Below are 45191 nucleotides of genomic sequence, written 5' to 3' on the forward strand. Positions count from 1 at the left end.
ACGGCCATGACCAACGCCAAGCCGGGCGACACCCTCGTGTTGCTGGGCGGCACGTACAACACAGGCATCACAACGCACACCGATGGCACTTCCGCCGCGCCGATTACCGTGATCGGCACCAATGGCGCCAAGTTGAACAGCTCGGTCACAACCACCGGCAGCGGAATTTCCTGCAGCAACGACTACTGGGTATTTCAGAACATTGCCATCAATGGTTTTCAAAAATCGGTGCGGATCGACAACGGCTCGCACGGAATTCTAAACGGCCTGGTCTGCACCAACTCCGGCAATGAATCGATCAAGCTGAAAAATTCGTCTCAGTATTGGCTGGTCGAAAACTGCTCGGCTTCCAACGCCGGCATGGAAGGCTATTACTGCGGCGACGCCGACCAGAATTGGGAAGGGGGCGTGCCCGATCAAACCGGCTTCGTCACGTTCTACCACGACACCGCTTTCCAAACCTTCAACGACGGCTTCGATTCCAAGGAAGGAACGCACGATATTCGGATTGTCGATTGCTCGGTCGATTGGAATAACACCGTGCCCGGCGGCAACGACGAGGGAGACAGCGGCGTGTACGATCGCGCCAATGGAATTCAGGTGGTGAACTTGAACGCCAAAAACAATGGGTCGGTGGGAAACGGCGTTCGCGCCAACAAATTGACCGCCGTGAACAGCGTGACGTATGGCAGCGGGGCCCAGATTTATGGGCTGGTGCTGAACAACATGCAGGGCACGCTGTTGTCGACCAATCAATCCGACACCGCCTTATACACGAATTACTCGATGACCAATGTGGCCGGTGGAATTGGCAGCTCCGGCCACACGCAACCCAGCCCCGCCACGTTTTCGCTGACCGGCTGGAGCGACCCCACCGGTAGTTTCCCGACCATCAACATGGTTTGGGACGACAGCCAATCGGCAGTGGGCAATGGCGCGACGTGGGATTACAACCAGCAAAATTTCAACGATCCGGGGGTGAACGGAAATATTCCGGTCATTTTTTTCCAAGGGGTGAATGTCGTTTTCAACGACAGCAACAACGGCCACTACAACGTAACCATTGGCGCCAATGTTAGCCCCAGCGAGATTACCGTGAGCAACAGCGCGGGCAATTATTTGTTCAGCGGCAGCGGCTCGATCACGGGCGCCGCCACACTAACCAAAAGCGGCGCCGGCGTGCTGACCATTTCCAACACCAATTCGTATACCGGCGCTACGCTGGTCAACGGTGGCACGCTGGCAGTGAACGGCAGCATTTCGTTCAGCCCCATCACCGTAAACTCCACCGGCGCGTTGCAAGGCGTCGGCAGCTTGGGTAGCACGATAATGGTCGCTTCCGGAGGAACATTGCAGCCCGGAAACTTTTTCGGCGCGACGGCCACTCCCGGAACGCTAACGGTTACGTCCGCGGTGACGTTCAACAGCGGATCGAGTTTAAACATCGTCTTGCAAGGCGCCCTCAGCACCAAATACTCCCAACTGCATGCGCAAGGATCGTTGACTCTGGGGGGGACGCTGAACGTTTCGTTGAGCGGCTTCACCCCCTTTGCAGGCAACTCCTTCGATATTCTGAATTGGGGTTCGCTGACGGGCGTTTTCAGTACGGTGAATTTGCCCACCATGAACGGCCGCATCGCCTGGAATAGCTCGCAGCTGTACACCAATGGCACGCTCTCCATTACCGCCACTTATTGGGCTGGAGATTTTGATCGCAATGGCCATGTCGACGCCGCTGACATTCCCGCCATGTTGTCGGCGTTGGTGAATTTAAGCGGCTATGAATCTGCTAAGGGGTTGACCAGCGCACAGTTGACGCTCATCGGCGATTGCAACGGCGATGGCAAAGTGACCAATGCTGACGTGCAGGCGCTGTTGAATAATCTCAAATCGGGCGGCGGATCGACTGACGCGGTGCCCGAACCCAGCACCGGATTTCTGGCGCTGCTAGGCGCGGCGGCAATTCTTCCCTGTCGCTTTTGGCGGCGGTTCAGCGCACTTGTGTTTGGTCTGTATGTGGCGATTTGCTGGGGACCGTTCCAAGCCCGCGCCGCTACTCCGGTAGTGGTTCAGAACGAAGCTGGCTTCGAAGGCCTGGAAGAACCCAAGGTTATTTACTTTCCCGACACCAACACCTTTGAAAACGATCCCACGAATTTTCAAAACCACGTGGACGAAGGGGGCGGACTTTTCCGCGATACGTTGCGTAACTACTATTCCACGCTCGGCTGGTGGGATGGCGATGGCGCCGATACCTCAAACACCGACCGCCAGCGTTCCGAACCCAAAGGCATTGTTGGCCTCGGCCACCAGCAGGTCGAACAGACATTTGAATACTCGTTCGACTTCCGGACCGATCCAACCTTCCAGGCCACCAGTAACTTTGACCATATCTTCCAGCTCAAGGCCACCAACGGTGACGATGGCTCGCCGCTGGCCACGATCTCACTTTACAAAAGCGGGTCCGGCATCCAAGGCAGAGTTGACGCGTTCTCCGACGGCAGCAGCGGCAGCACCTCCGAAACCGTTCCGGTTACTTTCTCCTATACCGCCGGCCAGTGGATCCACTTTGTCATCCGCATCACGCCTTGTGCCGCCGGGGAAAGCACGGGCCAAATTCAGCTATCCGTCAACGGCGGCGCTTTCACTGGCATTGCCAACGCCCCTGTCGACCTGACTGGCTCGACCGATTTCCGCCCCAAATTCGGCTTCTACCGTGGCATCTCCACCACCAACGGCGTTCCCGCAGGCATTTCGTGGGTGGAACACCGTACCATTACCGGCTACATCGGCACCAGCAATGTGCTCACTTGGAATGGAACAGCGACGACGAGCACTTGGGATAACAATACGACGCAAAGTTTTTTGAACGGCACGAGCGCTGCGTCGTTTAATATCGACGATCAAATCAACTTCACCGATGCAGCGGCCAATGCCGCAGTGAACATTTCCGGCAATGTGTGGCCCAACTACATTCGCGTTAATTCGTCAAAGAATTATGTGCTGTCGGGCACAGGCTCGATTGTCGGAGGCACGCTGCGGAAGGATGGCTCTGGAATGTTAACGCTGGCGACGACAAATTCTTATCCCGGTTTGACTGACATACGGGCCGGAACACTGCTTGTCACCGGTTCGGTTGGCAACAATTCGCTGGTGTCGATTACTGGCGGAACGTTGAAGGCGGGTTCCAGTGCAGCGCTGGGGACGAACTCCACGATTGGAACGCAGATCGACGGAGGCACTCTCGACATCAACGGATTCAATCTGACTACGGAGCCGATTTCGGTCGATGGCACGGGTGCAGGGGGCGTGGGGGCAATTATCAACAGCGGCGCCCAGCAAACCAGCGCCTTGACCAACGTGACGCTGACGGCCGATGCAACCTTCGGCGGCTCCGGCCGCTGGGATATTCGCGGAACCGGCGCCACGCTGAGCACCGGCGGGACCAGCGCAAATTTGACAAAAACGGGCACGAACCAGGTGTCGCTGGTCGGCACAAATGTGGATTCGGCGCTGGCCAACATCAACATCAATCAGGGTGAGCTCTGCTTTCAAACCAGCACCACTTCGATGGGCGACCCAACCAAATCGGTCACTGTGGCCTCGGGTGCGGCACTTGGATTTTTTAACACCACTGCCGTGATGAACAAGCTGTGTACACTCAACGGCGGCACCATCTGGGGCGAAAGCGGCACCGGCACGCAAAACACTTTTTCCGGCGCAATCACGCTGGGCAGCGCGGGAGGCGTGTTCGATGCCGGCAGTGCGCTAACCGGCGGCACGCCCAATGCCAACGCAGTTTTGACCATTAGCGGCGCGATTGGCGGGATCGGCGCGCTGACCAAAAACGGCCCCGGCACGCTCACGATTTCGAACATCAACAACACTTGGTCAGGTGGAACGACGATCAACGCCGGCACACTGGTGTTAACTGGAAAAATTCCTGGCGCAGCGACAATCAATTCCGGTGCTACGCTACAAGGCTCAGGAAGCGTTGGTGGCTTACTGAGCGTCGCCAACGGTGGAGATCTCGCGCCGGGCAATAGCGTCGGCACGTTGTCGGTCGGCTCACTCAGCCTAGGAAATGGCGCAACTACGTCGATGGAACTGAGTGGCGCGACCGCCGTTCAATTCGATCAAATTCATGCCGCCGGCCTAGTAGCCTTGGGAGGCACGCTTTCAATCTCGCTCGTCAATGGCTATGTGCCGCTGTGGGGCAGTGCATTCGATATGCTGAATTGGGGCTCCGAGTCGGGCACGTTTAGTACTCTGAATTTACCCAGTATGAATGGCCGCATTGCGTGGGATACCTCGCAGTTGTACACCAGTGGCACGCTGTCGGTAGCCGCCACGTACTTGGCCGGAGATTTTAATCGCGACGGCCACGTGGATTCCGCCGACATTCCAGCGATGCTCTCCGCCTTGGTAAATTTAAGCGGCTACGAATCGGCGACAGGCCTGACTGCTCCGCAATTGACGCTTGTGGGCGATATGAACAGCGACGGGAAAGTGAACAATGCCGATTTGCAAGCATTGCTCAACACACTGAAGTCCGGCGGTGGCTCGACAGCTTCTGTCCCCGAGCCCGAGGGGATGGTGTTACTCTCGCAGGGGGCAATAGCATTGCTGCTGGCGTTGCGAATCGGCAACCCAAATTCTCGAATCGAACTGCTACGAATTGCGTGAATTTAGGCCGTGTGAGCAAATGCACGGTGCACATCGCCATTTTCCAGGTTGATTTTTCATAAATTTACTGGCATCGAGCAGTTTCACAGTTATACTGACGTGACGCCGGGTTTCGGGGGGGATTTTTTATTTCGATCCAGCACAGGACGGCCAAATCGCCCGAAATGGCGAGAAGCCTTTGCCTGTTGCCCTACTGTCGTCTGACAGCATTCTTGCAAGCCGCCCGTACAATCGGCAAACCTTAGCCGGTTTTTCTTCTGGGCAGGCAGTACGCCGCCAATTTGCATAATTCGGGCAAACTCTCCCCGACATATGGGGAATTCTCGACTTAACGCCTTTGTCAGTTCGAACAGTGGGGAAGGAGCGCCGCAGTATTTGAAAAGTGGCGAAATTTTTCCCGGCAAGAAGGAGAGCTGTCGATGTGCAGCGTCGCAGGCAGAGCAATCGTTGGTGGTTTGGCACTTGCGCTGCTCATTGCAGGAATGGCGAGCGCACAAGTGCATACGCCGCCAGATACGTTACCGCCGCCGCCAACTCAACAGTTTTCAGCGGTTAGCTTAGCCAATGGATACGATTACGGCGCAGCCGCGCCACAAGATCCTCGCCGCCAAACGACGGCTTTTCGATCTTCCGACGACGATGACGCTCCGGCCGTGACCGCGCTCAATGATTCAGATTCTTCTTCGCAGGGTACCGCAGCCAGTTGGTTCAATCGCTCAACGATCAAATTGAAATCGGTTGTTCAATCGATGACAAGATCGAGCAGCCCACAAACGCCGAACACGTCGCAAAATCCTCTGCCGCCGTCACAATACGGCCTCGGTTCGCCGCCGGGAGGCTATTCGATTCCCGGCAATCTAGCTCCGCCCATGGGCGCGCCTGCAACAAGTTGCGGTTCCCCGTGTGAACAGGCGATTCCTTATGTGCCATACTCGGCCGCTCAAGCACCATTTGCGGCGGCATTTTTCCCGTGTCCTTACTATCCACCCTGCTATAGCTATTCCGGGCAATTGTGTGCCACCTCGCCGTGCTTGTGCCCGCCGCCATGCAATCAACCCGCGTGTGGCCAGCCGCCGTGCAATCAAGCGATGGGCGGGCAGATGCTCCCCGGCCAGCCAGCAAATGGACAGCAACCGCCCACCGGCCAACCCACCAATGGCCCAACTTCCGGCGCGCCGGCAGCTTCCAATAGCGCAAACTTTAGCCAAGCAACCGCTAATACGATGCAACCCTATGGTGGCAGCGGTCCGTTGTCATTCGCCGATCACAACGGAGAACGGCAGGAAAACCAGTTGTGGGTTCCCTTCTATCGCTTTGCGGCGGCGGATAATTCCGGCGGGTTCGTCGGTGGGCCTGTGGATTATTTCTTCGGCAGCGACATGTTTTTCACAATGGCCGCCCGCTTGGATGGCCCATCCAATGGCAATATGCCGATCATGCGAGCTTTCTAGTAAATTTTTACGAAATTACCGTGGGGCTAAATTACAAGCCTAACGGCAGCTTGGCGATTCGGCCCGAAATTCGCTGGGATTGGTACGACGGCGAGCAAAATTAAAGCGTTACCAATCCGCCCGTTACCAGTCCGTATAACGCCGGCACAGCGAACAACCAATTCACTTTCGGCGTGGATTTAGTCTCTCCGTGGTAAGCCGCTTCTGGTCAGGGCCCCTCTCGCCGCGAATTGTGTATCACCTGGCTACAGATTACAAAGGAGTAATCTGTCCGCGCGCTTGCGTAGGTGATTTGCACATGAAATCCAGCTGGCCAAATCGTACCGATGCAAGTCGTGCGGCGAGCGTTCAAGCCAACTACAAACAACGCTCCAACGGCTCGATGATTTTTCGCGCGCTAATTCTTGCAGCGCTGGCGGGCGGGGCATTCTTTGTTAGTTATCGCCTCACGAAATTGCATTTTCAAAACTCCGCCGGTAAACCGCCGCAGGGAATGGTGTGGATTCCAGGCGGCCAGTTCACAATGGGTACGGATTCCGTCTTGGGGTGGTCCGAAGAAAAGCCGCCGCATCCGGTGCGTGTCGACGGTTTTTGGATGGATGCCACGGATGTAATGAATGCTGATTTCGCCAAGTTTGTGGAGGAAACCGGTTACAAAACCACGGCGGAGCGCGCACCCACGGCAGACGAAATCCTGCGCCAAATGCCGCCGGGCACCCCGGCGCCCGATCCCAGAGACTTAGTGCCCGGTTCGCTGGTTTTTGTTCAAACGCCGGGACCGGTACCGCTGAATAACGTAGCAAATTGGTGGAAGTGGGTTCCCGGCGCCGATTGGCGTCATCCTGAAGGACCCAATAGTAACATCGTCGGCCGCGAAAATCATCCGGTGGTTCACGTTTCCTGGGATGACGCCGTGGCCTATGCCAAGTGGAGCGGGAAGCGTTTACCGACCGAAGCGGAATGGGAATTTGCAGCCCGCGGCGGACTGGAAAACAAAGAATATGTGTGGGGTGATGCGACCCCTGAAGTAAAGCATCCGCTGGCCAATACCTGGCAAGGGGAGTTTCCGTACCACAACACGAAAGACGACGGATACGAGCGCACCTCGCCGGTGAAATCTTTCCCGCCCAACAGTTATGGGCTGTACGACATGGCCGGAAATGTGTGGCAATGGTGCGCCGACTGGTACGATGTGGCCTTCTATCCGCGCTGCCAGCGGGAAGGCCTGATCGTTAACCCCGCAGGTCCGCAAACCGGTTTCAATCCGGCCGCATTTTCAACGATGCAGCGCGTGCAGCGCGGCGGTTCGTTCTTGTGCAGCGACGATTACTGCTTGCGTTACCGCCCCAGCGCGCGGCAGGGAAGCACGCCCGACACCAGCATGTCGCATGTTGGCTTTCGCTGCGTAATGTCGTCCAATGCCGGGCAGCAGAATTAGTCTTTCCTGCCGCGGATGAAATCAATTGGCCCCGATCAGCCTTTGCCGGTTGTGCCGAGGTTTGACAAAGTATCGTTTATGACGTAGGCATTCCATGGTTCGTTTTCCCAGGATTCGTCTTCTCTGGGTTCATTTTCTCTGGGCGACCCGCGCCTTTTGATTGGAATGCGGCGGAAACATCAGCGGCTCAGGCTTCCCATGCTGCGAAACACCTTCTCGTTGCGCGGCCGGCAGGGATTCACGCTGATTGAAGTCATGATTGTCGTCGTCATCCTCGCGGTGCTGGCGGCGATTTTGATTCCTAATTTCTTTAACATCACCGACGACGCAAAGGCCAGCAGCTTGAAGCACAACTTGTACACGCTGCGCGCACAAATTGAAATGTACAAGCTTTCGCACAATGGCGCGGTTCCCGCGCTGCAAAATGGCGCCCTGGCACAATTGATATCGGCAACCAACGCCAATGGGGACGTCGGCCTCTCAGGTCCAAACTATCCCTTCGGGCCATATCTTTCCGGCGGCGTTTTTCCGGTGAATCCCTACGACGGCAAAAACACGATCACGGCAATCGGTGCTTTTCCGCCCGCCGCATCCACGACCGATGGCGGCTGGTTTTATTGCCAAGCCGCCGGCGCAATCGCCGCCAACACAGACGGCCATTTAGCGGATTGAGTGCCTCGATTCAGGCCTTCTTTTATGCAGTTATTGAACTAGCGTGGCATCGTGGCAAGCGGCCATTGAACTTTTCCAGGCCGGCATCCAGTAGAATGTTCGTCGTGGTACGAATACAGTAGTCAGTGGATTGTCAAACCAATCGCTGCAATTGACCGGGCCGTTATTATGATTTTTCAGGCATTACATTCCTTGGCGCTGGCGCGTGTTTTGGCTCACGATGGTCAACCGCACCAACCCTCGCACAGCGGCCACTTCGGTCTTTACCAATCGCGAACTCACGATTCTCAATCACCTCGCGGGAGATGCCAGACAGTCGGCGAAGACCTCGATTGCCCATTACCTGAACATCGTCGCTAAGCTGGGAGGCTACCTCGCTCGTAAGGCCGATGGCCCACCAGGCAATCTTGTTCTCTGGCGTGGACTCTCGCGGCTAACGGATATTCACCTGGGCGTGAAAATCGGAGAACAACCTGTGGATAATTGAAAGCTTTCTCAAACGCTTACGGAGAAATGGCTTACCGCCGACTACACAGCAAAGCGTCGTATCCTAGAAATCGTTTGTTTGAACTTTCGCCTCGACGACGCAACTCTTGTCCCCACAATAAGAAAGCCCTTCGACGTGCTCTTCGAAGGGCATTTTGTCCAGTCAAGTCGGGGCGAGAGGATTTGAACCTCCGACCTCTTGGTCCCGAACCAAGCGCTCTAACCAGGCTGAGCCACGCCCCGAATCGGCGAGCAACTGATTCTAACCAACCCCACCGTGCGGTCAACGCCAGGAATGGCTCGCGGCACGCCAGTTCCCCGCAATTCAGGGCCGAAATACATCTATTCCACAAAGCCGCTGGCGCGCTGATGCAGTTTTTCACGCGTGGCCCATAATCCTGCTGATGGCGTCGGAATGAAATAGAACTGTTCCCCATCGGCGGTCGTGTTCCAACCTTGCTTGCAATGGTCTGGACGATATCGAGCGATGGTCGCCTCGATATCTGCATAGCGAAAATTCACGCCTTCAATTTCCGATTGCGTCAGATGGCCGGGTGCGTACGTAATGGTGAAACGGCCTTCGCTGGAGCCGTGAATTAAATGCGCGGTGGCATGGGCCAAATCTTGCATGTCGGCGTTTTGTCGATACAGCTCCATCACGCGCGGCGTGCCCACGTAACCATATTTGCGAATGAACGCATCCACCTCCGGCTGCTCGCCGAAGCGCTTTAAGCCGGGGGCAATGACAACCAATTCACCGCTGTCTGCCAGTGCCATGCGAGTGCGATAGACCGATTTGTTCGCCACCCAGGTGCTAAAGAATTCATCCCCCTGCATGACGCATACAATTTTTGGCACCGGTTTTTCAAACACCGTAATGTTTTGTTCGCGCGATTGGCGGGCGGCGTCCAAATACGTTTCCAAATCGTCACCCACGTATAGTCCGGTATGCACCAATTGGTCGCTGGAGTTGCGTGCCAACACCACCTGCACGTAAAAATCGGGTAATTTGCCGAGGAACTCTTCTTCCGCCCGATTGAAGCAGGCGCGCACCGGCGTAACCAGATTCCCCAAATTATTCTCGATGCCGCAGCAGGCGGCCGCCATGTGCGAGGCGCAAATTAAATCTTTCCCGCCCAAGCCGATGAAATAATTTTTGTTGTGATTGGCAAAGCCCAATACTTCGTGCGGCACGATGTGGCCAATGTTGATGATCCAATCCCAAGGGCCTTCCATCAGCATTTGATTCAGCACAATGGGCAACGGCCAATCGGCGGCGCCTTGCGTGGTTTCGTCGACAAAGCGGCCGGAAATTTGACCCACCTGCGTGCAGCCCTTTCGCCAATCGTGGGCATGAATCTTCTCATTCGGAATCGAACCGAACATTTGTAGATTTTCGGCCGGAGTGTGCGGCACATGCTGGCCCAACGTGGGAATGACGTGAACTTCTGCTTCGTCTTTCAGCAGGTTGTAAAAAATTTCCGTCAATCTGCCGGCGCCGGAATGCATTCGCGTAATATCCGGCGGCAGCAGCAGCACCCGCTTGGGCTTGGCGTTCAAACGGCGACGGGCTTCCGCCACAGCCTGCTGCATCAGCGCGTATAGCCGCTGCCAAGAAATTTCCTCGGCGCGTTCGGTAAACCAGGGCATAAGTTTGAAAAGGCCGTTAAAGTTTTGCGAAACAGGCTGCTCGCTTTGGCCGGCGATTACAGGACCAATCCCAACTCGGCCAGTCGCGCCTTCGTAGAATCATAGGCGCTGTGTTGAATGCCGACGATTCCCATTTTGGAGGCCACTTCCACCAACATGGCCCGGTCGTCAATGTATGCCACTTGTTGCGGCTCGAGCATGGCCACATCCAACGCCAGTTGATAGATGTCGTTATCTGGCTTGCGCAAGTGCACGAAGCTGGACACAATGAAAAAATCGACAAACGACTTCAGGCCGAAACGCTGAACTCGATCGAACGTCAATTCCCGTCCCTCATTGCTGACCACGGCTATTTTCAGGCCATGCTTGGCCTTCAGCCGCTTGAACATTTCAATCATTTCGGGAAACGGCTGAGTAAAATCGGACACAAATTTTTTGAAATCGGCCGGCGTAAAATTCCGCGGCTTGTAAAACACAGTCCGTTCCAAAAATACATCGAAGGAAATTTTTCCTTCTTCATAAGTATCAAATGTCAGGTGATGCCGCGCTTCAAATTCCGGCAAGTCGAGATGAAATCGGTCCGCCAGTGCATGTCGTACCTTGCTGTCCCAACCGTTGGTCAGCAGCACGCCTCCCACGTCGAGAAATAACGCTTGAATCACAGTGGACGGCACGGCAGTTTCTCCCCGGGCGAAAGAGGCCACTTCGCACAAAGCTCAACTCAACGAAGCACCCCACGCAAACTTGAAGCGGGGGGCACGCAAGCGGCAATCGTAGCAAACCGTTGCGGGAATCGCTAGGCAGCATGATCGGACCGCGCCTACTTTACACAACAGGCCTCCGACCGGCGATCAATGAGATTACGAAGACAATTAAGAAAATAAAGAACAGCACCTTGGCAATGTACATTGCCGTGCCTTCCAGTTGAAAAAATCCCAGCGCGCCGGCAATGAGCGCAATCAGCAAAAAGATGAGTGTCCAGCGAAGCATGGCATCCCCCTCGGCAAGAAAAATGCTCGCCGGCGCGCCCACAGGTCGAGAGTTCCAAACTAAGGGCACAGCACGGCGAGCAAGTTCAAATTTATAAATCAGGAAAACGACAACGCAATCTACAATGAGGCCAAATCAATATTGCCCGCCGCGCCTCTGTCAGTCGCGACCACGACCCGCGCAAGCCCACTGGACCGCGCAACGGCGGGCGCGGGCATTTTAACCCTTTCTGGCCAAGTGTGCAAACTTTTGCGGAGGCAAATAACAGCACAATTCGCAGCCAGACCGAACTATTTGACCTCTTGGACAGCACTCGGCAGGCATTTATCGTGCCGTCGCCATCAACTAACGCTGCACCAATTATTGCCCGCGCCAATGGCCAATCTCGACAGTTTTCAACAGAACGTCAACCGCTATAATTCGGGTCGGCAGGCGGACCCACAAAAGCGGAGGCGATATGAAAGAAGATCCGTCTTCGAGCACGTCCAATCCAACACGGCGAACGTTTATGAAAACGACAGGAGGTACGGCTGCGGCGGCGATTCTTGGCCAAACTGCCATAGCGCATTTAGTCGAAGCTGCAGATTTAGGCTCCGCCCCGGCGCAACAATCGGACCAACTTGCAATCGAAGGCGCGGTGCCGATCTCGCTCCGCATCAATGGTAAATCGTATTCATTGCAAATCGACCCGCGAACTACACTTTTGGATTGCATTCGCGAAACCGTCGCGCTGACGGGGACCAAAAAAGGCTGCGATCACGGCCAGTGCGGCGCTTGCACCGTTCATGTGAATGGCCGCCGTGTGAATTCTTGCCTTAGCCTGGCATTACTGCACGATGGCAACGATATAACGACGATCGAAGGCCTGGGAACTCCTGACGCCATGCATCCGATGCAGGCGGCGTTTGTCGAGTGCGATGGTTACCAATGCGGCTACTGTACTTCGGGGCAAATTATGTCGGCCGTGGCGCTGCTGAAGGAACCGTGCGGCGACGATGACACAGCGGTGAAGGAACTGATGAGCGGCAACATCTGCCGCTGCGGCGCGTATGCCAACATCGTGGCGGCTATCCAACAAGTTCGCCAGCACGCTTAGCTAGGGGCCGTCTGACCATAAGGTTACGCATTGGAGTTGATCGCATGAAGACATTCCAGTTCACACGGCCTGCCGATGCAGCAACCGCTATTGCCACGGCAGCCAAAGCAAGGACCGCACAACAAGACGCCGAGGTGCGTTTCATTGCCGGGGGCACGACGCTGGTCGATTTGATGAAACTTAACGTCGAAACGCCGGCGCAAGTGGTCGATATCAATCGTCTGCCCTTGGATAAAATCGAAACGCTGCCGGCTGGCGGGCTGAAAATCGGCGCCACGGTTCGCAATTCCGATTTGGCAAACGACGCCATGGTGAAGCGCGATTATTCGGTGTTGTCGCAAGCCATTTTGGCCGGTGCTTCAGCCCAGTTGCGAAATATGGCCACGACCGCTGGAAACTTGCTGCAACGGACTCGCTGTGTGTACTTTCGCGATCCGGCCATGCCATGCAATAAGCGAGTGCCCGGCAGCGGCTGCCCGGCCATTACCGGCCATAACCGTATGCTGGCGGTGCTAGGAACAAGCGAGCATTGCATCGCTACCAATCCATCCGATATGTGCGTGGCCATGGCGGCGCTTGAGGCGATCGTTCACATGCAGGGGCCGCAAGGCGCGCGGGCAATTCCGTTTGCCGATTTTCATTTGCTCCCCGGCGAAACGCCGCACCGCGAAACGGTGCTGGAACCCGGCGATTTAATTACGCATGTTGAATTGCCGCCCAGATCTAGCAGCAAACAGCACTATTTGAAGCTGCGCGACCGAGCATCGTATGAATTCGCACTGGCCTCCGCAGCGATTGTTCTCGAAATCGCGGATGGCAAGGTCGGCTGGGTGCGGATTGCGCTGGGGGGCGTGGGAACCAAACCGTGGCGCTCGCCGGAAGCGGAAGCCGCGCTCATAGGTCAATCGGCCACCAGTGACAACTTTCGCAAGGCCGCGGAAGCGGCCCTAAAAAATGCAAGACCGCAAAGCGAAAACAAGTTCAAAATTGAGCTGGCCAAGCGCTGCTTGATCCATGCGATTCAAACCGCGGCGAACAGCTAAGGATTTGCGTATGCCCACGATTCAAGAGAATACAACGTCCCCCATTGGCAAGCGCACCCCGCGTGTCGACGGCCCGCTAAAAGTCACCGGTCAGGCCAAATACACGGCCGACTTCCACTTCCTCGGCTTGGTCTACGCCGTGCCGGTCGAGGCGACCATCGGCAATGGCCGCATTGTCAAGCTCAACGCATCGAAAGCGGAAAAAATGCCCGGCGTGCAAGCGGTTTTTCATCGTGAGAATATTGGAAAGATTTCTCGCGCTGTCTTGGGTAAAGGCTTCGATGGCATTTCCGACGAACGCCGGCCGCCATTTGAAGACGATGTCGTACGGTACTACGGTCAATATGTGGCGCTGGCCGTGGGCAGCACGTTTGAAACCGCCAAAGCGGCTGCTGACGCGGTGCATGTTGAATATGCCCAAGAGCAGCCCAACGTCGAGCTGCATTTGCAGGAAGACGACGAGCCGGACACGGTATCCACCACCTTCAGCATGCGTAAACGGTTGCAAAGTGAACGCGGCGACCCCGACACGGCATTCAAAATGGCGTCAGTCAAGCTCGACGAAACCTACGTCACGCCGGCCGAAACGCACAATCCATTGGAGTTGCACTCGACTACAGCAATTTGGAACGGAAATATGCTGACGATTTACGAATCGTCGCAAGGCGTTTGCAATTTGCAGAGCGTACTTGCTCAAATGTTCGGCCTGCCTACGGAAAATGTTCGCGTGATTACCAAGTTTGTCGGCTCCGGTTTCGGCAGCAAACTTTTTCCCTGGACGCATTGTGCCCTAGCGGCGGCCGCCGCGCGGCAACTGGGCAAGCCGGTGAAGCTGGTTGTCAGCCGCAAGATGATGTTTCAAACCGTCGGCCACCGGCCACGAACGCAGCAGCGAGTTCGGCTGGGCGCCACCAACGATGGAAAACTTGTATCGTTGCATCACGACTACGTTTATACCCGATCGATGCTCGACATTCATCACGAAGACTGCGGCGAAACCACCGTATTTATGTACAGCGTGCCGAATTTGCGAGTTCGGTTCGGCCGCGCCAAACGCAACATCGGCGCCACGGCCGACATGCGCGGGCCCGGCGCCGTGCCGGGCATGTACGCCGTCGAAGCGGGCATGAATGAACTGGCGCATCGGCTGAAAATCGATCCTGTTAAGATGCGAATTCTGAACGAACCGAAAATCGATGAATCGATGGGCCTGCCGTTTTCGTCGCGCCATTTGCTCGAATGTTACGAGTTGGGCACGGAAAAATTTGGCTGGTCGAAGCGCACTCCGGAAGTCGGCTCGATGCAGCGAGATGGTTTGACGCTCGGCTGGGGCATGGCCGCCTGCGCTTGGATTGCTGCCCGCTTTCCGGCCAAAGCCAGTATCGAACTGCGCGATGACGGCACGGTTCGTGTCGCTTGCGGAACGCAAGACATCGGCACGGGCACCTACACCATTTTGGCCCAACTGGCGGCTGAGAAAACCGGTGTGCCGCTGGAAAAAGTCGAGGCCGTCTTGGGTGATACCTTACTGCCGACCGGTCCACTTTCTGGTGGTTCGATGGTCACCGGCTCGCTGGTGCCAGCGGTCTTTTCGGCAGCCGATCAGGCCATTTCTTCACTGTTGACCATTGCCACGAGTACCCCCGGCTCGCCATTTGAAAATCGCAAAACCAGCGAACTGGTTTTGCGCAACGGAAAAGTCTTTCCAAAAACCGATGCGTCGTCCACAGGCGTTCCCTTTGCCGATGTCCTCAAAAAGGCCAAGGTGCGGCTAGTTTCGGGCAAGGGAAAAGGTGAATCGACGTTCGGGGAAGCGAAACCGAAGTACTCGACACACTCGTTCGGCTGCCATTTTGTTGAAGTCACGTGGCAGCCGGAAATTGCTCGGCTGCGGATCAGCCGCGTGCTGACTGTCATCGACGCCGGAAAAATCATCAATCCGCTAGCTGGGCGAAACCAGGTGGAAGGCGCCGCCGTGATGGGCATTGGCATGGCGCTGTTGGAGCACACTTCGTACGATCCGCAAAACGGCGCGCCGATCAACGCCAGTTTGGCCGACTATATTGTCGCCGTGAACGCCGATGCGCCGCCGATCGAAGTCCATTTTCTCGATTATCCCGATCTGGTAATCAACGAAGTCGGCGCCCGTGGCATCGGCGAAATTGGCTTGGCCGGCATCGCCGCGGCCATTACCGACGCGGTGCATCATGCAACCGGCGTCCGCGTGCGCGAGTTACCCGTGCGAATTGAAGATTTGCTCAGCGGTTGACCGCACCCAATGCGATTCCCAGAACACTCAATAGTTTCATCCCTTCATCAAGCTGGGTAGATCACGCATTCCGGGCGTGAATTCTAGTGCTGTGGCGACTGGGATCAATCGCCGCAATTCCATCAAGCTGGCGATGTATTGGCCCACCACAAAGCCAGCGATATCCTCTCCAGAAACATCCCTGCCAAAAGTGCCCCCTGTCAGAATCGAACTGACAACCTATTGATTAAGAGTCCGGAGGCGAATGAAAATATACCGAGAAAACAAGGAGTTTCCAAGTGCGTTGGACCAAAAGTTGGACCACTGCCATTGGAATCTGCCGAATTGCAACGCATCGTCGCCGCATGGGCGTCACTGCCGAAACCCATCCGCCGTGCGATGCTCGCATTGATTGACGCGGCGGGCAACAGCTAAAGACATGGTATTGCCTGACCGATATGGACCTCCGCACGTCCATAACGGACAAAGGATTTTAAGTTCCCAGCGAAATAAAAAACAGCCGAGAAAACAAGGCTCATCGAAGGGCACTGGTCCAAAAACTGGCCCACAGCCGTTAGAATCTGCATTGGAACGTATCATTGCCGCATGGCCAACAGTGCCCGAACCGATACGTTTGGCAATGATCGCTCTGATTGACGCGGCAATTCAATCACCTTGATTTGGCAACCGACAGACCGCCCATGCTGCAACCTGAATTAAAACGCCCCCTGCCAGAACAGGGGCGGAGCGTCGAGGTGCAGACGACACTCTAATTTTTCGTCGCAGACTTCGCTGGCAGCCGATTAAACGAACGCACGGACGGTAGCGAATTCTTTACGCGCGCCGTGGACACATCCACGGACATACTCGCTATTTGCCGCATAGTGGGCATTATCACCCAGCAGTTTTTCGAGATCGAATGGCCATCCGCCGGTCGGTTCAGGAACCAGATCGCAGTCGGGCGTGTCAGCCAAGAACACCAAATCGTCAAAATCTAAATCGACGGCACATTCACGACCAGCTTGTACGCCCATTTCATACATCATCTTATCGCTTTCGTTTTTTGACTTTCTCAGTCGCTCGATCCAAGCAGTCTTCACCATCTCGATGTCCTTTGTCATTGTCATTTTCCTAGTACGATGTGATTCGATCTGCCCACGATACATATCGAAAACTTAATCAAGAAACTTGGACTTGATTTCTGGAACACGTTTCGATAATCGTGACGCCATGAACCGAAAGCAGCTACAACAACAAATTGCAGAGCAACTATCGAAGACCCCCGAACGCTCTAATCGTTGGATCGCAAAGATGTTGGGCGTCGATCACAAGACGGTCGCAAGAGTGCGCGCCAAAGTACAAGCAACTGGGGATTTTCCCCAGTTGCTTTCAGCAGATGGAAAATATCGTCCGCGCCGCCGCCCACGAAAAGTACAATGGTGGATACCTGTACCTCACTTACGCATAGAAAATAGTAAGACTCTAAGTTCTTTGCTGATGAGTTTGTGTCGCTCTTGCCACGATCAATTGCAATTGAACTGATCTCGCTCGCGCCTGACATTGTTTGATCGAGAACTAGAGCCTCGGATCAACCGGCTCGCTTTCCAGGGCCAAGACGCCGAATACGCATTCATGGACACGGCGGAGCGGTTCACGGCGGACGAACCGTTCGAGAGCCTCGATTCCCAGCGCGAATTCACGGAGTGCAAGCGATCGCTTGGCACCAAGTCCACGGGCGCGGAGACGGGCTAGATTATCAGCAAACGTATACTCTGGCCCGTAAATGATCCGAAGGTATTCCCGGCCTCGACACTTTACGGCAGGTTGAACGAGGCCACGCTTTCCACGAGCGACGAATTCTATCGGCTTGACGACCATCCCTTCTCCGCCGCGATCCGTTAGGTCCTGCCACCACTGTGTGCCAGCGTTTTCGCTTGCAGGATCAATTAGGTCCACGAGTTTATAGGGCGTAGCAAGCAACAATTGTGAATCGGCCTGAGCAAGCTTCGACAGAGCATCCATGTGCCAGACGTGATCCCGATCTGCGTGGACCTTTTCTTCAGTGGCGAGCAAGTGGAACGGTGCCAGTTTCAAATCGTCAAGCGAGTTTACCGCCCAACAGTATTGTCGGTAGGCCGCGACGTATTGTTCGAGGCTCGTATGCCGATCTTTCAACCGTATCAGCACGTCAGTAGCAATCACCCGCTGCTCTCCGCCCAATCGTGCCGCAGCTTGTTCCAATACGGTGGCGGCGGCCGGCAATGAGGCTCGACCAGCGGCACCGACTGCGGCATATTGTGAACGCAGAAGCTCTTGTGCTTTCGCTGACCAAGGCATCAATTCGCAGTCTAAGCAAGCCCAGGTCGTGTCGAATTGGTCCCAGAATCCGGTTGCGGTCATTGCGGATCGCAAGCGATCCAATAACCGGCGTTCAATCTCGCCATCATTGAAAAACCGCCGGCCAGTGCGAGTGTAAACTATTCCGGCTTCGCCCGTCGTAATTCCAAAACGCTCTTTGGCCGCTGTTTCGTCTTGGCAAACGATCACGACGGCACGTGATCCCATGTGCTTCTCTTCGCAGATGACTTTGGGCACACCTTGGCTGCGAAAATACGAAAATGCCTCAGTGGGATGTTCCAACAGCGATTCTTCTTTTGATGTTTCGCATGGTGACATTGTGGGCGGCAAATAGATCAGCCACTTAGGATTGACCGCAAACCGGCTCATCACTTCCAAAGCCGCCGTCGCATTTTCCTCGCGAATGGTCACATTGGAATGCAGCCGAGTAGTGACGATTCGTTTGCCAATGACATCCTCGGCATCCAGCACGTCGTCGTGAAGCTGCTGTGCAGACAGTTGCGGTGCTTGATCTTCGGGTAGAATGAAAGGACGGGCCGGCTGGCAGTAAGTCTGCGCCGCTTTGACCGAAACAAATTCGCGCTCGGGATAACGCAAGGCAGTAAGCTTGCCGCCGAATACACAGCCCGTGTCGATATTCACGGTGCGATTGAGCCATTCCGGTTCTGGCACGGGCGTGTGGCCATATACAACCATCGCGGGCCCACGATACTCCGCTGCCCAGTTGTAGCGGACAGGCAGGCCAAACTCATCGGTTTCGCCAGTGGTTTCACCATACAAGGCAAAATCTCGAACGCGCCGCGATGCTCGCCCTTGCAATTCAGCCTTCATGCCGGCATGGGCAACGACGAGTTTGCCGTCATCAAGAACATAGTGGCTGATGAGACCATCCAAGAATTCCGCCAGTTCGCCACAGAACTTCTCGCGCTGCTCTGCGTCGAATGGCAAAGAGTCGATCTCGGCCAGCGTTTGAGCTAAGCCGTGTGTGATCTGCACCTGTTTGCCCTGCAACTTTTTGAGCAACTTCATGTCGTGATTGCCGGGAATACAAAGTGCGGTGCCAGCCTCGACCATGTTTCGCACTAGGCGAATGGTATCGAGCACTTTTGGACCCCGATCAACCAAATCGCCCAAGAAGATTGCCTTCCGTCCGGCGGGATGTGCATAGACGAATCCACTGGTAAGCGACGGGCCACCCGGCGCAACAGTAGTTGCTTCGTAACCCAACTGGGTCAGCAGTTCCCCCAACTCGTCACAGCAACCGTGAACATCGCCGATAATGTCGAACGAGCCATGTTCGTGGCGCTTGTCTGTCCAAAGTGGGACTCGCTCGATCGTGGTTGTGTCAACTTCCTCGGCTGAACCGAATTCAAAGACGTAGCGAAATCCCTCCCGCTTTAAGTTGCGAACCGAACGCCGCAACTGCGAAAGTTGCATCCGAATGACGTGCGGGCCAAAGGTACGGTCGGGCCGATTGCGATTTCGTTCGTGACATACCTTTTCCGGCAAGTTGAACACAATGGCCACAGGCACCACATGAAATTCACGAGCCAGGGCAAGCAGCGATTTCCGTGCCTCTTGCTGGACGTTAGTAGCATCTACTACGACAAGCCGGCCTAGCGCAAGTCGCTTCGATGCAATTTGATGCAACAGATCGAAAGCTTCGTTGGTTACTGTCTGATCGTTCTCGTTGTCACTGACCATCGCGCGACAGCCGTCCGATGAAAGTACCTCAGTAGGCAAAAAATGCTTGCGCGCAAATGTGCTCTTCCCGGAGCCGCTAGGCCCGATCAGTGCGACGAGACTCAATTTGGGCAGCGAAAGTTGCATTAGATGAATAACCGCACTACTTGCTCAGTTCATGAATGCGCAGCCGCACGAGCAGATCATGCAGTGCAGGTTGACCGCTTGATGTTTCCGGCAGATTACTTGATTCAAAGGCCGATCCAAGCTGCGATTTGAGCCGCTTAAATTCCGCTTCGTGGAACGACAGATCAGCATCGCAAAGTCTGCCCTTCTCAGGGCCTGCCAATTTGCGCTCGATCAACTCTGGCAAGTAAGGCAATCGAGCCGATTCGTTCAATCGGATGAGATTAGCCTCAACCCGCCCACTCTGCATTAAATGAATTCCGGTCAGTAGTACGCGGTAAACATAAAGCAGCGGCTTGACCTTCGGCGGCTGTTCCTTTTGAAACAGCTTCCACTGCGTATCTGCAAAGCCGAGATAGTGATGCGCGTGATGTTTGGTAATGCACTCGGTGCTGATGGCCTTTAACTCCTCGTGTTCCGGGGTTGTTTGCACGACGAGCGGCGACAGTAGTTGTTCCAATACGTAACCGTTCTTTTTGAGCATCAAGCCAAAGAACTTTTTGGCATCGTGCGTGACCAGATCGACTTCGATGCCGTCATATACGCCTGACTTTTCGATGGTTTCCCGTGTCGGTTTTAAGCCGACCACTTCTTCCGTTGGCAACAGGTGAATACCACGCAGGTCGTAATCGGAATCCGGCGAGGGAAAACCGTATAGGTGCGCGCCGCTGATCGTGGCAAATAAAAGCGGATACGGATGTTCTTGCACCTGCTTGTGCAGGCGCGGGTCAATGTTCATTTCAGCGATTCCGATATTGCCGCTCGTCTAGCCGCGATTAAAAACTCGTTTGCATGCTCGTAGTCGGGTCGTTCCGGTAGCTCGGTCCTATCAAATGCAGCCGCAAATTCAGCGTGGAGAGCCAATCTCCACTGCTCAGTTTCTTCCCACGGAACCACGCCACTCCTTATCGCCAAAAGCCGATCTCGATGCTCGTCTACCCGAACCGGAACGTAACGCTCTCGCAGGATCGTAATCCCCGAAATTAAAAGTCGGATCAGGTGCATGACATGCTTCCACTTCACTTGGCCCTGATTACGGATGTCGGTCTGCATCTTCTTAAATTGCGACATCACATAGCCGTTGTACGTTTGGTAAACCAGCCGTGACAAAAACAGCGACCGCATTTGCAGGAGTTCGTCGGCCAGAGCTGTTTTGTATTCGACCAATGGAGAATAGAGACATTCCAGAACATTCGGGTTCGATTTCAGTGCCAGAATCAGAAATCTTTGTAGTTCCCAATATGCTTCCTGCGTTTCGTGATTTTCAAGTTGCTCAGGCACCCCATAAAGCGACCAATGCAATTCAGCCGGCGGCAGATAGATGCCACGGCGATCAACGTCCGACTCTTCTCCGGCTAGTCCGTAAGCTTGAGAACCGATGATGCACCGATAGATGACACGTTGATAAAGATCATTTCGCGATTGGGTGATCGAGCTGTCAGCGATCATTCCTTCCTTGTATTTTGCCAGTGAGACGATTTCGCCGTGCTTTAGTGACGCCTCGACACCATCGGGAAATCGGACGCGATACGAATGGTTTTTGTCCGAGGGCGACCGCACCACGACGCCCGTGGCACCCTTTGGTTCCAGAATGCGACCTTCAATGCTCGTGATTTCCGCCAGGGCAACCACTTGAGTGCCTGTGGAAAAAATCAGATCGGGATGATGATGCACTCGGTCGGTCATAGGTCCGATTGTCTCATTCATTTCTATGGAAAACTGCCATCTGCGTTGGTGAGCCGACCAATTCATCCACTGGTCCAACGGGAAGGAATTTAGCTTCGTACCCGAATCGGCCAGCAATTCCAGTGGCCCACGACTGAAACTCTTCACGGTTCCATTCAAAGCGATGATCGGGATGCCGGAAGCGGACCGCCGGCAACGATTCCCACTTAACATTGAATTCACGATTTGGAGTTGTTATCACGACGGTCGTCGGTTTGGCGAACTCGAACAGCACTCGCTCAAAAGCCGCCAATCGTGGCGGGTCGAGATGTTCGATGACTTCAACGACCGCCGCCGCATCGAAGCCGGCCAGCCGCTTGTCACGATACATGAGCGATCCGTGCATCAATTTGATTCGCTGAGCTTGCATCGGCGGCAACCGATCTAGCCGCAGCCGATCCTTGGCCAACTCAAGCGAGCGAAAGGATACATCCATCCCGACGATTTCCTCGAATTGACGATCTTTAAGTAATTCCCGAATCAGTTTTCCTTCACCGCAGCCAAGATCAAGCACACGCTTGGCACCGGCACCACGCAGAGCGGCCAACACTGCGCCAAGTCGTTGATCGTTGAGGCTTATCGGCTGTTCCAGCGCTTCCTCAGCTTGTCGAGTTGGCGATACCTCGTCTTCGTCACCCACTGATTCCTCATCGATGAGACGTGCCAGTGCTTCCCGATACAAGCTCGGCTGAAATTTCAAATATCGCCGTGCAATTTGCTCCTTGAGCGGATGGTCGGCCAGCCATCCGCGACTTTTGTCGAGAAGTTTTTCCAGTTCGTCGCGGCCAACATAGTAATGTTTGTTGTTATCGAAGACCGGAATCAGCACGTACAAATGCGACAGCAATTCTGCCAGCGTTGTCGTTTTCTGAATCGTCACCGAATAGTAAGGGCTTTCGCCCCAATCGGTAAATTGATCGTCCAATCCATATCGACTGGCCGAAATAGAGTATCCCAACGGCTCGAAGATTTCGTGCAGGAAGCTTTCGCCGCCCCGCACCGGTAACACGTCAAGCCGCGCTTCCAGTGGTATCGGCACTCCGACAAGTTCCGCTCGCTCCTTGCTGCGTCCTTGCAGCGCCGAACCAAATACTTGTGAAATCGCCACGCTCATAAATGAGGATGCGACATACGGTCTGTCGTTCACGTACTGGGCCAGCGCGAAGTTCGGATTGGCTCCCTTGCCACGAACCATGCCAATCGGATCAACGTCCAGCATCAGGCAGGCCGTACACCGATCCTCAGAAACTTCGGGGTAAAAAACGTGGGCTTTGCCGAAACTCAACTCGAATGTCTGATACCGATCCGGGTGCTTATGCAACAAGTAGCCAAGATCATTGGCAGGACGGTGACTAGACGTAATCGACAGCAACATCGTTTGGTGGTCCTAAAATATCCGCATCGAGGTTCAAACGATGACTGTTTAATCGAGCGAGTGGTTCGAGGCAGTAGGTGCCTTTTCTACGCATCGAGCGCGATCTGACTCGTGTACGCTCATTCTGAATCTCGCCAACGCATCTCGCCGTGCGGGAACGCGACAACATCCTGGAATCAAAAACCTGTCGGTGCGTTCGGCTTTCCGTTCGCAAATCCAGCTATTCTAATAACTTGCGACGAATCGGCCAATCGGATAAATTGCTAGCTTCGCCAAGGGCAGGCGGTCGCCGGCAGTCAGATTCTCCGATCGCGTGCGACTGGAAAAACACCCAGAATGAATGTCACTGACTTATTATCGAAATTGACTGATGGCACGATCCTGGCGGGGCCGCATTGGACCGAGCCAGTGAGGGTGCTGACCGCCAAGGCCAGAGGTTCCCGGCTAGAGGTGCAGGCCGTCGGACTTCATACCAAGCGTCTTTGGACGAAATTGCTGACGGTGGAGGATTTCGACGGCAAAGTAGCGATCACTCCAGTTGGAGAACTCGCCGCTTTGAACGGAAACCCGACGCACTTCCGGCTTGCTGCCGAAGCGCATCGCATCCGACTTGCCTACCAATACGACCCGCACTTTGCAGTATCGGTTTCCCAAGTCGATCCGCTGCCACATCAGATGGACGCGGTTTATACGCACTTGCTTACCCAGCCGTGCATTCGATTTCTGATTGCCGACGATCCTGGGGCCGGCAAGACGATCATGGGCGGCCTGCTTATCAAGGAATTGAAGTTTCGCGGATTGATTGAACGGACGCTAATAGTCACTCCGGCGAATCTCACTCCACAGTGGCGTCGGGAACTTCACGAAAAGTTCGGCGAGCCATTCACGGTGATCGACCGTGGCACTGTCAATTCCGTCTTTGGTCGCAACATTTGGGAGGATCATCCGCAGTGCATCACGTCGATTGATTTTATCGCTAGGCAGGATGACATTCTCAACCAACTCCGTGATGTGCGCTGGGATTTGGTTATTGTGGATGAGGCCCACAAAATGGCCGCATACCGCTATGGAACGAAAATTGACAAGACACAGCGGTATGAACTTGGCGAATTCTTACGCGACCGCACGGATCATTTTCTCTTTCTGACAGCCACGCCTCATAAGGGTGACCCGGACAATTTCGCCCTGCTCCTTCAACTGCTCGACCGCGATCTGTACGTCAACGGCGATATTCTAGCCGAAGCGAGCGCCCGGGGCGAAAACCGAATTATGATTCGCCGCCTGAAAGAGGACATGAAGAAATTCGATGGCTCACCCTGCTTTCCGCCCCGCCACGTCAAGACACTTCCTTATACGTTGTCGCCGGATGAACTGACGCTGTATGAAGCTGTTACTGACTATGTTCAGAACAATTTTGAACGCGCAACCCAACAAGACAACCGCAACGTCGGCTTGGCACTAACGGTGCTTCAACGCCGACTTGCTTCCAGCGTTGCTGCGATTCGCCGCTCGCTGGAGAGACGGCTAAAGCGCCTCATGGAATTGCAGAAGCTGGGGAAGATCAGGCAGGAATACGGTGAGCTTCCCGAAGACCTTGACGATCTTGCCGAGGAGGACCGCTGGAAGTTCGAGGACGATCTCGTCGAGCGGGTTACGATGGCCGAGAACATGGCCGAGTTGGAGGCCGAGATCGAAGAACTTGATCGACTCGTCAAGTTAGCCAAGCACACCGAGCGCCACGTCCCGGAAACTAAGTTCGAGGAGCTGCGCGGTGTCATCTCGCAGCATTTGTCGGGACGCGACGAACGTCTGCTCGTATTCACCGAACACAAAGACACGCTCGATTTTCTCGTCAGCAAGCTCACCGACATGGGCTTCTATTGCCCGATCATTCATGGCGGCATGTCGCTAGATAAACGCATCGCCGCCGAACGCGATTTTTACGAGCATAAGCCATCGGTCATGGTGGCAACCGAAGCGGCTGGCGAAGGCATAAATCTTCAGTTCTGCTCGCTGATGGCCAACTACGACATACCTTGGAATCCAAATCGTCTCGAACAGCGCATGGGCCGTATCCACCGCTACAAGCAGGAAAACGAGGTGATGATCTTCAATCTCGTTGCGGACAACACGCGCGAGGGCGAAGTCATGGACCGACTCCTGCACAAGCTTGACGACATGCGCAAGGCATTGGGTAGCGACCGCGTTTACGACGTAATCGGCGAGATCATTCCTGCCCCGCGATTCGACTCACTAATGAAGGATTGGCTTTCGCGTCGCCGCACGATGACAGAGATTCTGGCCGACATTGATCTGCAAACCGACCAGGAGCAGGTGGATCGCATTCGAGCCGACATGCGCGATCAGGCCCTGGGCACCCGCTATATCGACATGAGCAAGCTACTCGCCGACCAGCAGCAGAGCAAAGAACAACGGCTCATGCCCGAATACATCGAGAAGTTCTTCATCGAAGCGTATCGGTCGTTTGGCGGCACGATTGGTCCGGTCAAGGACCAAAAGGACGTATGGACAATTGCACGTGTGCCACCCGACTTGAAGAAGGTGCCCGATGCAATTGAGCGCCGCTTTGGCAAGATCGGCAACGCTTATCCCTTGATGACATTCGATAAGGATCAGGTGGTCGGCTACTCCGATTTAGAATTCGTTGGACCTGGCCATCCGCTGTTCGAGGGTGTTGTGGATCGAGTATTGCGTGATTATGGAGGTTCACTGCGGCAAGGCGCTTGCTTCTTCAATGCAGAGGCGCGCGAACCAACGGTGCTTTGGCTTCTAAAGTGTGGCGTCGAAGATGGGCGTGGACAGCCAGCAGGTGAGCGACTGTTTGCCATTCATCTCACGTCGGGCGAATTTCGCAAGAGTCAGCCTTACGCGCTTTTGGACTTAAAGGCCCCAGATGGCAGTCCGACCGTTCCGCAAACGGTTCGTCAGTCAGCGACCGATCAAGATCGAGTAATTGAATGGTCGCTCGACGAAGTCACACCGGTGTATTTCAACGAAATCACTGATCGTCGCACGCATGAACTTAGCATCAAAGAGAAATATGTCCGCAAGTCGCTCCAATTCCTCATCAGCGAGTCGAACAAGAAGATCGCAAAATACGATCAGCAACTCCGCCAAATCCGCGAAGAGGCCGATCCAAAGCGATTGTCGATCCAAGGCAACCGCGCGCAAGAAGAAGCTCGCAAGGCAGAGCTTTCGCTTCGACTCAAGAATCGGCTGATTGAAATTGAGCAAGAGCGGCATCTTTCGGAAAAGCCGCCCGAAGTCGTCGGCGTCGCTGTCATCCTTCCGCCTCCACACGAGGTTGTCGCCTCAGTCGAGGGCATGGAAAGCGATCCAGAGGTGGAAGCAATCGCCATCGAGGAGGTAAAGCAATACGAAGCAGAACAAGGACGCAAGCCCATTTCAGTCGAAGAAGAAAACTGCGGCTGGGACATCACGTCGCTTCTCGATGGTCAGGTTGCCCGATACATCGAGGTAAAGGGTCGCGGCTGCGTCGGCGGAGTTGCGTTGACGCCCAATGAATGGATTAAGGCACAGCGCTTCGGCGCGGATTACTGGCTGTACATCGTGACCGACTGCAAGAGCAAACCGACACTCCACTTCATTCAAGACCCCGCCTCGAAGTTGCACCCACAGGAGGAAATGAGTGTCGTGCGTTACATGGTCGCACAATCGGATTGGAAAAAGGCGGCGTCCCAATGAGTAATCAAATCTCCTGCAATTTGACCGCGAATGCCGTGGATTATCTTCTGCTTGCCGGCGAGCAAGCAAAAGATGGTACGCCTCGAATGGTCAAACATGCGATGGCCACGCTGATGGATGGCTTGGAATTGCTTATGAAAGCGCGGCTGGAAGCGGAAGACTGGAAGTATGTTTTTGCCGATCCAAGCCACGCAACACTTCAAGACTATCAAAGCGGTGATTTCTTTTCGGTGGCATTCCGAGATTTAGTCACTCGACTGAAATCAGAATGCGATTTTGAGATTCCGAAACAGCACGTCCCTGTGTTGGACCTGCTGCGAAAGCTCCGCAACAAAATCCGACACTTTTCGATAACCATCGACCATGCAACGGCAATGGCCGTGATAGTTAAAGCTTATTCATTTGCGCTCGACTTCATTGGCACCGAGTTGGAAGATCACGTGGATTCCGATGTCGGTCAGCAAATCCAGCAATTAAGGACACTCCTTACAGAATTCGACGAGTTCGTGAAGCATCGAGAGCAGGAAATTCAGCCCGAAATTGACGGGAACCGATTCGCGGTTTTTATCAATTGTCCGGTCTGCCTCCAACCAACGCTCTATGGTGACGGCGGAACTGCAACCTGCTTGTTCTGCGGCAGACGAGGTGAGGCGGAGGATATTGCAAGCGAAGTCGTGGAGCAAAACACAACGTGGATGTCACCCAAGGATCGTCTTTGTAGCGACCCGGATGTCGAAGAGTGCCCTGAGTGTGGTGCAACGGCTTGCCTAGCAGCGGGACGCCTTCTGGACTTCAACGTCCGATACGTTTGCTTGAACTGCGGCGAATCGGGCGACTACGAACATTGCACCGAATGTGGGCGACTGTATTCGGGCGAAAGCATCACGGATCGTTGCGACGACTGCCATGCGGACTTGATGGACCGAAATGACTAATTATGCAAAGCAATCGTGTCACATCTAATCCTGGTCAACCTTTTGATCCCGATCCGTTTTCGATCGGCGCGCTCGTTCTCGCAGCGATAGCTACGGCTGCGAATGTGTATTCGGCCTACAACTCATTCTCGTCCTCACAGGCTGATGATGGCCGACGGGAAGACCAGCGTCAGGCGCGCCTACATCGCTGGGAAGCAGACCTACACGACCTACGAACTATCTTGGTTGAGTTGCAGGAATTTCTAGCGAGCGTGCCTGGGGTTCCAGACAGTATTCAGCCGATCAAACCACTTTCAAGCTCGCTGTTTCTTGACGAAAGAGAATTTCGCCGATACCGCAAGATTCTTGGGCAGCTAATCGGCAAGACAAAGGACCTTAACAATTCTTCGCTAGCGGTGATCGAGGTACTTAACAGTCGCAGAATGCAAGGGTTTTTGAGTGATAACGTTTCATCCGTGCGAGGCCAGCTTGAGTCCATTAGAAGTTTCGATTCGCTCGATCGCAGTTTTGCGTCGGCGTTTGAAGCGTTGGACCTTCTCATCCGCACCGCGAACTACATGCGCGACAACCTGATTCCATAAATGAAAGATGCTTAAACGCCTAATCGAAGTTGCTTTGCCGCTAATGGAAATCTCCGAGCAATCGGCGGTGGACAATCGCGCGCGATCAGGGCATATTCGCACGTTGCATATTTGGTGGGCACGCCGACCGTTGGTCGCTTGCAGAGCAGTCTTGTTTGCATCGCTGATTCCTGACCCGGATGATCTGGAGTGCCCGGAGGAGTTTCGCAAGTTTGTGATGGAATTATTGAAAAAGGAGCAATTTCGCCCTCGCGCTGAAAGCGGTGCCAATGGCAATGGCACGAATGGCAAACCTGTCGAAGATACGCCGCGAAATCGTTGCGTGGAGTTCATCAAGCATCTGGTGCGATGGGAGAACTCAAACAATCCAGAGTATATCGAACCTGCCCGCAAGCTAATTGCGACGGCTCATAAGTTCTTGCATCCCGGTGCAAAGAGCAATGCGCCAAAGGTTCTCGATCCCTTTGCGGGTGGCGGAGCGATTCCATTGGAGGCATTGCGGCTTGGTTGCGAAGCGCACGCCATTGACCTGAATCCCGTCGCGCACTTGATCGAACTCTGTACGCTAGTCTATTCGCAGAAATATGGTCAGCCAAATAGCCGTCCCGTCCCAGACTACATCAAGCGGCTAATTGTACATAATCTGGAAAAGAGAAAAGCCCAAGGCAAGCATCGACCGCTCCTAGATGAATCAGAAGCGACAATCAAGATCGCCGATGGCGAGGTCATCCCAGATGTAGAAATCGCCGCCGACGATTATGAAAAGAATCCTTTGGCGGCTGACGTAAGGTATTGGGGATACTTTTTGCTACAGTTGGTAACCAACACGATTCCATCTGCGTAGAACACGGCGCAATCAAAGGAGAAACCATTAGCATTTATTTGGGCAAGAACGGTGCGGTGCCCAAATCCTTCATGTGCCGCCCTGATCCCCTGCATTAGGCAATTGTGGCTTTGTAATAAAAGTCGTCGCAAAATCGCTCTTCGGATGATTCTTGATGCGAACTCGAAGCGCTGCTCGTTTGAGATAGTGGATGACAAAGAAATTGATTTTGATCCTGACAACGGAACCATGCAGCGAGGGCAAGCTTTGTGTCCCTTTTGCAACTCGCTGGCTTCTAGCGATTACCTCCAGGAGGAAGGGCGCGCCGGCCGACTGAATTCTCAGTTGCTCGCCGTCGTATGCAGTGACAGTCGGCGATCAGGAAAAACTTACCGGCCCTCCACTGAAGTAGATTATCGTGTCTATCAAGAGAATTCGCAGGCGCTTTCTGAAATCCTCGCGTCTTCGCCAGACATAATCCCCAATGAGCCACTCAAAGCTTGGTCGGGCGTTTTCAATGCGCCGCTTTTTGGAATGTCTAAGTGGTGCGATCTGTTCAACGACCGACAAAAGCTCGTGCTCATCACGATGGCAAACGTGCTTCAAAGTCTTCCTGCGATTATTCGCGGATTCCACGATAATGACTATGCGCGAGCAATTGTGACTTATTTAGCATTTGCATTTGACAAATGCACGGATTTCGCAACCACGCTGTGTCGTTGGGGAAACGACGACGAAGGAGTTACAGGCACGTTTGGACGCCAGGCGCTGCCGATGATTTGGGATTATGCCGAGGCCAATCTGTTGCAGGACAGAACAGGGGGATTTGAGTGGTCGCTGGGGTTCGTAATCGACGCTATTCAGGCGATTGCTCCAATTACGCCTTGTGTCGGAATTCCGGTCCAAGGAAGTGCGACTCAGTTGCCGTTTCAGGATGGCACTGCCGAAGCCGTTATCACCGATCCTCCTTACTATGATGCCGTTCCATATTCAGACCTCAGCGATTTCTTCTATGTGTGGTTGAAGAGAAATGTGGGATCACAGTACGAGCTATTTCGATCTCCCCTTACGCCGAAGGGGCAGGAAGTTGTTAGTCATCTCGGCTCAAATTATCCAGGACAACGTAAGACTGCCAAAGACTATGAAACTGGGATGCGTCAAGCCTTCGACCAAATGGCCCGCGTCGTTGTTGATTCCGGTGTGATAGTCGTAATGTTTGCGCATAAAACAACGTCAGCATGGGAGACTTTAATTGAGGGCCTACTTAAATCTGGGCTTGTAGTCACTGCGAGCTGGCCGATTCATACCGAGGGTCGCGGGCGACTTAGGGCACATGACTCCGCTGCGCTTGCAGGAAGTATTTCGATGGTGTGTCGAAAGAGGAATCGAACAGTTGGCGCTGGTTTGTGGGATGATGTCCGTCGTGAACTTCAGAAAGTTGCCAAGGAACGGCTCGACTTTTTCTGGTCACAGGGGATTCGGGGGGGCGACTTCTTCATTTCGGCTATCGGACCAGCTTTATCAGTATTTGGCAAATATGATCGGGTTTCCAAGCTCTCCGGCGAGGAAGTTACCGTCGGCCAGTTTCTCGACGAAGTGCGAAGCCTCGTAACGAACTATGCCTTGGCCAAGATTCTCAAGACCACGCATACGGGCACCATCGACCCGGAAAGTCGTTTTTATGTAGTTTGGAAATGGTCGTATATCGACGCGAAAGTGCCGGCCGACGAATCGTTCAAGCTTGCGCAAGCGCTCGGGATGGATACCGAAACGATGTGGGACCGAACCGGCGTGCTGGAGAAATCGGGCGAAAACGTGCAAGCCGTGCCTGTTGCGCAACGAATGAAGATCAAGGACCTTGGCGAGCCAAATATCGACGGCAGCCCGGCCAGCTTAATCGACGTGCTGCACCGCCTCTGCGTGTTCCGAGAAAAGAACGATTCAGACGGCATGGGCGAGTTCCTTGGCCGTAGCGGCCAGGGCAACAATCCCTCCCTCTGGCTCGTTGCCCAAGCCATCAGCGAAATCCTCCCCGACGGCGAAAAGGAAAAACAACTGATGCAGGGCCTGCTAAACCAAAAAGAACAACTCGAACAAGCCGCTCAAGGACGGTTGTTTTAGAAACGAACATCGCAAATGCTGCTCTTCATCGACGAAAGTGGACACGATCGTAGCGGGACCCCTTGCGAGGTCTTAGCCGGAGTTGCCGTTTCGGAAGACAATCTCTGGAATATGGTTCGTGCGATTCGCTCTGCCGAGCGCGACCATTTCGGCGGCTATTTGCGAGACTTGCACAGCGAGGAAACAAAGGGCCGCAAACTACTAAAGACCAAACGATTCAGAATCGCGTCGCGCAACATTGCCATATCTGCTGAGGAATTGACTCCGTTAGCGAACTCGTTGCTTCTTAAAGGTAAGGAGGCACGAGCGAAAGGACTAGACAAGTGCGGAGAGACATACCCGGAGATGGTGGCATACAGCCGACAAATCCTCAACTTTGTTCATGCCGTACTTGATATTGCAGCCAGTTTCAGCGTGCAAGTATTTGCATCGGTGACTGATCCGAATTCACCGCGCCCGACTGCCGGTCAGTTAAGAAAGGATTACGTGTACCTTTTCGAGAGGTACTTCTATTTTTTGGAAACGCTGCCGCCCCGTGAACGCGGATTGATCGTTTTCGATGAACTCGACAAGTCCAAATCGCACATTCTTGTTCAGCAAATGGCAGCCTATTTCCTGGGACACGAAACAGGACGCTACAGAAGCTCTCGAATTGTCCCTGAACCGTTCTTCGTGCATTCTGATCTGACCACCGGCATTCTTCTCGCCGATTTGACTGCTTACATTATCGGTTGGGCCTGGCGACTTAACCGAATGACACAACTTCGGCGTGACGAGCTTTCGCCTTATGCGACTAAATTACACGACATGCAATTTCACGGAGAGAAGCCGAAACCAGATGGGAGCGGTGTCTGGCCATTGCACGGAATCGTCTACATTGACGATCTTCGAGGCAGATATGACCGACTTGAAGAACAAGCTCCCGAAGAGACATAAGCGCAAAAAGAAAGGCAATGACCACCTCTTGCGAGACGACCAAAGCCTCCACTCAAAGTATCGGCTTAAATTGCGTAAAAGTCAAGTGAGAAACGACCATGACGGATGTGCTAACTTATTGGCGAGACTACGTTTGGAACGTGAAAGAAGGCCGAGTACATGGCTGGTACTCGAATTCCCGACTATTCGGCACTCTTGAGCCGGGAGATCGCTTGTGGATGGTGACCTCCGGGAAGAACGTGCGAGTTGAAGTTGAGCAGGCAGGCTTTCTTGTAGCAATTTGGATCGTTAAGGAAGTAATGGAAAATGCCGGTGAGGATCAGGAATATCCGAGCGAGGAGTATCGCTACCGAATAGTCGCCGAGGACGAGGAGTCGATCACTTTCTCTGATCCGGTAGCCGTCGATCATATTCTTCGTCCACAGGGTCGAGATAATGCTGTGTCGATTGGGCGATTTTTGCAAGGACCAAGAAAACTCAGGGAAAACACGCTACGGCTCTTGCGAGCAGCCGCAGGACCCGATTTAGCCCTTCGCTGGCTGACAGGGAGCAAAGCATGACCGGACTCAAGCCGTGGCGGCAGGTCGCCGTTCCGCATAAAGACATCCGCGATGGCAAGTTTGACTCTTCGGTATTCGCCGCTGATCTAGGCGAAGTGTTAGCGGGACGGGGCGCGCTCGATTATCAGGACGCCAGCACATTCTTCGCCAAGACGTACATGACAGATGGCTTGTCGAAGCTGGTGATCGACGTGATCGGTCGATTGGCCGGCACCGGAAAGACTGAACCGGTTATCCAATTGCAGACGGCATTCGGCGGCGGCAAGACACACACGCTTTTGACTCTGTATCACTTGCTGAGAAAGTCAAGTGAAGTGGGAAAACTCCCACAAGTGCAAAAGCTTGTTCACGCTGCCGGCCTAAAGCAAATTCCGGCGGCGAGTGTTGCGTGTCTGGTCGGCACGGCACTCAATCCGACAAGCAGCCGAACGTTTTGGGGTGAAATGGCATGGCAACTTGGCGGCGACCGACTCTACAAATTGGTCGCCAAGAGCGACGAACAGAAGATTTCTCCCGGCACTGACTTGCTCGGTCAGTTGCTAGCCGAGGCCGGCCCATGCCTGATTCTTCTGGATGAGATTCTAATTTATCTCATCAAGGCTGGCGGCATCCGGACAGTCGATAGCACGTTGCGCGGCAACACGCTTTCGTTCCTGCAAGAGCTTTCCATCGCCGTGGCCAATTGCCCGCACGCGGTAATGATTGCCACACTGACCAGTCAGATTGGCGAGTACATGGATGAGAACGCGGAGGCAGCATACGCATCGCTTGAAAAAGTATTAGGAAGAATTGAGAAAGTGCGTCAGACGGTTGAAGGAACGGAAATCTACGAAGTAATTCGCCGGCGCCTGTTCGAGAATTTGGGTGACCCAGCGCATCACAAAGCAGCCGCACAGGCTTTTTGGGAAATGTATCGCGGACTTGGAGAGGATGTGCCCGGTGGCTGCCGGGAATCAAACTACAGATTGGAAATTGAGCGAGCATATCCGTTTCACCCTGAATTGATTACAGGGCTTTACGAGCGATGGGGAAGCATCCCTGAATTCCAGCGCACTCGTGGCGTCTTACGGCTGTTGGCTGACGTAATCTCCGATCTCTACCAGGCCAAAGATAATGAGTTATTGATTGCTAGTGGTTCAATTAACCTCGGTGCGTCGGCGGTGCGGAGCGAGCTGGTCAAGCACACTGGATCGGGCAATGTGTTCCACTCCGTCATCGAAAGCGATATATCCGGGAGCCACGCCAAAGCATCGGAAATCGACCGGCAGTTGGGAAGTGAATACGCCAAGGAAAATGTCTCTGAGAAGCTGGCGCGGGCAATCTTCATGTACTCGTTCAGCGGCGGCCAACAACGGGGAGCCACTTTGCCACAGTTGCGCGTGGCGGTTCTGAATCCTGAGATGGCACCTCCGTTTGTGTCCGACGCGCTCGATCGAATGACGAAGCGATTGTGGTATCTGTATCAAGACAACGGCCTGTACCGCTTCGACGCCCGACCGAATCTCAATCGTATTCTTGTGGACCGTGAGGAGATGATTCGCTCAGAGCCGGATAAGGTGCGCGAGTTTGCCAAAACGAAGCTGAACGAATTGATCGGTGAAGCCGTGTTTCGGGTATATCGTTATCCTGAGCCGGGCGACGATAGCTTTGTAGGGGATGAGCCAAGATTGAGTTTGGTTGTTTTGGACCTCGAATACGGAGCAAACGAAGACGGCCTGCCAAAGGAAACTGAGGACCTCGTTGGACGAATCTTAAAGCAGCATGGCAAGGGATTCCGCAAATATGCCAATATGTTGGTCTTCCTTGCACCAGATCAGAAGCGAGCATCCGAAGTTACCGATGCTGCGCGTAGATTGCTTGCGCTGCGGAGCATCGAGGATCACAAGAGCACGAAGGCCCAATTGACTGATGAGCAATTAAAAGACTTGTCAGCGAGATTGAAGGAAGCTGAAGTGCGATTGCCAGCCGCACTTTCAGCAGTGTATCGCCATATCTTAGTTCCGACCGAGAAAAAGGCGATCCGCGCAATCGAGATGGGCATCGCCGTAAGCAAGGCGACGCTGAGTCAGAAGGTCCTCGACAAACTTAAAGATGAGCAGCAAATCCTCGAAAAGCTCGATCCTGCAATTCTAATCGGATCGCGTTTCGGGTTGTGGCCGGAAGAGAACAAAACCGTCAACGTCCGAGTGCTGTCCGATTTCTTCACGCAGTTGACGCACTTGCCGAGGCTACTTAACAGCGGAGTTTTGCCAGACTGCATTGCCAGAGGTGTTCAACGGGGTCTGTTCGCTTACGCACTCGGTGACGGCGAGAAACTGCAATTCGACACAATCCTCTTCGCCGATAGGCAGGCGACAGCAAATCAATGCGAAGTCACAGAATCGGCGTGGCTGCTAAGGCCAGAGCTTGCTAAGTCGCTATTGCCGGAGCCGGAACCGCTCAAACTTGAGGCAGGCGCGCAGGGTGATAGCACATTGCCAAAACCTGGATTGCCATCGGACGAGTTTATACATTCGGGCGCAGGGGTGAAGATTGTCCACGGTGAGCGTCGCGTTAGCCGTGTGCGAATTGCTCTGACACTGCCTTGGGAGAACTGGAACGACATTTACAACGAAGTCATCGACCCGTTGGCAAAGGAAGGTGCAGACGTTCGTTGCGATGTGGTCATCGTCGCCAAAGGCGACGCAGCAATCCGAGAGAACACCGTCGAATTGGGAATTAAGGAGTCACTAAGCCAACGGGGACTTCAAGCGGATATTCAGATGGGGTAGCGGGGCCAGATTGCTATTTGCGCATGGTCCAAAATCTGACCGCAGACTTTGCGCAATCGCTGTGAGTTCTGCCTAGCGAAGCGTGGCTAAGTACCGATAAACTCCCTTCGGTATCTGTAATCCCGGTCGGCATCGTGGTAAGATGGCGATTTTTGGAAACCGGGACAAGGCTGATTCCGATGGGCAGGAAATCGCTTGAAATCATTGGAATCGACCTTTTTGCTGGAGCCGGAGGAATGAGTCTCGGCGCTCGACTGGCTGGTGTTAAGGTCGCTCTGGCTGTTGAGTTGGATCAGTACGCTGCGCAAACATATTCGGCTAATCACAAATGCACAAAAGTAGTGAATTGCGATATTCGGAAATTGACCGCACCCACAATCAGAGAGTTTCTCGACGCAAAATCGCAGACGGTTGTTTTTGGAGGTCCGCCCTGCCAAGGTTTTTCATACTCAAACCAACGGACGCGCTCGCCGGACAATCCTGAGAATTGGTTGTTTCTCGAATTCCTGCGCGTGGTTCGAGTGGTGAAGCCAGACTGGGTAGTGTTCGAGAATGTAAAGGGAATCGTTGATACCGCGAACGGTGTTTTTCTGGAGCAGGTCGTCGATCAGCTTGAGTGTCTTGGATACACAAATCAACTCGGTTTATTGAACGCGATGCACTTTGGGGTTCCTCAGAATCGTGCTCGTTTCTTCCTCGTTGGATCGCGTCACGGCGTGAAGTTCAAAATGCCCACTCTCAGCCACAACAAACCATTAACCGTTCGGGACGCGATTGATGATCTGCCACGCCTAGAAAACGGCGCAACTATTTCCCGGCAGCCGTATCGTCGCTCTCCTTCTTCGCAGTACGCTAAGCAACTGCGTCAGCGTCTAAAAACGTCCTCTAATCACCTTGTCAGCAATAATGCGCCGGTGGTCATCAAGCGGTATGAGCATATTCCGCCAGGCGGCAACTGGGAATCCATCCCCGCTCGCCTGATGCGCAATTATAGGGACCGATCGCGGTGCCACACCGGCATCTACTATCGCTTGAAGCCCGACGAACCATCTGTAGTCATTGGTAATTACCGAAAAAACATGTTAATTCATCCTGCTCAACACCGTGGACTCTCGGTTCGTGAAGCGGCTCGCATACAATCGTTCCCAGACAGCTATGAGTTCCACGGATCAATTGGGTTTCAACAGCAACAGGTTGGTAATGCGGTTCCTCCATTGTTGGCTCGTGCTGTATTTTCCTCACTACTAGCCCACGAGCGCTGACCACATTGTTCCAAAATGAGTTACCTCACGCAGAACACGCCGATACTTGTTCAATGGCTCTCATCGCAGCCAGAAAGCGCGTTCCCATCCGGTGGTCTGCCATATCGAGATAGGTTGGCTAACGTATTCAACTATCTAAAAGAATATGTCTACCAACATGTAGAGAGCGGCGCACTTCTGAATGACTCCGGCTACCTGACGGATCATGGCGAGAATCATATCCGAACCGTGATTGCGCGCGCGGCCGATCTCGTTAGCTCCGATGGCAACACTAGCATGAGTGCATACGAAGTGTATCTCCTGCTTCAAGCTGCACATTTTCACGATGTCGGGAATATCTATGGACGATCGGGACACGAAACGAAGCTTGCTGAGGTAATCGGGGCGCTTGGTCCACTCGTGGGCGAGGACGTACCTGAACGTCGTGCAATTCAGCAGATTGCTAGTGCTCACGGAGGAAGGATAGACGGGTCCAAAGACACAATCGGTAAACTGCCACAGGTCGAGCCGGTTCTTGGCAAACAGGTACATTTCCAGGCTGTTGCTGCAACCCTTCGGCTTGCTGACGAGTTAGCTGACGATTCGACACGCGCTGCGAGATTCATGCTCTCTCAAAATCAAATAAATTCAACAAGCGAAGTCTTTCATAAATATGCCCTCGCATTGCACTCGGTGATCGTGAAGCCAGCACAGCACAACATTCAGTTGCACTTCCAATTTACCGTAAACGATGCAACCAGTGATTTCGGTAAGGCTGACTCTCGTGTCTACTTGCTGGATGAAATCTTTGTGCGCACTTTGAAAATGCACTGCGAACGAATGTACTGCATGAGGTTTATGCGCGACATCGCGCGAATTGATTCAATTGACGTGCAAATCAAAGTCTACCAAGACAACAATTGCCTCTCTCCGATGATTGATCCGATCGCGTATCGACTTGCAGAGTCCGGTTATCCAGACTTCACGACCTCGACGATAGCAGACTTCTGCCCGGAAGTGAAAATGACAGGACAATCACTCTGTGATCGCTTGCTCCATCCGGCTTGAGGTGCCTATGACTTCTATGACCCTAACCGACAATCCATTCAAGGTCTTGACACCGGAAGACATGGATGCCGCCGATGTTCAGGCTCTCTTCGTAGATGTCTTTACGGATTTCTACAAAATCTTGGACCAAGGACACACAATGGTCAGTGGGCCACGTGGATGTGGGAAGAGCATGATGTTTCGGTATTTGCTCCCCGACTGTCAAAGGCTGGCGCGTGGATGTGCGCTACGCCAGCTTCCGTTTTGCGGAGTGCTAGTTTCGATCAAGAACACCGCGCCGAATCTAACTGAACTCCATCGCCTTGAGACGCAACATGCCGATGCTATACTAAATGAGCATATTTTGACCGTATTTGTTGCGAGCAAAGTCTTCTCCAGCCTCGCTAGCGCCGCCGCTGATGTCGGCACAGAACATTCTGCTGCTACCAACGGCTTTATTAACACCGTCCTCGCACCCAGACTCATCATGGCCGGATGGAGTCAAAGCCTCTCCATCGAGCCGGATATACTGCCGGCAGAAGTATTCGCGCAATGCGCTTCGATATTTGATCGGCTTTACGTTGAGGTCAATCAATATACGAGGCGACTGGCGATTGCACCCGAACATCCGCTGCCCTATTCCGGTGCCCTGTGCGGTTATCTTGACTTCCTCTTTCCCGTGCTTCAAGGACTTCGATCGCTTCCATTCTTGGCCGATGGCCCATTTTTCTTGTTAATTGACGATGCTGACTACCTTAATCGAACGCAGACTCGCGTTCTGAATTCCTGGGTTTCCACCCGCACGGCAGGTGATGTAAGCATCAAGATTTCAACTCAATTGCGCTACAAAACGCTCAGTACAATCGCAGGCCCAGCCATTCAATCGCCGCATGATTTCCAAGAGATCAACATCGCAGATGTCTATACATCGTCACGGAGCCTCTATTCCAAAAGGGTTGAAGCGATCGTAAGGAAACGTTTAATGCGGGGTGGTTGGGCCGAGATTGATGCCGATCCGCGATCGTTCTTCCCACCGGATCAAGAGCAGGAAGAGAAGATTCGCGCATTAGCGAAGAAAATCAAGGATGCGTGGCCCGACTCTGGAAAGGGTTATCGAGCCGACGATGACGTGGCGAGATATTCGCGCCCGGAATACATTAAGAGTCTCGCAGGACAGTCAAAGTCCACCAGTAGCTACTCCTACGCTGGGTTTGACCAGCTTGTCCATATCTCGTCTGGGTTGATTCGGTACTTTCTCGAACCAGCGGCGCAGATGTACGACGAAGAACGCGCAAGGATCGAGCATGCGCCGGTGCGCAGCATTCGGCAAGGAATACAGGATGTCGTTATCCGGGCAGAATCTGAGCGGCTTATGTTCAGCGAGTTCGATAAAATGGTGGAGGATGAGGCGACCTATGCTGCAAATCACGCTGCAACTGAGACGCTTGAGAATGTTCAGGTTGTAACGGAGCAACTGCGCAACCTACTGCGCGTATTAGGAAATACGTTTTATCAGAAACTCATTTCTGAGGACTCAGAGCGCCGAGTGTTCTCCGTCGCAATTTCAGGCGCGCCCGACCCCGAACTGATTCGAGTTTTCGATATGGGCGTCCGATACGGCTATTTTCATCGTTCATCAATCGGCAACAAGGACGGGACTGGACGAACTCGATTGTACGTGCTAACGAGGCGGCTAGCACCGCACTTTAACCTTGATCCATCGAGCTTCGCAGGGTACTTGTTCGTTACGAACAACATTCTATTTGATGCTATGCACAATCCCGACAAGACTCTTCGTAAAATCAAAGAAGCAGGGGTGTCTCAGTCGTTTGAGCAAGGCCAGTTGACTCTCTTTGACTAAACGGTGATTCGGTGAAGCCTACACGAAAAAAACTCAGCGAACTTCGAGCAATCACCCAGCCCGGAGTGGATGTCTTTGTCTGCTCCGCAAGTTATGAGGTTAGGTGCAGATCAGTCGCCGACAACATTGATGCTTTTCGCGTCGGCAAGACGCTAATTGCCATGAACGAGAATCACTCGCAAATGGTGGGCGAGAATCATAAGTATCTGGCACACCTGTTCAACGGACGCCACGACACGCTTTATTTGGATACCGAGGACCCAATCAAGAGCGCCGATTCCATCCTCCGTGGAGTGCGTGCTGCTTGCAGTGGGCCGTCGAAGCGATGGTTGATCGACATTACAACGTTTACCCACGAAGGATTGTTGATTCTCTTTAGAATACTGTCGGAGACCGTTCGCCCCGATGACAAAGTTGACTTTGTATATGCGCACGCAAAAGAATACTCAGTCGGTGACCCGGCTGAGCGGAAATGGCTTAGCAAAGGCATTCGTGAAGTGCGATCTGTTTTGGGATTTCCCGGAGAATTGCTGCCTTCGAGGCGCACGCACCTAATCGTGCTTGCAGGCTTTGAAACTGAAAGAGCATTGGCACTGATTCAGGAATACGAACCCACGCTCATTGCAATTGGCTGCGGCGATCCAACGGAAGAAGGTACTCGCGGTCACCAGCAAACGAACGAAGCAGTCGTGAGTAGACTTCGACATTTAATTGGCAATATCCGTGAATTTGTGTTTCCGTGTTACGACGCGGACGGGACAATGGCTGCGCTGAAGCAGGAGGCAGAGAGCATCGAAGGATACAATACGATCATTGCCCCAATGAATACCAAAATCTCGACGATCGGTGCAGGCTGCTATGCCCTTGAGAATGGTAGAGTTCAAATATGTTACGGGCAGGCGAATATGTATAATTTCCGAGCTTATTCTGAACCAGGGGAGGACTGCTACTATTTTTCGGTGAATGGAATTCCGAAGAGAGCATAAAGCGATTGCCGTTCGCAATTATTAAAATGGACAATCTTTCGCATTTGCAGCGGTCGGCAACAATGTCGCGGATCACATCGCGTGACACGAAGCCGGAAATGATCGTCCGCAAGCTTGTCCATCGCCTGGGTTATCGTTACCGCCTTCACGACCCGCGCTTGCCTGGTCGGCCCGACATTGTTCTTCAACGTCTCAAGAAGATTATTCTGGTCAATGGTTGCTTTTGGCATCGCCATCATTGCAGATTAGGTAGGCCGATGCCCTCAACGCATTGCTCTTACTGGATTCCAAAATTACAGGGGAATGCAGAGCGCGATCGGCGCAACCGGAAGCGACTTATGAAAGATGGTTGGAAGGTCCTTGTCGTTTGGGAATGTTGGACCAAGAAGCGCGATTTGGTTGACCGATTGCGCGAGTTCTTGCTCGATTGACAGTGGTATATCGCCCGCGCGCTTAGGGAGCAATCGTGAGGCATTCCGGCCCTTCGTTGCCGACTTTGTTCACGTAGGTATTTGCAGGGCGTTCCGTCATTTCACTTGCCGGCCACGGTTCAAATAAATATCGCAGCGATTCAGGAGCGTTATTCGTGGGATCAAGCCAAGCGGCGTAATCATTTGGCGAGAGAATGACCGGCATTCGATCGTGTTCGATTTTCTGTAGCAGTTCGTTTGGTCGCGTTGTCAAGATCGTACACGACTCTAACGGTGGTTGTCCCTTGTCCCATCGTTCCCACAGCCCTGCAAAGGCAAATATGGGTTGATGCCGAAGTTGGAAGTAGTGCGGGTATTTCTTTTTGTTGATTTCCTCCCACTCATAAAACCCATCAGCCGGTATCAGACAATGCCGGATTTTCATGGCTGACCGGTAAGTGGATTTGGTTGCGGCTTCCTCGCTTCTCACATTGAACGTACTGTATTTAACTTTTGGTTCAGGGGACCAAGCAGGCACCAATCCCCATTTCATCATCGCTAGCTCGCGCTTGCCGCCAACTTGCCGGATGACGGGAATCTGAGTGTTGGGACCGACGTTATAGCGCAGTGGTAGCTGCAATCCGGCCTCGACGCCGAACTGATGGGCCAGCACTGCTGCCGGTATTCGGATTGTGAATCGGTTGCACACTACGGCCGATGTTTTCTTGACGTTCGTGGGCTTTGCCTAAAAATGCCTAACTGGCAGCCAATTTTGGGGCAACTTGCAATTCTGCCTCAAAACTCGGATCAAGCCCCAATTCGTACATCGCGCTGATTAAGCAACAAATGTTGTGACAAAGAATCTTCGCCAACACTTCATTCTTCATCGCCGTATCAGTTTTGCTGCGGACTGAATCACCAAACTTTGCCTTCACCATGCTAAACGTCGATTCGACGTTTGATCGCTGGTGGTAACGAGCCATAAACTCGTCACGGTTTAACTGGAAGTAGTGATACATCTTGTTCCACAAGCCGGGACGCGAAGCAACCGAGTTGCTTTTGAAAGGAATCAATGGTGTCCCGCCAGCATCGACGACCGCCTGCAAATTGCTTTCGCTGAGGTATGCCATATCCGCTGAGACTTCGCCAATCCTGAACCGTGTAGCAGTAGTGTTCAGCAGAGGCTTGAACAACACGGTATCCGAAGAATGCTGGCCGTGGATTTCAACTGCCGTAATGACGTTGGTATTCACGCCGGTCATTACGTGCGCTTTCACCCATGCCCGCATTGACCTTTGCTCACCCCATTTCTGATCGAACCAACGATCAAAACGGCAGCCAGAGAATCCCGATGAGTCACAAGCAAAATTGATTTCAATGGCTTTGAGAGGATTGGCACTTTCCAAGATCAAGGAATACAAAACATCCGAAGTCGTCTCGGCTTCCAGAATCCTGAAAATCGAATTGTAAGATGGTAAACGGGCGACGTAGCCTTTTTCATTTGCATCGCGGAGATCGGACATAAATCGACGGCCTGAAACCGTGGAGTAGACTTTGAACACGGCGGCAAAAATCGCATCGGGGAGCGGAATGCGCGGACGCCCAAGACCCCGTTTCGGCGGTCGAATCGTGTCACAGAGTCCACGTAGCAATAGCTGAAACTTGTCCTTTTCATTCACTTGCGCGCAATTATAGCTTCGCCAGTCTTGCTGGTAGGTTTTGCGCGGAGTCTGAATGGTGAGGGTTTCGGTTTGCATCATCGTTCCGTCGTCGCTGTACTCGCGTTCGACGGTATATTGGACCGCGAAAATATGCTTGCACTTATGGCCGGCCTCTTGGTGGTCCGGGCAAGTGCAAGTGCCAGCGGTCAGATTGACGGTATAGCGGCGTCCGTTGCCGGTTTGAGAGGGAACCGACCACAGACCAGCCTTTTTCCTGATCCGAGACTTGGCGGCAATGACTAACCCACGTTGTTCGCGTTCATTCATAGTAGTTACCTCAGATAACTCATAAAGAGATATACTACTAATATATACCATGTCGGTTTTGACTTGTCAATACTTGTGGTATATACTGTAGATATTCCTTAACAGGAGGATTCTACTATGAAGAATGTACCGATTGGGGTGGTTATGCTGCCCGGTTGCCGGTGCAGATGCGGTCACGAATGGTTGCCACGAGAGAAAGACGAAAAGCCTAGAGTCTGTCCCAAGTGCAAGAGTGCGAATTGGGATAGACCCAAGAAGTTCGAGAGAAAATAGCCAGTTTGGGGAACGAAACGTACTGCCTCGATTGCCGTAACCTCTTGTGAATTCGATGTTTATGGATCATGTTCTGTTTTATAGAACTTTTTTGTTCCATTTAGCCGATAACAACGCTATAATCTTCTAGGAATCCGAATTCATAATCCGAAGGCTCTGTTTTAATATGGCAGTTCACGACCGTTTGAAATACGCCCGCAAGCAAGCTGGACTATCTGGACCGCAAATTGAGGAGCGAAGCGGGATCGGCAAATCCGTTCTTTCTGAGCTTGAGCATGGGAAGCGAGAGCCGAGTCTGAGTCAGCTATCTAAACTGGCCTCACTTTACCGCCGATCCGTTGCATTCTTTCTGGACCCAGGGCCAATTGCGCCTGAACCATGCGTCCTTTGGAAAATGCGTCCAGCCATTGATGCCGAACAGACTGAAATCCAATTCCGGCGTTTGTGTTCACAATATCGCAATCTCGAAAACTGGTGCGATGAAAAAGTAGATACTGGTCTGCCTGAAATAACTGGGAGTTCCGACCATTATAGCAATGGGGATGCAGAGGAACTTGCCAAGCGTGTACGGCATGAGCTACAACTTGGCGACAGACCCGGACAGTGTTTGCTTGCTGTGCTTGAAGAAGTATGGGGCGTTAAAGTTTTCCATCTAAAGTTTGAGCCTGTGGGGACTGCTGCGTCTGTCCGTTCCGAAGAGTATGGTCCAGCGATTTTGTTGAACGCCAACAATCCGCGTGGACGCCGGAATGACGACTTGGCGCATGAGTTATTTCATCTTCTGACGTGGAATGTTTTCCATCCTGCGAGTACCAATACAGCATCAAGCGAGGCGGAGGAGAGATTTGCGGGACACTTTGCCGCAAATCTGTTAATGCCAAGCGACCCATTTCGTAGCGCAATCAATTCGAGGATTCGGGACCAGAAGATTGGCTTCGATTCGTTATACGATGTGGCTCGTGAGTTCGACGTTTCGGTTGATTCTGTGATCTCCCGAATGTACGATCTTTATAATCATCTTCCCGAAGATAACGAACAGGTGCAAAAGGATATAAAGCGTGCAGAGGAATACGCACATATTCTCGACCGACGTGAAGATTCTCCGAAGCCACCAACGTATCCTGAGCGTTATCGCGCCCTAGCTATTAAGGCATTTCGTCATGGTGAAATGTCCACTGGTCAATTCGCGGAATACCTGAACATTAGTCGGCAGGAGGCCCAGCAATTCGATCAGGAGGTTTCTGACGGTGAAGAAGTTCAGGTTGTTGCTGCTTGACGCCAATGTTGTCATAGAGCTTTTCAAGCAGCAGTTGTGGGACAAATTTATTGCAAAATGCAATGTGTATTTGGCGCAAACCGTCGTTGACGAAGCCCACTTTTATGAGGATTCCAATGGCGAACGGCAGCCGATTGATCTCGCTCAATACATCAATTCCAACGCCATCACGGTATTCGATCCAACTCTCACCGAGATCGCCGCTTTTTCCGCCAAATTCGATCTAGCTTATCTCGATAGACTTCACGATGGCGAGTTAGCTTCGCTCGCTTATTTGCTTCAACAGACCGAAGAGTGTCGAATCTGCTCGGCAGACAAAATAGTTTATCGAGTGATCGGAAATCTGCGTATTAAGGAGCAAGGTATTTCGCTTCAAGAAATACTCCAGCAAATTGGTTTGGGCCGCACACTCGACCAATGGTTCACGCAAGATTACCGAGAAAAGTGGACGAGCAAAGGCTTTGAAGAAAGTCAATATGGAATTGGGGCTGCGAGTTAGAACAATTCGACATTGACTTTTGAGGCAGACACTCGACTTTTGAGGCAAGTCGTCTTTTTTAGGCAAAGCC

The 45191-nt window shown here is 53.3% G+C and carries 34 protein-coding genes and 1 tRNA gene (1 of these 35 cut by a window edge); 24 read left to right on the plus strand and 11 right to left on the minus strand.

Annotated elements, in window-relative coordinates; all coding sequences use genetic code 11:
• The 5 genes from VFE46_14120 to VFE46_14140 form a co-directional block, all read left to right on the plus strand.
• Positions 1 to 4686: the 3' portion of an autotransporter-associated beta strand repeat-containing protein gene (locus VFE46_14120; GenBank protein HZZ29130.1), read on the plus strand. Its footprint begins 324 nt before the window's first position; the window shows 4686 of its 5010 coding nt (coding positions 325-5010); its start codon lies off the left edge, out of view; it ends in the stop codon at positions 4684 to 4686.
• Between the two features lie 419 nt (positions 4687 to 5105).
• Complete coding sequence (locus VFE46_14125; protein HZZ29131.1) at positions 5106 to 6137, plus strand: hypothetical protein; 1032 nt, start codon at positions 5106 to 5108, stop codon at positions 6135 to 6137.
• Between the two features lie 298 nt (positions 6138 to 6435).
• Positions 6436 to 7575, plus strand: a complete 1140-nt coding sequence (locus VFE46_14130; protein ID HZZ29132.1) for a formylglycine-generating enzyme family protein — start codon at positions 6436 to 6438, stop codon at positions 7573 to 7575.
• A gap of 198 nt (positions 7576 to 7773) precedes the next feature.
• Complete coding sequence (locus VFE46_14135; protein ID HZZ29133.1) at positions 7774 to 8247, plus strand: prepilin-type N-terminal cleavage/methylation domain-containing protein; 474 nt, start codon at positions 7774 to 7776, stop codon at positions 8245 to 8247.
• 205 nt (positions 8248 to 8452) lie between these two features.
• Complete coding sequence (locus VFE46_14140) at positions 8453 to 8734, plus strand: IS4 family transposase (protein ID HZZ29134.1); 282 nt, start codon at positions 8453 to 8455, stop codon at positions 8732 to 8734.
• A gap of 167 nt (positions 8735 to 8901) precedes the next feature.
• Here the strand turns inward: VFE46_14140 and VFE46_14145 are convergent.
• The 4 genes from VFE46_14145 to VFE46_14160 all read right to left on the minus strand — a co-directional run bounded on the left by VFE46_14145 (position 8902) and on the right by VFE46_14160 (position 11373).
• Positions 8902 to 8976 (minus strand) — tRNA-Pro (locus VFE46_14145).
• A gap of 99 nt (positions 8977 to 9075) precedes the next feature.
• Entirely contained in the window at positions 9076 to 10383 is a 1308-nt protein-coding gene (locus VFE46_14150) for a lactate racemase domain-containing protein (protein HZZ29135.1), read from the minus strand.
• Between the two features lie 56 nt (positions 10384 to 10439).
• Positions 10440 to 11057 carry an HAD-IA family hydrolase gene (locus VFE46_14155; GenBank protein HZZ29136.1) on the minus strand — a complete coding sequence of 206 codons (618 nt, stop codon included), beginning with the start codon at positions 11055 to 11057 and terminating at the stop codon, positions 10440 to 10442.
• 151 nt (positions 11058 to 11208) lie between these two features.
• The gene (locus tag VFE46_14160) at positions 11209 to 11373 is read right to left on the minus strand and encodes a DUF1328 domain-containing protein (GenBank protein HZZ29137.1); all 165 of its coding nucleotides are present in this window, start codon (positions 11371 to 11373) and stop codon (positions 11209 to 11211) included.
• Positions 11374 to 11830: 457 nt separating this feature from the next.
• On the opposite strand from VFE46_14160, the gene VFE46_14165 reads away from it, so the two are divergent.
• Genes VFE46_14165 through VFE46_14175 form a run of 3 tightly spaced genes read left to right on the plus strand, consistent with a single transcriptional unit; the run spans position 11831 to position 15781 of the window.
• Positions 11831 to 12469, plus strand: a complete 639-nt coding sequence (locus tag VFE46_14165; GenBank protein HZZ29138.1) for a 2Fe-2S iron-sulfur cluster-binding protein — start codon at positions 11831 to 11833, stop codon at positions 12467 to 12469.
• A 44-nt stretch (positions 12470 to 12513) separates the two neighbouring features.
• Positions 12514 to 13512 (plus strand): xanthine dehydrogenase family protein subunit M, encoded by a 999-nt coding sequence (locus tag VFE46_14170; GenBank protein ID HZZ29139.1) that lies wholly within the window; start codon positions 12514 to 12516, stop codon positions 13510 to 13512.
• Between the two features lie 10 nt (positions 13513 to 13522).
• Positions 13523 to 15781: a xanthine dehydrogenase family protein molybdopterin-binding subunit gene (locus tag VFE46_14175; GenBank protein ID HZZ29140.1), complete on the plus strand. Its 2259-nt coding sequence runs from the start codon at positions 13523 to 13525 to the stop codon at positions 15779 to 15781.
• 782 nt (positions 15782 to 16563) lie between these two features.
• Here VFE46_14175 and VFE46_14180 read toward each other — a convergent pair.
• Positions 16564 to 16881, minus strand: a complete 318-nt coding sequence (locus VFE46_14180; GenBank protein ID HZZ29141.1) for a hypothetical protein — start codon at positions 16879 to 16881, stop codon at positions 16564 to 16566.
• 73 nt (positions 16882 to 16954) lie between these two features.
• On the opposite strand from VFE46_14180, the gene VFE46_14185 reads away from it, so the two are divergent.
• Positions 16955 to 17302, plus strand: a complete 348-nt coding sequence (locus VFE46_14185; protein HZZ29142.1) for a hypothetical protein — start codon at positions 16955 to 16957, stop codon at positions 17300 to 17302.
• A gap of 33 nt (positions 17303 to 17335) precedes the next feature.
• On the opposite strand, the gene VFE46_14190 is transcribed toward VFE46_14185, so the two are convergent.
• From VFE46_14190 to VFE46_14205, 4 genes are all read right to left on the minus strand, one after another.
• Entirely contained in the window at positions 17336 to 19948 is a 2613-nt protein-coding gene (locus VFE46_14190) for a polynucleotide kinase-phosphatase (GenBank protein ID HZZ29143.1), read from the minus strand.
• Positions 19949 to 19964: 16 nt separating this feature from the next.
• The gene (locus VFE46_14195; GenBank protein HZZ29144.1) at positions 19965 to 20726 is read right to left on the minus strand and encodes a nucleotidyltransferase domain-containing protein; all 762 of its coding nucleotides are present in this window, start codon (positions 20724 to 20726) and stop codon (positions 19965 to 19967) included.
• Positions 20723 to 21619, minus strand: a complete 897-nt coding sequence (locus VFE46_14200) for a nucleotidyltransferase domain-containing protein (protein ID HZZ29145.1) — start codon at positions 21617 to 21619, stop codon at positions 20723 to 20725. Before VFE46_14200 ends, VFE46_14195 begins: the two co-directional genes overlap by 4 nt.
• Before the next feature lie 67 nt (positions 21620 to 21686).
• On the minus strand, positions 21687 to 23087 hold the full coding sequence (locus tag VFE46_14205) for a 3' terminal RNA ribose 2'-O-methyltransferase Hen1 (GenBank protein HZZ29146.1): 1401 nt from the start codon (positions 23085 to 23087) through the stop codon (positions 21687 to 21689).
• 336 nt (positions 23088 to 23423) lie between these two features.
• Here VFE46_14205 and VFE46_14210 point away from each other — a divergent pair, with 336 nt between their 5' ends.
• The 13 genes from VFE46_14210 (at position 23424) to vsr (ending at position 41106) form a co-directional block, all read left to right on the plus strand.
• Positions 23424 to 26813, plus strand: a complete 3390-nt coding sequence (locus VFE46_14210) for a helicase-related protein (protein HZZ29147.1) — start codon at positions 23424 to 23426, stop codon at positions 26811 to 26813.
• A complete protein-coding gene (locus VFE46_14215) occupies positions 26810 to 27748 on the plus strand; it encodes a hypothetical protein (protein HZZ29148.1) in 939 nt (312 codons plus the stop codon). Before VFE46_14210 ends, VFE46_14215 begins: the two co-directional genes overlap by 4 nt.
• Before the next feature lie 2 nt (positions 27749 to 27750).
• Positions 27751 to 28329 (plus strand): hypothetical protein, encoded by a 579-nt coding sequence (locus VFE46_14220; protein HZZ29149.1) that lies wholly within the window; start codon positions 27751 to 27753, stop codon positions 28327 to 28329.
• Positions 28330 to 28372: 43 nt separating this feature from the next.
• A complete protein-coding gene (locus VFE46_14225; GenBank protein ID HZZ29150.1) occupies positions 28373 to 29173 on the plus strand; it encodes a DUF1156 domain-containing protein in 801 nt (266 codons plus the stop codon).
• A gap of 144 nt (positions 29174 to 29317) precedes the next feature.
• On the plus strand, positions 29318 to 31273 hold the full coding sequence (locus VFE46_14230) for a hypothetical protein (protein HZZ29151.1): 1956 nt from the start codon (positions 29318 to 29320) through the stop codon (positions 31271 to 31273).
• Between the two features lie 15 nt (positions 31274 to 31288).
• Positions 31289 to 32209 carry a DUF3800 domain-containing protein gene (locus VFE46_14235; GenBank protein HZZ29152.1) on the plus strand — a complete coding sequence of 307 codons (921 nt, stop codon included), beginning with the start codon at positions 31289 to 31291 and terminating at the stop codon, positions 32207 to 32209.
• A gap of 98 nt (positions 32210 to 32307) precedes the next feature.
• Positions 32308 to 32769: a hypothetical protein gene (locus VFE46_14240; protein HZZ29153.1), complete on the plus strand. Its 462-nt coding sequence runs from the start codon at positions 32308 to 32310 to the stop codon at positions 32767 to 32769.
• A complete protein-coding gene (locus tag VFE46_14245; GenBank protein HZZ29154.1) occupies positions 32766 to 35540 on the plus strand; it encodes a DUF499 domain-containing protein in 2775 nt (924 codons plus the stop codon). Before VFE46_14240 ends, VFE46_14245 begins: the two co-directional genes overlap by 4 nt.
• A 179-nt stretch (positions 35541 to 35719) precedes the next feature.
• Entirely contained in the window at positions 35720 to 36802 is a 1083-nt protein-coding gene (locus VFE46_14250) for a DNA cytosine methyltransferase (GenBank protein ID HZZ29155.1), read from the plus strand.
• Between the two features lie 15 nt (positions 36803 to 36817).
• Positions 36818 to 37849 (plus strand): hypothetical protein, encoded by a 1032-nt coding sequence (locus VFE46_14255; GenBank protein HZZ29156.1) that lies wholly within the window; start codon positions 36818 to 36820, stop codon positions 37847 to 37849.
• Positions 37850 to 37856: 7 nt separating this feature from the next.
• A complete protein-coding gene (locus VFE46_14260; GenBank protein HZZ29157.1) occupies positions 37857 to 39689 on the plus strand; it encodes a hypothetical protein in 1833 nt (610 codons plus the stop codon).
• 11 nt (positions 39690 to 39700) lie between these two features.
• Positions 39701 to 40675 (plus strand): hypothetical protein, encoded by a 975-nt coding sequence (locus VFE46_14265; protein ID HZZ29158.1) that lies wholly within the window; start codon positions 39701 to 39703, stop codon positions 40673 to 40675.
• Positions 40676 to 40701: 26 nt separating this feature from the next.
• The gene (gene vsr, locus VFE46_14270) at positions 40702 to 41106 is read left to right on the plus strand and encodes a DNA mismatch endonuclease Vsr (GenBank protein ID HZZ29159.1); all 405 of its coding nucleotides are present in this window, start codon (positions 40702 to 40704) and stop codon (positions 41104 to 41106) included.
• Between the two features lie 22 nt (positions 41107 to 41128).
• Here vsr and VFE46_14275 read toward each other — a convergent pair whose 3' ends face one another.
• Together VFE46_14275 and VFE46_14280 are read right to left on the minus strand one after the other, a co-directional pair.
• The gene (locus VFE46_14275; protein HZZ29160.1) at positions 41129 to 41794 is read right to left on the minus strand and encodes an SOS response-associated peptidase; all 666 of its coding nucleotides are present in this window, start codon (positions 41792 to 41794) and stop codon (positions 41129 to 41131) included.
• A gap of 46 nt (positions 41795 to 41840) precedes the next feature.
• Positions 41841 to 43073 carry a transposase gene (locus VFE46_14280; GenBank protein HZZ29161.1) on the minus strand — a complete coding sequence of 411 codons (1233 nt, stop codon included), beginning with the start codon at positions 43071 to 43073 and terminating at the stop codon, positions 41841 to 41843.
• A 439-nt stretch (positions 43074 to 43512) separates the two neighbouring features.
• Between VFE46_14280 and VFE46_14285 the strand changes: the two genes are divergently transcribed.
• Positions 43513 to 44622 (plus strand): XRE family transcriptional regulator, encoded by a 1110-nt coding sequence (locus tag VFE46_14285; GenBank protein HZZ29162.1) that lies wholly within the window; start codon positions 43513 to 43515, stop codon positions 44620 to 44622.
• Entirely contained in the window at positions 44612 to 45121 is a 510-nt protein-coding gene (locus tag VFE46_14290; protein ID HZZ29163.1) for a hypothetical protein, read from the plus strand. Before VFE46_14285 ends, VFE46_14290 begins: the two co-directional genes overlap by 11 nt.
• Positions 45122 to 45191 lie beyond the last annotated feature (70 nt).

It is taken from the genome of Pirellulales bacterium (assembly GCA_035656635.1).
GTDB lineage: Bacteria > Planctomycetota > Planctomycetia > Pirellulales > JADZDJ01 > DATJYL01.

Bases quoted from the DNA above. Each gene is read 5' to 3' on its own strand.
- VFE46_14125 (HZZ29131.1), top strand. From the start codon at position 5,106: ATGTGCAGCGTCGCAGGCAGAGCAATCGTTGGTGGTTTGGCACTTGCG.
- VFE46_14130 (HZZ29132.1), top strand. From the start codon at position 6,436: ATGAAATCCAGCTGGCCAAATCGTACCGATGCAAGTCGTGCGGCGAGC.
- VFE46_14135 (HZZ29133.1), top strand. From the start codon at position 7,774: ATGCTGCGAAACACCTTCTCGTTGCGCGGCCGGCAGGGATTCACGCTG.
- VFE46_14150 (HZZ29135.1), bottom strand. From the start codon at position 10,383: ATGCCCTGGTTTACCGAACGCGCCGAGGAAATTTCTTGGCAGCGGCTA.
- VFE46_14160 (HZZ29137.1), bottom strand. From the start codon at position 11,373: ATGCTTCGCTGGACACTCATCTTTTTGCTGATTGCGCTCATTGCCGGC.
- VFE46_14165 (HZZ29138.1), top strand. From the start codon at position 11,831: ATGAAAGAAGATCCGTCTTCGAGCACGTCCAATCCAACACGGCGAACG.
- VFE46_14170 (HZZ29139.1), top strand. From the start codon at position 12,514: ATGAAGACATTCCAGTTCACACGGCCTGCCGATGCAGCAACCGCTATT.
- VFE46_14175 (HZZ29140.1), top strand. From the start codon at position 13,523: ATGCCCACGATTCAAGAGAATACAACGTCCCCCATTGGCAAGCGCACC.
- VFE46_14180 (HZZ29141.1), bottom strand. From the start codon at position 16,881: ATGACAAAGGACATCGAGATGGTGAAGACTGCTTGGATCGAGCGACTG.
- VFE46_14190 (HZZ29143.1), bottom strand. From the start codon at position 19,948: ATGCAACTTTCGCTGCCCAAATTGAGTCTCGTCGCACTGATCGGGCCT.
- VFE46_14195 (HZZ29144.1), bottom strand. From the start codon at position 20,726: ATGAACATTGACCCGCGCCTGCACAAGCAGGTGCAAGAACATCCGTAT.
- VFE46_14205 (HZZ29146.1), bottom strand. From the start codon at position 23,087: ATGTTGCTGTCGATTACGTCTAGTCACCGTCCTGCCAATGATCTTGGC.
- VFE46_14210 (HZZ29147.1), top strand. From the start codon at position 23,424: ATGAATGTCACTGACTTATTATCGAAATTGACTGATGGCACGATCCTG.
- VFE46_14215 (HZZ29148.1), top strand. From the start codon at position 26,810: ATGAGTAATCAAATCTCCTGCAATTTGACCGCGAATGCCGTGGATTAT.
- VFE46_14220 (HZZ29149.1), top strand. From the start codon at position 27,751: ATGCAAAGCAATCGTGTCACATCTAATCCTGGTCAACCTTTTGATCCC.
- VFE46_14225 (HZZ29150.1), top strand. From the start codon at position 28,373: ATGGAAATCTCCGAGCAATCGGCGGTGGACAATCGCGCGCGATCAGGG.
- VFE46_14230 (HZZ29151.1), top strand. From the start codon at position 29,318: ATGATTCTTGATGCGAACTCGAAGCGCTGCTCGTTTGAGATAGTGGAT.
- VFE46_14235 (HZZ29152.1), top strand. From the start codon at position 31,289: ATGCTGCTCTTCATCGACGAAAGTGGACACGATCGTAGCGGGACCCCT.
- VFE46_14240 (HZZ29153.1), top strand. From the start codon at position 32,308: ATGACGGATGTGCTAACTTATTGGCGAGACTACGTTTGGAACGTGAAA.
- VFE46_14245 (HZZ29154.1), top strand. From the start codon at position 32,766: ATGACCGGACTCAAGCCGTGGCGGCAGGTCGCCGTTCCGCATAAAGAC.
- VFE46_14250 (HZZ29155.1), top strand. From the start codon at position 35,720: ATGGGCAGGAAATCGCTTGAAATCATTGGAATCGACCTTTTTGCTGGA.
- VFE46_14255 (HZZ29156.1), top strand. From the start codon at position 36,818: ATGAGTTACCTCACGCAGAACACGCCGATACTTGTTCAATGGCTCTCA.
- VFE46_14260 (HZZ29157.1), top strand. From the start codon at position 37,857: ATGACTTCTATGACCCTAACCGACAATCCATTCAAGGTCTTGACACCG.
- vsr (HZZ29159.1), top strand. From the start codon at position 40,702: ATGGACAATCTTTCGCATTTGCAGCGGTCGGCAACAATGTCGCGGATC.
- VFE46_14280 (HZZ29161.1), bottom strand. From the start codon at position 43,073: ATGAATGAACGCGAACAACGTGGGTTAGTCATTGCCGCCAAGTCTCGG.
- VFE46_14285 (HZZ29162.1), top strand. From the start codon at position 43,513: ATGGCAGTTCACGACCGTTTGAAATACGCCCGCAAGCAAGCTGGACTA.